57 protein-coding genes, 2 tRNA genes and 2 pseudogenes (1 of these 61 cut by a window edge) are annotated in these 54652 nt (G+C 63.9%); 33 read left to right on the top strand and 28 right to left on the bottom strand.

The window, feature by feature from the left end:
• The 3 genes and pseudogenes from glyA to J3E64_RS15235 all read left to right on the top strand — a co-directional run.
• A protein-coding gene (gene glyA / locus J3E64_RS15245; RefSeq protein ID WP_253343887.1) for a serine hydroxymethyltransferase crosses the window boundary here: on the top strand, window positions 1-1276 show its 3' portion. 32 nt of this gene lie to the left of the window's left edge; 1276 of the gene's 1308 nt are visible here — the last part of the coding sequence; the start codon falls outside the window, past its left edge; the stop codon is at window positions 1274-1276.
• Between the two features lie 6 nt (window positions 1277-1282).
• Window positions 1283-1744, top strand: coding sequence for a transcriptional regulator NrdR (nrdR, locus tag J3E64_RS15240; RefSeq protein WP_253343886.1), 462 nt, complete (start codon window positions 1283-1285; stop codon window positions 1742-1744).
• A gap of 1 nt (window position 1745) precedes the next feature.
• Window positions 1746-2450 (top strand): annotated as a pseudogene (locus tag J3E64_RS15235) (RNA methyltransferase); the annotation flags it as partial.
• Here J3E64_RS15235 and J3E64_RS15230 read toward each other — a convergent pair.
• Window positions 2451-3212 carry a molybdopterin-binding protein gene (locus J3E64_RS15230; protein WP_253344002.1) on the bottom strand — a complete coding sequence of 254 codons (762 nt, stop codon included), beginning with the start codon at window positions 3210-3212 and terminating at the stop codon, window positions 2451-2453. It abuts the pseudogene before it with no gap.
• An 89-nt stretch (window positions 3213-3301) separates the two neighbouring features.
• On the opposite strand from J3E64_RS15230, the gene map reads away from it, so the two are divergent.
• From map to J3E64_RS15210, 4 genes are all read left to right on the top strand, one after another.
• Window positions 3302-4129, top strand: a complete 828-nt coding sequence (gene map / locus J3E64_RS15225; protein ID WP_253343884.1) for a type I methionyl aminopeptidase — start codon at window positions 3302-3304, stop codon at window positions 4127-4129.
• A 240-nt stretch (window positions 4130-4369) separates the two neighbouring features.
• Window positions 4370-4708 carry a P-II family nitrogen regulator gene (locus J3E64_RS15220; protein ID WP_253343883.1) on the top strand — a complete coding sequence of 113 codons (339 nt, stop codon included), beginning with the start codon at window positions 4370-4372 and terminating at the stop codon, window positions 4706-4708.
• A gap of 95 nt (window positions 4709-4803) precedes the next feature.
• On the top strand, window positions 4804-6216 hold the full coding sequence (gene glnA / locus J3E64_RS15215) for a type I glutamate--ammonia ligase (RefSeq protein ID WP_253343882.1): 1413 nt from the start codon (window positions 4804-4806) through the stop codon (window positions 6214-6216).
• 126 nt (window positions 6217-6342) lie between these two features.
• Window positions 6343-7470, top strand: coding sequence for a hypothetical protein (locus J3E64_RS15210; RefSeq protein ID WP_253343881.1), 1128 nt, complete (start codon window positions 6343-6345; stop codon window positions 7468-7470).
• Between the two features lie 13 nt (window positions 7471-7483).
• On the opposite strand, the gene J3E64_RS15205 is transcribed toward J3E64_RS15210, so the two are convergent.
• Window positions 7484-8131, bottom strand: a complete 648-nt coding sequence (locus J3E64_RS15205) for a histidine phosphotransferase family protein (protein ID WP_253343880.1) — start codon at window positions 8129-8131, stop codon at window positions 7484-7486.
• A gap of 92 nt (window positions 8132-8223) precedes the next feature.
• Entirely contained in the window at window positions 8224-8625 is a 402-nt protein-coding gene (locus J3E64_RS15200; protein WP_253343879.1) for a M67 family metallopeptidase, read from the bottom strand.
• 17 nt (window positions 8626-8642) lie between these two features.
• Here J3E64_RS15200 and J3E64_RS15195 point away from each other — a divergent pair, with 17 nt between their 5' ends.
• From J3E64_RS15195 to mtgA, 4 genes are all read left to right on the top strand, one after another.
• On the top strand, window positions 8643-9596 hold the full coding sequence (locus J3E64_RS15195; protein WP_253343878.1) for an RluA family pseudouridine synthase: 954 nt from the start codon (window positions 8643-8645) through the stop codon (window positions 9594-9596).
• 75 nt (window positions 9597-9671) lie between these two features.
• Complete coding sequence (gene rpoH / locus J3E64_RS15190; RefSeq protein WP_253343877.1) at window positions 9672-10583, top strand: RNA polymerase sigma factor RpoH; 912 nt, start codon at window positions 9672-9674, stop codon at window positions 10581-10583.
• 95 nt (window positions 10584-10678) lie between these two features.
• On the top strand, window positions 10679-11092 hold the full coding sequence (locus J3E64_RS15185; protein WP_253343876.1) for a cupin domain-containing protein: 414 nt from the start codon (window positions 10679-10681) through the stop codon (window positions 11090-11092).
• Between the two features lie 53 nt (window positions 11093-11145).
• Entirely contained in the window at window positions 11146-11847 is a 702-nt protein-coding gene (mtgA, locus tag J3E64_RS15180) for a monofunctional biosynthetic peptidoglycan transglycosylase (protein ID WP_253343875.1), read from the top strand.
• Between the two features lie 50 nt (window positions 11848-11897).
• Here the strand turns inward: mtgA and J3E64_RS15175 are convergent.
• The 6 genes and pseudogenes from J3E64_RS15175 to J3E64_RS15150 form a co-directional block, all read right to left on the bottom strand.
• Window positions 11898-14512, bottom strand: a pseudogene (locus J3E64_RS15175) (TonB-dependent receptor).
• A 362-nt stretch (window positions 14513-14874) separates the two neighbouring features.
• The gene (gene clpX, locus J3E64_RS15170) at window positions 14875-16143 is read right to left on the bottom strand and encodes an ATP-dependent Clp protease ATP-binding subunit ClpX (protein WP_253343874.1); all 1269 of its coding nucleotides are present in this window, start codon (window positions 16141-16143) and stop codon (window positions 14875-14877) included.
• A gap of 138 nt (window positions 16144-16281) precedes the next feature.
• Window positions 16282-16917, bottom strand: a complete 636-nt coding sequence (clpP, locus tag J3E64_RS15165; protein WP_253343873.1) for an ATP-dependent Clp endopeptidase proteolytic subunit ClpP — start codon at window positions 16915-16917, stop codon at window positions 16282-16284.
• A gap of 88 nt (window positions 16918-17005) precedes the next feature.
• Window positions 17006-17983, bottom strand: coding sequence for a glycosyltransferase family 2 protein (locus tag J3E64_RS15160; RefSeq protein WP_253344001.1), 978 nt, complete (start codon window positions 17981-17983; stop codon window positions 17006-17008).
• A 143-nt stretch (window positions 17984-18126) separates the two neighbouring features.
• A complete protein-coding gene (gene tig, locus J3E64_RS15155) occupies window positions 18127-19731 on the bottom strand; it encodes a trigger factor (protein ID WP_253343872.1) in 1605 nt (534 codons plus the stop codon).
• 67 nt (window positions 19732-19798) lie between these two features.
• A tRNA-Leu gene (locus J3E64_RS15150) sits at window positions 19799-19883 on the bottom strand.
• 125 nt (window positions 19884-20008) lie between these two features.
• Here J3E64_RS15150 and J3E64_RS15145 point away from each other — a divergent pair.
• The 3 genes from J3E64_RS15145 to J3E64_RS15135 all read left to right on the top strand — a co-directional run bounded on the left by J3E64_RS15145 (window position 20009) and on the right by J3E64_RS15135 (window position 21931).
• Window positions 20009-20203, top strand: a complete 195-nt coding sequence (locus J3E64_RS15145) for a hypothetical protein (RefSeq protein WP_253343871.1) — start codon at window positions 20009-20011, stop codon at window positions 20201-20203.
• 179 nt (window positions 20204-20382) lie between these two features.
• Window positions 20383-20988, top strand: a complete 606-nt coding sequence (locus J3E64_RS15140; protein ID WP_253343870.1) for a sigma-70 family RNA polymerase sigma factor — start codon at window positions 20383-20385, stop codon at window positions 20986-20988.
• Window positions 20906-21931 carry a FecR domain-containing protein gene (locus tag J3E64_RS15135; RefSeq protein ID WP_253343869.1) on the top strand — a complete coding sequence of 342 codons (1026 nt, stop codon included), beginning with the start codon at window positions 20906-20908 and terminating at the stop codon, window positions 21929-21931. The genes J3E64_RS15140 and J3E64_RS15135 overlap by 83 nt, the downstream gene beginning before the upstream one ends.
• A gap of 24 nt (window positions 21932-21955) precedes the next feature.
• Here J3E64_RS15135 and J3E64_RS15130 read toward each other — a convergent pair whose 3' ends face one another.
• From J3E64_RS15130 to J3E64_RS15110, 5 genes are all read right to left on the bottom strand, one after another.
• Entirely contained in the window at window positions 21956-22876 is a 921-nt protein-coding gene (locus J3E64_RS15130) for a phosphatase PAP2 family protein (RefSeq protein ID WP_253343868.1), read from the bottom strand.
• Between the two features lie 161 nt (window positions 22877-23037).
• A complete protein-coding gene (locus J3E64_RS15125) occupies window positions 23038-23739 on the bottom strand; it encodes an NAD-dependent deacylase (RefSeq protein WP_253343867.1) in 702 nt (233 codons plus the stop codon).
• Between the two features lie 53 nt (window positions 23740-23792).
• Window positions 23793-24104, bottom strand: a complete 312-nt coding sequence (locus J3E64_RS15120; RefSeq protein ID WP_253343866.1) for a YdeI/OmpD-associated family protein — start codon at window positions 24102-24104, stop codon at window positions 23793-23795.
• A 15-nt stretch (window positions 24105-24119) separates the two neighbouring features.
• Window positions 24120-24773, bottom strand: a complete 654-nt coding sequence (locus J3E64_RS15115) for an MOSC domain-containing protein (RefSeq protein ID WP_253343865.1) — start codon at window positions 24771-24773, stop codon at window positions 24120-24122.
• 59 nt (window positions 24774-24832) lie between these two features.
• Window positions 24833-25051: a DUF2945 domain-containing protein gene (locus tag J3E64_RS15110; RefSeq protein WP_253343864.1), complete on the bottom strand. Its 219-nt coding sequence runs from the start codon at window positions 25049-25051 to the stop codon at window positions 24833-24835.
• Between the two features lie 126 nt (window positions 25052-25177).
• Between J3E64_RS15110 and J3E64_RS15105 the strand changes: the two genes are divergently transcribed.
• The 4 genes from J3E64_RS15105 (at window position 25178) to J3E64_RS15090 (ending at window position 28649) form a co-directional block, all read left to right on the top strand.
• Window positions 25178-26356, top strand: a complete 1179-nt coding sequence (locus J3E64_RS15105; RefSeq protein WP_253343863.1) for a glycosyltransferase family 1 protein — start codon at window positions 25178-25180, stop codon at window positions 26354-26356.
• 28 nt (window positions 26357-26384) lie between these two features.
• On the top strand, window positions 26385-27695 hold the full coding sequence (locus J3E64_RS15100; protein WP_253343862.1) for a replication-associated recombination protein A: 1311 nt from the start codon (window positions 26385-26387) through the stop codon (window positions 27693-27695).
• Window positions 27692-28549 (top strand): hypothetical protein, encoded by an 858-nt coding sequence (locus J3E64_RS15095; RefSeq protein WP_253343861.1) that lies wholly within the window; start codon window positions 27692-27694, stop codon window positions 28547-28549. The genes J3E64_RS15100 and J3E64_RS15095 overlap by 4 nt, the downstream gene beginning before the upstream one ends.
• Before the next feature lie 28 nt (window positions 28550-28577).
• A tRNA-Thr gene (locus J3E64_RS15090) sits at window positions 28578-28649 on the top strand.
• Window positions 28650-29133: 484 nt separating this feature from the next.
• On the opposite strand, the gene J3E64_RS15085 is transcribed toward J3E64_RS15090, so the two are convergent.
• The gene (locus J3E64_RS15085) at window positions 29134-29586 is read right to left on the bottom strand and encodes a cupin domain-containing protein (RefSeq protein ID WP_253343860.1); all 453 of its coding nucleotides are present in this window, start codon (window positions 29584-29586) and stop codon (window positions 29134-29136) included.
• 120 nt (window positions 29587-29706) lie between these two features.
• On the opposite strand from J3E64_RS15085, the gene J3E64_RS15080 reads away from it, so the two are divergent.
• Entirely contained in the window at window positions 29707-30009 is a 303-nt protein-coding gene (locus J3E64_RS15080) for a glycine zipper 2TM domain-containing protein (RefSeq protein ID WP_253343859.1), read from the top strand.
• Between the two features lie 61 nt (window positions 30010-30070).
• Here J3E64_RS15080 and J3E64_RS15075 read toward each other — a convergent pair whose 3' ends face one another.
• Together J3E64_RS15075 and J3E64_RS15070 are read right to left on the bottom strand one after the other, a co-directional pair.
• Entirely contained in the window at window positions 30071-30343 is a 273-nt protein-coding gene (locus tag J3E64_RS15075; protein ID WP_253344000.1) for a hypothetical protein, read from the bottom strand.
• Window positions 30344-30481: 138 nt separating this feature from the next.
• Complete coding sequence (locus tag J3E64_RS15070) at window positions 30482-30895, bottom strand: EVE domain-containing protein (protein WP_253343858.1); 414 nt, start codon at window positions 30893-30895, stop codon at window positions 30482-30484.
• 106 nt (window positions 30896-31001) lie between these two features.
• Here J3E64_RS15070 and J3E64_RS15065 point away from each other — a divergent pair, with 106 nt between their 5' ends.
• Window positions 31002-31949, top strand: a complete 948-nt coding sequence (locus J3E64_RS15065; protein ID WP_253343857.1) for a 2-oxoglutarate and iron-dependent oxygenase domain-containing protein — start codon at window positions 31002-31004, stop codon at window positions 31947-31949.
• 7 nt (window positions 31950-31956) lie between these two features.
• On the opposite strand, the gene J3E64_RS15060 is transcribed toward J3E64_RS15065, so the two are convergent.
• Window positions 31957-32340 (bottom strand): dihydroneopterin aldolase, encoded by a 384-nt coding sequence (locus tag J3E64_RS15060; RefSeq protein WP_253343856.1) that lies wholly within the window; start codon window positions 32338-32340, stop codon window positions 31957-31959.
• Between the two features lie 127 nt (window positions 32341-32467).
• On the opposite strand from J3E64_RS15060, the gene J3E64_RS15055 reads away from it, so the two are divergent.
• The 4 genes from J3E64_RS15055 to J3E64_RS15040 are packed head-to-tail and all read left to right on the top strand — an operon-like array spanning window position 32468 to window position 35393.
• Entirely contained in the window at window positions 32468-32986 is a 519-nt protein-coding gene (locus J3E64_RS15055) for a GNAT family N-acetyltransferase (protein ID WP_253343855.1), read from the top strand.
• Between the two features lie 43 nt (window positions 32987-33029).
• Window positions 33030-33596: a DUF1285 domain-containing protein gene (locus tag J3E64_RS15050; RefSeq protein ID WP_253343854.1), complete on the top strand. Its 567-nt coding sequence runs from the start codon at window positions 33030-33032 to the stop codon at window positions 33594-33596.
• Entirely contained in the window at window positions 33593-34201 is a 609-nt protein-coding gene (locus J3E64_RS15045; RefSeq protein WP_253343853.1) for a CoA pyrophosphatase, read from the top strand. Before J3E64_RS15050 ends, J3E64_RS15045 begins: the two co-directional genes overlap by 4 nt.
• Window positions 34182-35393, top strand: coding sequence for a CCA tRNA nucleotidyltransferase (locus J3E64_RS15040; protein WP_253343852.1), 1212 nt, complete (start codon window positions 34182-34184; stop codon window positions 35391-35393). The genes J3E64_RS15045 and J3E64_RS15040 overlap by 20 nt, the downstream gene beginning before the upstream one ends.
• On the opposite strand, the gene J3E64_RS15035 is transcribed toward J3E64_RS15040, so the two are convergent.
• The 4 genes from J3E64_RS15035 to gcvA form a co-directional block, all read right to left on the bottom strand.
• Window positions 35357-37054, bottom strand: coding sequence for a bifunctional diguanylate cyclase/phosphodiesterase (locus J3E64_RS15035; RefSeq protein ID WP_253343851.1), 1698 nt, complete (start codon window positions 37052-37054; stop codon window positions 35357-35359). The two genes, J3E64_RS15040 and J3E64_RS15035, sit on opposite strands and share 37 nt — an antisense overlap.
• A gap of 98 nt (window positions 37055-37152) precedes the next feature.
• Window positions 37153-39441 carry a DNA topoisomerase IV subunit A gene (parC, locus tag J3E64_RS15030; RefSeq protein ID WP_253343850.1) on the bottom strand — a complete coding sequence of 763 codons (2289 nt, stop codon included), beginning with the start codon at window positions 39439-39441 and terminating at the stop codon, window positions 37153-37155.
• 132 nt (window positions 39442-39573) lie between these two features.
• The gene (locus tag J3E64_RS15025) at window positions 39574-40755 is read right to left on the bottom strand and encodes a hypothetical protein (protein WP_253343849.1); all 1182 of its coding nucleotides are present in this window, start codon (window positions 40753-40755) and stop codon (window positions 39574-39576) included.
• Between the two features lie 106 nt (window positions 40756-40861).
• Entirely contained in the window at window positions 40862-41797 is a 936-nt protein-coding gene (gene gcvA / locus J3E64_RS15020; protein ID WP_253343848.1) for a transcriptional regulator GcvA, read from the bottom strand.
• Between the two features lie 118 nt (window positions 41798-41915).
• Between gcvA and J3E64_RS15015 the strand changes: the two genes are divergently transcribed.
• From J3E64_RS15015 to purC, 6 genes are all read left to right on the top strand, one after another.
• Complete coding sequence (locus tag J3E64_RS15015) at window positions 41916-42074, top strand: hypothetical protein (RefSeq protein ID WP_253343847.1); 159 nt, start codon at window positions 41916-41918, stop codon at window positions 42072-42074.
• Window positions 42075-42135: 61 nt separating this feature from the next.
• The gene (gene otsB / locus J3E64_RS15010; RefSeq protein ID WP_253343846.1) at window positions 42136-42900 is read left to right on the top strand and encodes a trehalose-phosphatase; all 765 of its coding nucleotides are present in this window, start codon (window positions 42136-42138) and stop codon (window positions 42898-42900) included.
• Window positions 42901-42994: 94 nt separating this feature from the next.
• The gene (locus tag J3E64_RS15005; RefSeq protein ID WP_301287325.1) at window positions 42995-44779 is read left to right on the top strand and encodes a glycoside hydrolase family 15 protein; all 1785 of its coding nucleotides are present in this window, start codon (window positions 42995-42997) and stop codon (window positions 44777-44779) included.
• Entirely contained in the window at window positions 44776-46182 is a 1407-nt protein-coding gene (otsA, locus tag J3E64_RS15000) for an alpha,alpha-trehalose-phosphate synthase (UDP-forming) (RefSeq protein WP_253343844.1), read from the top strand. The genes J3E64_RS15005 and otsA overlap by 4 nt, the downstream gene beginning before the upstream one ends.
• Before the next feature lie 9 nt (window positions 46183-46191).
• Window positions 46192-46320 carry a hypothetical protein gene (locus J3E64_RS20725; protein WP_301287319.1) on the top strand — a complete coding sequence of 43 codons (129 nt, stop codon included), beginning with the start codon at window positions 46192-46194 and terminating at the stop codon, window positions 46318-46320.
• A gap of 144 nt (window positions 46321-46464) precedes the next feature.
• On the top strand, window positions 46465-47247 hold the full coding sequence (gene purC / locus J3E64_RS14995) for a phosphoribosylaminoimidazolesuccinocarboxamide synthase (protein ID WP_253343843.1): 783 nt from the start codon (window positions 46465-46467) through the stop codon (window positions 47245-47247).
• 35 nt (window positions 47248-47282) lie between these two features.
• On the opposite strand, the gene J3E64_RS14990 is transcribed toward purC, so the two are convergent.
• The gene (locus J3E64_RS14990; RefSeq protein WP_253343842.1) at window positions 47283-47432 is read right to left on the bottom strand and encodes a hypothetical protein; all 150 of its coding nucleotides are present in this window, start codon (window positions 47430-47432) and stop codon (window positions 47283-47285) included.
• 157 nt (window positions 47433-47589) lie between these two features.
• Between J3E64_RS14990 and purS the strand changes: the two genes are divergently transcribed.
• Window positions 47590-47823 carry a phosphoribosylformylglycinamidine synthase subunit PurS gene (gene purS, locus J3E64_RS14985; RefSeq protein ID WP_253343841.1) on the top strand — a complete coding sequence of 78 codons (234 nt, stop codon included), beginning with the start codon at window positions 47590-47592 and terminating at the stop codon, window positions 47821-47823.
• Window positions 47824-47826: 3 nt separating this feature from the next.
• Complete coding sequence (gene purQ / locus J3E64_RS14980; RefSeq protein ID WP_253343840.1) at window positions 47827-48501, top strand: phosphoribosylformylglycinamidine synthase subunit PurQ; 675 nt, start codon at window positions 47827-47829, stop codon at window positions 48499-48501.
• Between the two features lie 63 nt (window positions 48502-48564).
• Here the strand turns inward: purQ and J3E64_RS14975 are convergent, their stop codons facing one another.
• The 5 genes from J3E64_RS14975 to wecB all read right to left on the bottom strand — a co-directional run bounded on the left by J3E64_RS14975 (window position 48565) and on the right by wecB (window position 54395).
• Complete coding sequence (locus J3E64_RS14975; RefSeq protein ID WP_253343999.1) at window positions 48565-50595, bottom strand: polysaccharide biosynthesis tyrosine autokinase; 2031 nt, start codon at window positions 50593-50595, stop codon at window positions 48565-48567.
• Between the two features lie 68 nt (window positions 50596-50663).
• Window positions 50664-51371: a polysaccharide biosynthesis/export family protein gene (locus J3E64_RS14970; protein WP_253343839.1), complete on the bottom strand. Its 708-nt coding sequence runs from the start codon at window positions 51369-51371 to the stop codon at window positions 50664-50666.
• 115 nt (window positions 51372-51486) lie between these two features.
• Window positions 51487-52782, bottom strand: coding sequence for a UDP-N-acetyl-D-mannosamine dehydrogenase (gene wecC / locus J3E64_RS14965; RefSeq protein ID WP_253343838.1), 1296 nt, complete (start codon window positions 52780-52782; stop codon window positions 51487-51489).
• A 95-nt stretch (window positions 52783-52877) separates the two neighbouring features.
• Window positions 52878-53114 carry a hypothetical protein gene (locus tag J3E64_RS14960; protein ID WP_253343837.1) on the bottom strand — a complete coding sequence of 79 codons (237 nt, stop codon included), beginning with the start codon at window positions 53112-53114 and terminating at the stop codon, window positions 52878-52880.
• A gap of 168 nt (window positions 53115-53282) precedes the next feature.
• Window positions 53283-54395, bottom strand: a complete 1113-nt coding sequence (gene wecB, locus J3E64_RS14955; protein ID WP_367398638.1) for a non-hydrolyzing UDP-N-acetylglucosamine 2-epimerase — start codon at window positions 54393-54395, stop codon at window positions 53283-53285.
• 162 nt (window positions 54396-54557) lie between these two features.
• Between wecB and J3E64_RS20720 the strand changes: the two genes are divergently transcribed.
• The coding region (locus tag J3E64_RS20720; protein ID WP_143066723.1) for a hypothetical protein at window positions 54558-54652 on the top strand (95 nt) is incomplete at its 3' end.

Genomic DNA, 54652 nt, shown 5'->3' with positions numbered 1-54652 from the left:
TCAGGACGGTTTCTTCAACGAATCGCTTGCCAGCGCGGACCCCGAAATCTTCGACGCGATCGGCAGGGAACTGAAGCGCCAGCAGGACAAGATCGAACTGATCGCGTCGGAAAACATCGTGTCGAAGGCGGTGCTGGAGGCCGCGGGATCGATCTTCACCAACAAATATGCGGAGGGGTATCCGGGCAAGCGCTATTATGGCGGCTGTGAATATGCCGATGTCGTCGAAACGCTGGCGATCGAGCGCGCGAAAAAACTGTTCGGCGCGCAGTTCGCCAATGTCCAGCCCAACAGCGGCAGCCAGATGAACCAGGCGGTGTTCCTGGCGCTGCTTCAGCCGGGCGATACCTTCATGGGACTCGACCTGTCGTCGGGCGGCCACCTGACCCACGGATCGCCGGTCAACATGAGCGGCAAGTGGTTCAACCCGGTGCCCTATGGCGTGCGCGCCGACGATCACCTGATCGACATGGACGAAGTCGCGCGCATCGCGCGGGAGTGCAAGCCCAAGTTGATCATCTGCGGCGGCACCGCCTATTCGCGGGTCTGGGACTTCAAGCGGTTCCGCGAGATCGCGGACGAGGTCGGTGCCTATCTGCTGGCCGACATGTCGCACTTTTCCGGCCTTGTCGCCGGCGGCGCGCACCCGTCGCCCGTGCCCCACGCCCATGTCACCACGACCACCACGCACAAGTCGCTGCGTGGTCCCCGCTCCGGCATCATCCTCAGCAATGACGAGGCGATCGCCAAGAAGCTGAACAGCGCGATCTTCCCGGGGCTCCAGGGCGGCCCGCTGATGCACATCATCGCCGCGAAGGCGGTGGCGTTCAAGGAAGCGCTGACTCCCGAGTTCAAGGCCTATGCCCACCAGATCGTCGCCAATGCCAAGGCGCTGGCCGAGACGCTGGCCGACGCCGGCCTGTCGATCGTATCCGGCGGCACCGACAATCACCTGATGCTGGTCGACCTGCGGGCGAAGAACACGACCGGCAAGGCGGCGGAAAAGGCGCTCGACCGCGCCTACATCACCTGCAACAAGAACAACGTCCCGTTCGACACGGCCAGCCCCTTCGTCACGTCCGGCGTCCGGCTGGGCACGCCGGCCGGCACGACGCGCGGCTTTGGCGAGGCGGAATTCCGCGAGATCGGACGCCTGATCGCCGAAGTGGTGGAAGGGCTGAAGCGCAACGGCGAAGAGGGTGACGGCCAGGTCGAGCAGCATGTCCGCGAAAAGGTGCTGGGCCTGACCGCGCGTTTTCCGATCTATCAGGACTGACCGCCCTTGCGCTGCCCCTTCTGTTCCCACGAAGACAGCCAGGTGAAGGACAGCCGGCCGACGGAGGATGGCGCCGCCATCCGCCGTCGCCGCCAGTGCGAGGCGTGCGGCGCGCGCTTTACCACATTCGAACGCATCCAGTTGCGCGACATATGGGTGGTGAAGAGCGAAGGTCGCAAGGAAGCGTTCGAGCGCGACAAGCTGGCCCGGTCCATCGGCATCGCCTGCCGCAAGCGACCGATCGACCCCAGCCGGATCGAAAAGCTGATTTCCGGCATCCAGCGCCAGTTGGAAACCAGCGGCGACAGCGAGGTGCCGGCGCGCGCCATCGGCGAAATGGTGATGGAAGGGCTCAAGCGCCTGGACAGCGTCGCCTATATCCGCTTCGCCAGCGTCTACAAGGATTTCACCGACGCCAAGGATTTCGAGGATTTCGCCGGCACGGTAAAGGCGGTGGGGCGTGAATAGGCCCGTCATCGTGCTGGTTCGTCCGCAACTGGGCGAGAATATCGGCAAGGCCGCGCGCGCGATGCTGAATTTCGGGCTGACCGAGATGCGGCTGGTGAGCCCGCGGGACGGCTGGCCAAACCCCGATGCCGGGCCGTCGGCGGCCGGGGCGGACAGCGTGCTGGACGAAGCGCAGGTCTTCGATACGCTGGCGGAGGCGGTGGCCGATTGCGCGCATGTCTATGCGACGACCGTGCGCAAGCGGGGCGTCACCAAGCCGGTCGTCACACCCGACGCGGCGGCGCGCGAGATCCATGGCGCGCAGGGCCGCAGCGCCATCGTCTTCGGTCCCGAACGGTCGGGGCTGGAAACCGAGGATGTGGCGCTGGCCCGCAAGATTTTGACGGTGCCGATCAATCCGGACTTCGGTTCGCTCAACCTGGCGCAGGCCGTGATCCTGTGCGCCTATGAATGGTCCAAGCAGGCATCGCTGGAACAGCCGACCGTCACCGACCTTGGCGAACCGGCGCCGCAGGACGAGCTGGAAGGCATGATCGACCAGTTCGAGACGCTGCTGGAGGGCGCGGGCTATTTCTTCCCGCCCGACCGCGCACCCGCGACGAAGCGAACGCTGCGCAACCTGCTGACCAAGCCGGGCTGGAACCATCTGGAAGTGCGCACGCTGCGCGGCGTGCTGTCTGCCCTGGGCAATCCGCGCGCGCGCTGATCAGATGCCGCCCGGCACCGGCGGCCAGCCGCCACGCGCCAGCCCCTCGCCGAGCGCCGCCATGCAGGCGTCAAGCCGCTCCGCATCCGTCGACCGAACGACGAAATTGGCCCCGACCCGCCCCTCCCGAAAAAACGGATAGGAGCCGATCTGGCACCCGTCATGCGCCCTTTCGACGTCGCCGAGCAGGTCTGCGATCTCGCTTTCCGCGACCCAGCAGCCCAGCGTTGCGGACAGCAGCGGCAAGCCGCCCTCCAGCCTGCCGGTCAGCGCTTCCAGCATACCGGCCGTGATGTGCGGCACGCCGGCCATGATGAAGATGTTGCCATGCCGGATGCCGGGCGCGCCGGACATGCGGTTTTCGATCAGGCTGGCGCCTTCGGGAACCCGCGCCATGCGCAGCCGCGCCTCGGTCAGGCCGCCGCGCGTGTCGTAATAGCCCGCCAGCATCGCCCGCGCGTCATCATGCACAACCACGCCGACGCCCAGCGCGTCGGCGATCGCGTCGACGGTAATGTCGTCATGCGTGGGCCCGATGCCGCCGGTCGTGAACAGATAATCGTTCCGCGCGCGCAATGTGTTGACGGCCTCCACGATCGCGCCGCTGTCATCGGCCACGACCCGCACCTCGCGCAGGCGTATGCCCTGGACGTTCAGCCAGGTCGCGATCTGCGCGACATTCCTGTCCTGGGTGCGTCCCGACAATATCTCGTCGCCGATCACGATCAGCGCTGCGGTCCAGATGCGGTTGGGATCGGCCATGCCCCGCCCATAGCCTTCCGCGCCGATCATGCCTAGCCCGTCCTCTCGCCCCCTCGCATTCTTGCAGGCGGCGTCCTATAGTCGGGGTCATGACCGAATATATGACCATGACGGCGGACGCGCCCGTTTCCCGATCCCAGGCGATCAAATTATATGGCGAGAGCGGCTTTGCCGGCATGCGCAAGGCCGGGCGGCTGGCCGCAGAGATACTGGACGCGCTGGTGCCGCATGTGGTGCCGGGCGTCACCACGGGCGAACTGGACGACATTGTGCGCCGGATGACGCTGGATGGTGGCGGCGTTCCCGCGACGCTGGGCTATCGCGGCTATACGCACAGCTGCTGCATCAGCCTGAACAACGTGATCTGCCACGGCATTCCGGGCGACACACGGCTGCGCGACGGTGACATATTGAATATCGACGTGACGCCGCAGGTGGACGGCTGGCACGGCGACAGCAGCCGCATGTATCTGTGCGGAGAACCCTCCATCAAGGCGCGGCGGCTGGTCGAGGTCACCTATGAATGCCTGATGCTGGGCATCGAGCAGGCGAAGCCCGGCAACAGGCTGGGCGATATCGGCCATGCCATCCAGCGCCATGCGGAGCGGCATCGCTATGGCGTGGTGCGGGACTTTTGCGGGCACGGGCTGGGACAGGTCTTCCACGACAGCCCGGAGGTCGTCCATATCGGTCGTCCGGGCACCGGGCCAGAATTGCGGCCCGGCATGTTCTTCACCATCGAACCGATGATCAACATCGGAAAGCCGGGCGTAAAGATGCTGGACGACGGATGGACCGCGGTGACGCGCGATCGCACCCTGTCGGCGCAGTTCGAGCACAGCATCGGCATCACCGACACGGGATGCGAAATCTTCACGAAAAGTCCGCTGGGACTGGACGCGCCGCCTTATGGCTGAAACCGTAACCATGCTGCCTAAATATTGAGCAGGATGATGGAAAAATGCCCGGAATCCGAGCAATATGGACAAAGATTGCTGCATCGCCGAAAGCAAGTCCTAGCGATTCGCCATTTGGCACGGTAATTGATTGTTAAGAGCGACGGCGGGTGTCTCGGGGGGCATGACGATCGTTGCTCTAGGAGAGGGAATGCGGGTCGCGCCCGCATTTTGCACGCGTCTTGAGTTGGGAATGAAACGATGAAAAAGATCGAAGCGATCATCAAGCCGTTCAAGCTGGACGAGGTCAAGGAAGCACTGCACGAAGTCGGCGTTTCAGGTATCACCGTGACGGAAGCCAAGGGCTTTGGCCGACAGAAGGGACATACCGAGCTCTATCGCGGCGCCGAATATGTGGTCGACTTCCTGCCCAAGGTGAAGCTGGAAGTCGTGGTCGACTCGTCGCTGGCCGACCGCGTCGTCGAAGCGATCAGCGCCGCCGCCCAGACCGGCCGAATCGGCGACGGCAAGATCTTCATTTCCAACATCGAAGGCGCAGTTCGCATCCGTACCGGCGAGCGCGACAGCGACGCCATCTGAGTTTCGCGTGACGAGAACCGCCGGCCGACGGGGGCCGGCGGACATGGCTTCAACTACCCCTTCGGGGGGGTATCAAGAGAGAAGGGCAAGTGCACATGGCCAATACGCCGAAAGACATCCTGAAGATGATCGAGGAAAAGGAGATCGAATGGGTCGATCTGCGTTTCACCGATCCGAAGGGCAAGTGGCAGCACCTGACCATGGTGTCGAGCGTCATGGGCGAGGATGAGTTGTCCGACGGCCTGATGTTCGACGGCTCTTCGATCGAGGGCTGGAAGGCCATCAACGAATCGGACATGATCCTGAAGCCCGACCTGGACGCCGTCTATGTCGATCCGTTCAGCGCCACGCCGATGATGATCCTGTTCTGCGACGTCGTCGAGCCGGATACCGGCGAACTCTATGCCCGCGACCCCCGTTCGACCGCCAAGCGCGCCGAAGCCTTCGTCAAGTCGGCCGGGTTCGGCGACACCATCTATGTGGGTCCGGAAGCCGAATTCTTCATGTTCGACGATGTCCGCTTCAATTCGGACTACAGCGAATCCTTCTTCAAGATCGACGATGTCGAACTGCCGACCAACACCGGCAAGGAATATGAGGGCGGCAACCTGGCCCACCGTCCGCGCGCAAAGGGCGGCTATTTCCCCGTCGCGCCGGTCGATCCGTGCACCGACATCCGCGCCGAAATGGTGTCGACCATGCTGGAAATGGGCCTGCCCTGCGACAAGCACCACCATGAAGTCGCCGCCGCGCAGCACGAACTGGGCCTGACCTTCGGCACGCTGGTCACCACCGCCGACCGCATGCAGATCTACAAATATGTCGTGCAGATGGTCGCCCAGGCCTATGGCAAGACCGCGACCTTCATGCCCAAGCCGATCGCGCAGGACAATGGCAGCGGCATGCATACCCACATGTCGATCTGGGAAGGCGGCAAGCCGCTGTTCGCCGGCGACGGCTATGCCGGCCTGTCGGAAACCTGCCTCTACTTCATCGGCGGCGTCATCAAGCACGCCAAGGCGCTCAACGCCTTCACCAACCCGACCACCAACAGCTACAAGCGCCTGGTGCCGGGCTTCGAGGCGCCGGTGCTGCTGGCCTATTCGGCCCGCAACCGTTCGGCCTCCTGCCGTATTCCGTACGGCGCGGGCGCCAAGGCGAAGCGCGTGGAATTCCGTTTCCCCGATGCGATGGCGAACCCCTATCTCTGCTACGCCGCGCTGCTGATGGCCGGCCTCGACGGCATCGAGAACAAGATCCATCCGGGCGCCGCGATGGACAAGAATCTCTACGACCTGCCGCCCGAGGAACTGAGCCAGGTCCCGACCGTGTGCGGTTCGCTGCGCGAAGCGCTGACCAGCCTGGAAGCCGATTACGAGTTCCTGCTGAAGGGCGACGTCTTCACCAAGGATCAGATCGATGCTTACATCGAACTGAAGTGGCCCGAAGTCTATCGCTGGGAAATGGCGCCGTCGCCGGTTGAATTCGACATGTACTACAGCGCCTGATCCCTTTCTCGGACGTTGTGGAAGGAGGCCCGGTCGCGCAAGCGGCCGGGCCTTTTTCGTTGGAACGGCGATTGCGGCGACGGGTAATATAACCGATCGGCAAGCAATGGCATCTGTGGAGCCGTCATGAGTAGAACCGGTCCTTGGGGCGCAACACCACCACAACATAGCGGCGGCAAGCATATCCGCCAGGCCGGCGTCGCGCGCGACGGCGCTTTCGTGTTGCCCGGACGTATCCGGCATCCGGTGGATGACGACGGCATCTATCCCAACCCGCAGGCCGATTATGTCCGCATGTCCCGGACCTTCGGCATGCGGATCGTCCGCTGTCGCGCCGCGCGCGACATATCGGGGTTTGTGACGGCGCAGGAATTTGGCGGTGAGGCGCACCTGCCCGAACCGATTGCGTCGACCCTAAGCCGCGCCTTTTCCGGGAGCGTGAAGCACCCGATCTCGTTGCGATTGAACCAGCAGGCGGGCGTGCTGGCGCATGGCACCAACCCGGAGGGGCGGATCTACCAGCCGCTCAGCGATTGGTCGCTCGAAATCGAGGATAGGGATGACGACCTGCATGTCACCCTGTCTGCGACATTGCATGGCCTGCACCTCGAGGAATGGCAGACGCGCACCACAAATCATTGGGAGAAGCAGGCAGGCGCCCGAATCGTCATCCAGTTCGTCATAGATGCCATCACGCGCGTCGCCTGTTTCGGCTATTATGCGCCCAACCTTTCGACCGAGGCGGTCGCTCCCGCGCCTCTGCCACCTCCCGCCACGCTAACGGAACTGGATATCTCGACCGCTCCGGTCGGGACATTTAACCAATGCGGTGTGGGACCGAATGGCCTGGTGTCATTTCATGAAGCGATCGAACTGGGCTATCTGTCCTTGACCCGCCTGTCGCATCCAGCACGGACGGAAGCGGGCTTTCTGCCCACGCACATGAACCATGTCTGGCCCCGACTGACCCTGCATGGCGTGACCATGGCGTCGATCCGCTTCGCCCTTCTCAACAATCCGGCGATGCGCCTAAACGCGGAAGGCGATTGCGTGGGGAACCTGCAATATGGCGGACCTGACGGCTGGATGACCAATATCACCCGTTGGATGGCGGACATCCGGCGGGACGAAACGGGCTTGCATTTCGATGTGGAGGCTCACTCGTCCGAAGCGCCGCGGCGCCTGACCTTCCGGCTGCCGTGGGAAATGCTGATACTGCGCTATCCCGGCTTCCTGCCCCATCAGCCGGACTGAACCACCGCTCGCCTCACCCCGGTATTGATGCCCCGAACAGCAGCACCGGCTCGCCCGGCGGCGACAGGACGATATCGCCGCCCGCGCTTTCCACCAACTGGCGCACCATCCAGGCGGCGGCCGTGCGCGAAGCGAGCCCCTCGGGCGGCAGCGTGCCGGACAGGGCGGCGCGCAGATCAGGGTCCAGCACCAGCTTGGGTCCTTCGGCACGCACGACGATTTCGGTAACACCGGGGCGCGATTCCGCGCCGATGTCGAGTTGCCCGCCGCGCACCAGGGCGTCGCCCGCGATCAGCGACAGGTTCAGCAGCACCTTGACCGCGAGCTTGCCCAGCATCGCGTCCTCGACCAGCCAGCCGACCTTCACCCGGCCCGCCCCGGCGAACATGCCCTCTATCGCGACGCGCGCCTCGTGCGGCGGCACGGCGTCGCCGAACCCGCCCGCCGAGCCGAAGGCAAGGCGGAAGAATTTCAGCTTGTTGGCCGAGGTCCGCGCACTGTCCCCCAGCAATTCCAGGCAGCGTTCGCGCATGTCCGGATCGGTTTCGTCAGCCATCAGTTCGAGGCCGTTGTTGAGCGCCCCGACCGGACTGAGCAGGTCGTGGCACAGGCGCGAACAAAGCAGGCTGGCGAATTCGATGCTGTCGGTCGAATGAGTCATGCAGGGAGACCGCCGGATTGGACTATGGGAAAGCGTTCCCGGCTAATGCGCCGCAAGGACGCCCGATGCAACCCCGGGTCACCGCCTTTCCGTCACCTGACGTCGAGTGCCGCCTCGACAAAGGCCGTGGCACCGCCCTCGCCCGGCCCGGCGATCCACAGGCGGGCCGTCTCGCCCGTGACGATCAGCCAGAGCCGGCCGTCGGGAACCGCGCAGGCCGCGTCTGTGGCCGAAGGCACAGGCCGGCCGGACGGATGGGAATGAAAATGCCCGACCACTTGCGGCCCGCCGGTCCGCGCGTCCCGATATGCGGACAGGAGCCTTGCCGGATCGAGTTCGAAATGGCGCGCCGGATCAGGGGCGACATTGTCGGCGGGCAGGATAGCCGTGATATCGTCCGGCCGCCCGAGCAGAAGACCGCATATTTCGTCACGGCTGGACCGCGCGAGGGTCATGATCTGTTCCAGCAGCAACCTTGAAATAGCGACGGTCATTCCTACATGGCTAGCGCATGGGTTCGGGGGATTCCAACATTTGCGTGACGATCGGCGACGCGCAGGCGGGCGAGCGGCTCGACCGCGCCCTTGCCGACCTGATACCCGACCTGTCCCGCGAACGGATCAAGACCCTGATCGGCGAAGGCCGCGTGACGACCGGCCGCGACACGAGGATCAGCGCGTCGGCGAAGGTTGCGGTCGGGCAGGATTATCATGTTTCTTTGCCGCCGGCGCGACCGCTCGACACGGTGGCGCAGGACATCCCGCTGTCGATCGTGCACGAGGACGCAGACCTGATCGTGGTCGACAAGCCCGCCGGGCTGGTCGTGCATCCCGCCGCAGGCAATCTCGACGGGACGCTGGTCAACGCGCTGTTGCATCACTGCGCCGGGCGGCTGTCGGGCATTGGCGGGGTGGCGCGGCCGGGCATCGTCCATCGCATCGACAAGGACACGTCCGGCCTGCTGGTCGTGGCCAAGACCGACAAGGCCCATGAAGGGCTGGCGCGCCAGTTCAAGGATCACAGCATTCAAAGGCTTTATGCCGCGATCTGCTATGGCGCGCCCGTTCCGCCAGCGGGAACCGTCGACACATGGATCGCCCGGTCCGACGCCGATCGAAAGAAGATGGCCGTTTGTCGGGAAGGCCGGGGCAAGCATGCGATCACCCATTATCGGGTGACGGAACGCCTGAACGGCGCGGCGCTGCTGGAATGCCGACTGGAAACGGGGCGCACGCATCAGGTGCGGGTTCACATGACGCATATCGGGAACCCCTTGATCGGCGATCCGCTTTACAGTAGAGAAAGAAAAGGTTTCAAATCAATACTGGAAACGCTGGGTTTCAAAAGGCAGGCATTGCACGCCAGAACGCTGGGGTTCATACATCCCGTGACGGAAAAGCCGCTCATGTTCGAAAGTGCACTGCCCGTCGATATGCAGGAACTGTTAAGCCGGCTTCACGTATAGATTTGGACAAGTTTGCGACGGTGCTGAGGACGCCTCTTCTGGGTCCCGCCGTGCAAGAAAGGGAAAGGTGACGACATGGCCAAGAGCAATGTCCCCGCGGTTCCGACGCTGGGCGGTGAAGCCAGCCTCAACCGCTATCTGTCGGAAATTCGCAAATTTCCGCTGCTCACCCCTGAGCAGGAATATATGCTGGCGAAGCGTTATCAGGAGCATCAGGATCCCGAGGCCGCTGCGCAGCTCGTGACGTCGCACCTGCGACTCGTCGCCAAGATCGCCATGGGCTATCGCGGCTACGGCCTGCCGGTCAGCGAGCTGATCAGCGAAGGCAATATCGGTTTGATGCAGGGCGTGAAGAAGTTCGAGGCCGATCGCGGCTTCCGCCTGGCAACCTATGCGATGTGGTGGATCAGGGCGTCGATCCAGGAATTCATCCTGCGGTCGTGGAGTCTGGTGAAGATGGGCACGACCGCCGCGCAGAAGAAGCTTTTCTTCAATCTGCGCCGGATGAAGAACAATATCGAGGCGTTCGAGGACGGCGACCTGCATCCCGACGACGTGAAGAAGATCGCCACCGACCTGGGCGTCAGCGAAGAGGACGTCGTATCGATGAACCGTCGCATGGCGATGGGCGGCGACACGTCGCTCAACGTGCCTATGCGCGAGGATGGCGAGGGCCAGTGGCAGGATTGGCTGGCCGATACCGATCAGTTGCAGGACGAACGCGTCGCCGACGAGCAGGAGCGCGAGATGCGCCACGACATGCTGGTCGAGGCGATGGACGACCTAAACGACCGGGAAAAGCATATCCTGGCCGAACGCCGCCTGGCGGAGGAGCCCAAGACGCTGGAGGAATTGTCCCAGGTCTACGGCGTAAGCCGGGAACGCGTCCGCCAGATCGAGGTGCGTGCGTTCGAAAAGCTGCAAAAGGCGATGATGCGCATTGCCGGCGGCAAGCTGGAAAAGATCGCGCGGCTCGCCGCCGCCTGAGCAATTGCTCGTTCCCATGGCAAAAGGTCCCGGGACCCCAGCGGTTCCGGGGCCTTTTGCATGGCGGTCGCTGCCTGGCCGTTCGTTGAAGGGGCATGGCGCCGACAATCCTCTATCCGCTGCTGCTCGCCGCAGCGCCGGTATCCGCACCCGCAATGCCCGCCCCTGTCGATCGGGCCAGCGGCGAACATTATGTCTGGGGCGACGTCAATGACGGGTGGCATCTGGTCAAGCGCCCCGACCTGTCCGTGATAGAGGAACAGATCGCGCCGGGCGCGCGGGAGGTGCGGCATCTGCACGCGAAGGCCCGGCAATTCTTCTACGTCCTGTCAGGCATGCTGACGATGGAGGCGGACGGCAGGGTGGTGACCGTCACCGCCGGCCAGGGCATCGAGATCCCGCCCGGCACCCCGCATCAGGCGCGCAACGACAGCACGGCGCCGCTTGTCATCCTGGTTACCTCCGCCCCGCCCAGCCATGGCGACCGGGTGGCTGCACCCCTGCCCTGATCCGCAACGACGCGGCAGATGACGCGATGCGCCAAAACGGCTAGTCTGGTGTCATGATGACCGTCAAAGCCCGAAGGTCCGGCAGTCGCTGGCGCGGCTTGCTGCGCTGGCCCTTGCGCATCCTGGCCGCATTCGTCCTCCTATCCTTCTTCCTGGTCCTGCTTTACCGGTTCGTTCCGCCACCGGTGACGATCACGATGCTGCTCGACCCCAATGGCATCACCAAGGAATGGATGGGCATCGACGAGATGGACCCCGACATGCCGCGTGCCGCAATCGCTGCTGAGGACGGCAAGTTCTGCACGCATCACGGTTTCGACGTCGACGCCATCGCCAAGGCCGCGATCCACAATGCGAGCGGCGGACGCATCCGCGGCGGCTCCACCATCAGCCAGCAGACGGCGAAGAATGTCTTCCTGTGGCAGGGCGGCGGCTTCGTGCGCAAGGGGCTGGAGGCGTGGTTCACGATGCTGATCGAGGCCGGCTGGGGCAAGCGCCGGATCATGGAGGTCTATCTGAACGTCGCGGAGACAGGGATCGGCACCTATGGCGTGCAGGCCGGTGCGATCCGCTATTTCCACCATGGCGCCGGGCGGCTGACGCGGACGGAAGCGGCGCGGATAGCCGCTGTCCTGCCGCTGCCCAAGAAGCGCGCCGCTATCGCGCCGGGCGGCTTTACCCGCCGCTACGGCAACACCATCGCGGCGCGCATCGGCGTAGTCCAGCGCGACCGACTGGACGGCTGCATCAATTAGAAAGGGCGGGGATTTCTCCCCGCCCTTTCCCTTGAAGCTTGCTGTAGAACTTAGAAGCCGATGATCAGCGAGGCGCTGATCGCGCGCGGCGAACCGAAGTTCACGAACGCGGACGAGGAACTGGCCAGCGTATCGAGGCCGCCGCTGAATGAGCCGACATAGAATTTGTCGAACAGGTTGCTGACGTTGAGCTGAATCGCGCCCTTTTCCATGCCGAGGCTGGCGAGCGAGTAACGCAGGTCGAGGTCGACCACGGTATATCCCTGGAACTTGGCACCGGGGAAGATCAGCTTCGTCGAGCCATCGCTCAGCGTGACGCGCTGAATTTCGCCGTTGATGTCGTTCAGGTAGCGCGAACCGGTCCGCTTGGCCTGAACACCCAGGGTGAAATCGCCGAAGTGCCCTGCAAACGACCGCCAAGCAGATATTTCGGCGCGCTGCGCTCCCGCTTGCCCGACGTGCGCAGATAGGCAACGCCGTCCTGCACATAGCACAGGCCCGCCAGACCGATGTCGCTGGTTGCCGAACAGCTGCCGGTGACGGCATCATCCTGGATTTCCGACTTGATATAGGAACCGAAGATATAGGCAGTGACCTGCGGGATCGGCGTGTAGGAAATGCTGCCGTCGACGCCGTATTTCTTCACCGGACCCAAGTTCGTGTCGGTGCCGTTGCCGTCAATATCGTAAGCGGTGACGAGGCGGTTCTTATATTTGGAATACCAGCCGGTCAGAGCGGCCTGAACCTTGCTCGACGTGTAGCGCAGGCTGAGGTCGAAGCTGTCCGAGGTTTCCGGAACACGATAGGCCGCATCGCTGTCCGCAGGGAAATAGAAGGCGTTATAGAGCGCGTCCGTGCTGGGAACCGAGATGTTCTTCGCGTAGCTGCCGGCAATGCTGATTTCCGGCGTGATCTTGAACACCGCGCCCAGGTTCGGCAGGAACTTGTCATATTTCAGCGTCCGCGCCTGCGGCAACGCCGAACCCGACGGCTTGCCCGTCGTGGCGTTGTCGCTGTACGGCTTGGCAGCAGTGTAGGCCGCGATCTGATCTTCAGGCACGCAGTCGACAAACCCGCCGGAACTGGTGGTGAAGCAATATTGGTTCAGGTCGCGCTTGAAGAAGGGCAGACGGCCGCCGATCAGCACGGTCAGCTTGTCGTCGAAGAAGGTGCCCCGATATTCGCCAGCGATCTGATGCAGCGTGGCGTAGGACAGACGGTTGCGCTTTTGCAGGGCATTGCCGTCGGTATCGGTCACCGGATCGTTGATCGCGAACACGTCCTGCGGGGAACCGTCCAGTTTCAGGAAACCGGCATAGCCCGTCTGACGGTGGCGCGCCCGGTCGAAGCTGTACGACAGACGAACCCGATTATTGTCGTCGAATTCATAGGCAAGGTTGGCGATCGCCACCCAGCGGCGGGTGTTGGTCTGGCTCGGCTGAAGCAGGGTGAAGCGATCGGATTCCGCGCTGCCCGAAATGATACCGTCGCCGTTCTTGTCGACGCCCAACGTACCGTCGCCGTTGAAGTCGCGGCCGAAGTAGAAGGAACCGCCATAATTGCCGGTGTAGGGAGCGCCGTTGATATAATTATAGGCTTCGTAGGCGCTGGTCGTGCCGCCGCCATTGGCCTTCACCCACTGATAGGCACCGTCGACGGTCAGCGTCAGGCGGTCGGCCAGCGTGAATTTCGAATTTGCTCGCACGTTCCCGGTGTTCGAAGGGTTGAAACGACGTTCGAAATCGGTGCCGCAAGAGTTGGTCTGATCGGCTACGGCCGCATCGCCCGTCACGTTAACGGTGCAAGGATAGTTGATGTCGTAGAACCGGCCCTTCTTGTCGCCCGTGAATGCGCTGGCGCGGAAGGGCGAGCCACCGAAATTGTTGCGGTTCTGGTTATAATGCGCCGCCAGCGAGATGAAGTCGCCGTTCGAGCCGATATCCTGCCAGATCTTCGCATTATATTGCTGCTTGTCGACCTTGCCGTAGTTGGAGAAGGCCGCGTCGTTCTTCGCGCGCGAGGCGGAAATCCAGGCCTTCGTGCCATGGCCGGTCAGGTCGCCGGTGTTGACGACGCCGAACATGCGGAAAAAGGGACGGTCGCCCGACCCGCTGGCGACGATATTGCCGTAGCTCACGCTGGCAAGCACGCCATAATCGTCGCTGGGTTCCAGCGTGTTGATGTTGACGGTGCCGCCGACCGCAGCCGCGGTCGGGCTGTCGACGTCGGTCGAACCCAGGTTGACGTTGACGGTCTGGATCAGTTCGGGATCGACCTGCTGATTGGTATAGATCGCATAATTACCCGAGTCATTGAGCGGGATACCGTCGAAAGTCTGCGAGATGCGGTCGGAACTGAAGCCGCGAATGGTGAAGCTGCCGCCCGAAGAACCCCATGGGTCATTGTTGGTGAAGCTTACACCCGGAACAAGATTGATGATTTCGTTGACCGACTGGCCGGGGCGTTGCGCCTGGATCAGTTCCTGGTCCAGAACCACTTTCGCCTTGGGCGAATCGGGGATCTTGACACCGCCGACGCTCTGGTCGGCACGGGCGCCTGTAACGACGATGGTGTCGAAATCATTCGAACCGGTGGACTGCGCAAATGCAGTGCACGGAACGGCAACGGCGATGATCGCCACGCTGCCCATCAAAAATTGCTTCATTGACCCTTGTCCCTTTCAAAGGTGGCGCGGCGCGCCTGTGCTGTCCGCTCTTTCAAGCCGTGGCTGCTGGTGGCGCCTTCTGGCGACGGCCCTGTGATGCTGTGATTGCATTTTTGTTACAAGGCAGCATGGCGGCTGTCACATTCCCCCCGCCCACGGCACTCCAAGCGCCCCGGGCATCGCGCCTATGGGGCTAACATATTGCCAAATAATGACATTCTGACAGCGAAAACTTGTAGTTTGACGATGGTGCAATTTTGCAACGCAGCGAGATTATTTGTGCAGACGCACAGGAAACGAAAAAAGGCCGGCAAAGCATGCCGGCCTTGATTTGGCTTTACGCTACGGAATGCGTCGAAGGGTCAGGCCGCGTCGTCGGCCCGCTTTTTCGTTTCGCTGAATACGCGAATCGGTTCCTTGGTCCCGGCGACGACATCCTTGTCCACCACCACTTCGCCCACGCCCTCCATCGACGGCAGGTCGAACATCGTGTCGAGCAGGATCGCTTCGAGAATGGACCGCAGCCCGCGCGCGCCGGTCTTGCGCTCGATCGCCTTCTTCGCGATCGCGGTCAGAGCGTCGTCTGTGAAGCTGAGTTCGACATTCTCCATGTCGAACAGCTTGCCATATTGTTTGACCAGCGCGTTCTTGGGTTCCACAAGAATCTTGACCAGCGCGGTCACGTCCAGATCCTCCAGCGTGGCGATCACCGGCAGGCGGCCGACGAACTCCGGGATCAGACCGAATTTGAGAAGATCTTCCGGCTCGCTCTGTCGCAGCAGTTCGCCCGTCTTGCGCTCTTCCGGGGCAGCGACATGGGCGCCGAAACCGATCGACTTGGCTTCCAGACGGTCGCCGATGATCCTTTCGAGGCCCGCAAAGGCGCCGCCGCAGATGAAAAGGATGTTGGTCGTGTCGACCTGGAGAAATTCCTGCTGCGGATGCTTGCGGCCGCCCTGCGGCGGAACCGAGGCGGTGGTGCCTTCCATCAGCTTGAGCAGCGCCTGCTGCACGCCCTCCCCCGACACGTCGCGCGTGATCGACGGATTCTCGGCCTTGCGGCTGATCTTGTCGATCTCGTCGATGTAGACGATGCCGCGCTGCGCTTTCTCGACATTATAGTCGGACGCCTGGAGCAGCTTCAGGATGATGTTCTCCACATCCTCGCCGACATAGCCGGCCTCCGTCAGCGTGGTCGCGTCGGCCATGGTGAAGGGCACGTCGAAAGTCTTGGCGAGCGTCTGCGCCAGCAGCGTCTTGCCGCAGCCGGTCGGGCCGACCAGCAGGATGTTCGATTTGGCCAGTTCCACCTCGCCCGGCTTGGTGCCGTGGTTGAGGCGCTTATAATGGTTATGGACCGCCACCGACAGGACACGCTTCGCGCGGTTCTGGCCGATCACATAATCGTCCAGCACGTCGCAGATTTCCTGCGGGGTAGGAACGCCACCATCCTTCTTGCCGACGAGACCGCCCTTGGTCTCCTCCCGGATAATGTCGTTGCACAATTCAACGCATTCATCGCAGATGAACACGGTCGGCCCCGCGATCAGCTTACGCACCTCATGCTGCGACTTGCCGCAGAAGGAGCAGTAGAGCGTGCTTTTGGAATCGGAGCCTGTCAGCTTAGTCATTCGCCATTCTCTCTTCCCGGCCGGAACGGGGCCTCACGCCCTATTCGATCCGGGATATTCTGGTCCAAAGGCTATCCTAGCCCGTGGCGCGTCCGTTTCACAAGGGGTGAAAGTGGCGCGCCCGGGTAAAGATACCCTTTATCCGTCCGTTGTATCCGTCGCCACAGGGCGGCGGTCGAACACTTCGTCGACGAGACCGAAGGCCTTGGCCTCATCCGCTTCGAGGAAGGTGTCGCGATCCATCGCCCGTTCGACCGCCTCCAGCGTCTGGCCGGTATATTTGACATAGAGGTCGTTGAGGCGCCGGCGAATACGCAGGATTTCCTTGGCCTGGATCTCGATGTCCGACGCCATGCCCTGCGCACCGCCCGAAGGCTGATGCACCATGATCCGCGCGTTGCTGAGCGCGATGCGCTTGCCCGGCTCGCCCGCCGCGAGCAAGAAGCTGCCCATCGACGCGGCCTGGCCGATGCAGACGGTGCCGACCTGGGGCCGGATATATTTCATCGTATCGTGAATCGCCATGCCGGCCGTCACCACGCCGCCGGGCGAATTGATGTACATCCAGATGTCCTTTTTCGGATTTTCCGATTCAAGGAACAGAAGCTGTGCGACGATGAGGGACGCCATATGGTCCTCCACCTGGCCGGTGATGAATATGATCCGTTCGCGCAGCAGCCGCGAATAGATGTCGAAGCTGCGTTCGCCGCGGTTCGACTGTTCGATAACGATAGGAACCAGCGCGGCCATGGGATCGGACATGATATCGGTCATTGTGCTCTTTCAGGGTGGTTGCTTTTGCCCGCCCCTACATCGGCACAAATGGCGGACGGTTCAAGGGGGTTGGACCGAACGGCGACGATCAGTCGCGCAGGGCGAAGTCCGACGGCGCACGGAATGCGAGGTAAGCCAGCCGGCGCACCTCGCGCCGGCCGCGCACCACCGTGTCGAGGATGAGGCCGCACATGGCCGACAGGGTGGCGAGGATCATGAGGCCCGTCACCAGGATGGCGGTGGGGAAGCGCGGCACCAGGCCGGTATCGAGATAGGTCACGATCAGCGGCGCGGCCAGGCCCAGGCCCAGCGCCGCCAGGACCGCCGCGATCAGGCCGAAGAACAGGATCGGCCGCTCGATACGGTAAAGGGTGATGATGGTGCGCAGGATACGGAACCCGTCGCGATAGGTGCTCAGCTTGCTGACCGATCCTTCGGGCCGCGCGCCATAGGCTGTCATGACTTCCGATACCGGCATAGCCAGTTCGAGCGCGTGCACGGAAATTTCCGTCTCGATCTCGAAACCGGCCGACAACACGGGGAAACTCTTGACGAAACGCCGTGAAAACACGCGGTAGCCCGAAAGAATGTCGGTGAAGCTGCGACCGAACAATTGTTTCAAAAGGCTGGTCAGCGCCCAATTGCCGAAGCGATGGCCGCGCCGGTAGGCCGCCTCCACCTCGTCCCGGCGGCATCCCACCACCATGTCGAGATTGTCTTCCAGCATCGCGGCAATCATCGCCGGTGCGGCGGCCGCCTCATAGGTCGCGTCGCCGTCCGCCATGATATAGATGTCGGCGTCGACGTCGGCGAACATGCGGCGCACCACATGCCCTTTGCCCTGCTGGCTGACGCGGCGGACGATGGCGCCGGCACCGGCGGCCAGGTCACGGCTGCCATCGGTGCTGTTATTGTCAAAGACATATATGTCGGCGGCAGGCAGCGCGTGGCGAAAATCCTCCACCGTCTGCACGATCGCTTCGGCCTCGTTATAGCAGGGCAGGATGACGGCGACACGCGGCGACGCCATGGCGGTTTCACTGTCCACGGCCGGAAATTCCTTCATCGTCGCCACTAACCCCTGCATCATTTTGTCTCCTCCATGGGACATCATGATTAAGATTTCGTCTGCCATGCCGCGCGACACATGAAAAGCGCCCGTGCTTCACCAGGGAAGCCGGGCGCGAATTCATGCCGGACGGGGCGACCTTATTCGGCCTTGGCAGCAGCCTTCTTGGGAGCAGCCTTCTTCTTGGGCTTTTCTTCCTCGGCGGCCGGCGCGGCGTCGGCGGCGGCAGTGTCCTTCTTGGCGGCTGCCTTCTTGGCCGCCGGCTTCTTGGCGGGCGCCTCCTCGGCAGCCGGTTCAGCATCGGCCTTGGCCGGTTCAGCAGCCTTCTTCGGGGCCGCCTTCTTCGCCTTCGGCTTTTCGTCATGATCGTGATCATGGCCGCAACCGGGGCCGTGAACGTGCGGCTTCAGTTCACCGTCCTCCGACTCGATCGCCGCTTCCAGTTCCTCGCGCGCGACGGCACGTTCCGTCACCTCCGCCTTGTCGAACAGGAAGTCGACCACCTTGTCCTCATAGAGCGGTGCGCGCAACTGCGCGGCGGCCATCGGGTCCTGACGGACATACTGGACGAACCGTTCGCGATCCTGCGGGCTGTACTGCTGAGCGGCCTGCATGATCAGGCGGTTCATTTCCTGATCGGACACGGTCACGCCGTTGGCCTGGCCGATTTCGGACAGGAGCAGGCCGAGACGGACGCGACGCACGGCAATGGCGCGATAATCGTCCTTTTCCGCTTCCATTTCCTTGAGCGCCGCCTCGGGATCTTCCTCATGGCTCGCTTCATGCTGGAGCTGGGCCCAGATCTGTTCGAATTCGGCGTCCACCATGCTGGGCGGGACGTCGAAATCATGGTTGGCCGCAAGCTGGTCGAGCAGCTTGCGCTTCATGTGGGTGCGGGTCAGGCCGTTATGTTCCTGCTCGATCTGTCCCTTGAGCAGTTCGTTCAGCTTTTCCAGGCTTTCCAGGCCGAGCGACTTGGCGAAATCATCGTCAACCTTGGGCTTGTCGCCGTCAAGCACCGACTTGACGGTCACGTCGAAGGTCGCGGCCTTGCCGGCCAGATGTTCCGCGCCATAATCCTCGGGGAAAGTGACGTCGATCGTCTTTTCCTCGCCCTTCTTCACGCCGGTCAGTTGATCTTCGAAACCGGGAATGAACTGGCCGGACCCGATCTTCAGGCGAATATCCTGCGCCGAACCGCCCTCGAACGCCTCGCCATCGACCTTGCCGACGAAGTCGATGACCAGCGTATCGCCTTCAGCGGCAGCATGATTTTCGGCATGTTCCTCAAGCGCGCCCTGCTGGCTGGCAATGCGGCCTGCAGCTTCGGCGACCTTATCGTCGGCGACCGGAACGGTCAGCCGTTCCAGCTTCAGCCCCTCGATGCTGGGCACCTCGATTACCGGCAGCACTTCCAGCGCGACCTTGACCTCGGCATCCTTGCCGAATTCGAAGCCTTCATCCAGTTCGACCGAAGGCTGCATCGCCGGGCGCAGCTTCTGGTCGGCGATCAGCTTCTGCACGCCTTCCTGGATCGAATTGTTGAGCGCGTCGCGCTGCAGGCTTTCGCCATGCATCTTCTTGACGAGATTGGCGGGCACCTTGCCAGGGCGGAAGCCGGGCATGCGCACCTGCGGCGCTATGGCCTTCACTTCCTTTTCGACGCGCGCGTCGATGTCCTTCGACGTGATGGTCAGGGTATAGGCGCGCTTCAGGCCCTCGTTCAACGTCTCGACAGTCTGCATCTTTTCTCTCAAACGCTTTCTTCAGCTGAATTTCGGTGGCGCTTGCGATGGCATGGGCCTGGCGCACTGGTGCGGGCGAAGGGACTCGAACCCCCACATCTTGCGATACCAGAACCTAAATCTGGCGCGTCTACCAGTTTCGCCACGCCCGCATCGGTCGCCGGTCGGCGCGGCATAGAGAAAAGCACGGGCAGAGGCAAGGGATTGTGAAATCGCTGCCGGAACCGTCATCCTCGCCCGAACGTAAGGTGTTGGCAGCCATTTGCAGGAGACCCTCATGAGCACCCGGCCAAGCCCCGATCCCGCGACCGTTCCCGCACCCGACGTCATAGAGCCGCAGTCGCCCGACGAACTGCCCGTGCCCGGCGGCCCGGCGGAAACGCCCATGACCGAGCCGGACGAGATCGTACCGCCCGTGCCGGACAATGACCAGCCCGACAGCACACCGCCGGAGCTGCCGCCACCAACGTGAACCTGCGGGACGGACAGGAAAATACCCGCCCCGGCAATTTTTTTGCGCGGTCATGGAACATTTCGGTCGTGTGTCAAAAATCCCCGACGTCTTTCTGGACAGCGTCGAGAATCCATGATTGAACTATGACAGAAAAGAGAAATGAGGAGAGGCGCGACTGACAAGATAAGGGGGTCGACGTGCAAAGGGTTCGTGCCAAGCTGGAATGGTTCAAAACCGTCATCCTGCCGCAGGAAGCAGCATTGCGCGCACGCCTGCGCCGCATACTTCCATCCACGCATGAGCTGGAAGACATGGTGGCCGAAGTCCTGACCCGGGCCTATGCCACGGAAAACTGGGAAAATGTAACGACCGGCCGGGCCTATCTCTTCACGATTGCCCGAAATCTGGTGATCGACACGGCCCGCCGCAACAAGGTGGTGAGTTTCGAGACAATCGCCGACCTGGAACTGCTGGGCGGAGAAAATAATATCGAGGCGCAACTGCATGCCCGCGAGGCTTTGCGCCAGATCGAAACCATCGTCGAGTCGCTTCCCCCCCAGTGCCGCCGCGTGTTCATCCTCCGCCGCATCCACGAAAAATCGATGCTGGAAATAGCGGACGAGATGTCCCTGTCCGTTTCTACTGTTGAAAAACATCTGGCCAAAGCAATCGCAATAGTTATGCGGGCCTGGGCAGAACGTGAGGAAACGGATTTCGAACGTGCAGGCGTCGGGACCAGGGTCAAGCTGCGGGGACAGGGACGCGATCGAAGCGGAAGCCGCGCGCCTGCTGGCCAGGCTTAACAGCGACCCCTCTCCACAAGACGAAGCTGAAATATGCGCATGGGTCGAAAGCGACCCACGCCACGCCGTTGCGTTTGCACGCGCGGAAGCCGCATGGGATGCGGCCGAGAGGCTGAAAAGCGCGGCCGCCGAAATCACCCTGCCCCCCCTTCAGGTCATCGTCAGCGAGGAACAGCAGCGCCGGCTGTCCCGCAACATCATGGTCGCCGCCGCCGTGGCCGTGATGCTGTTCATCGTGGCGGCCATCGTCACGGTTCGCACCTTCACCGGTGTCGAACGATACCAGACCGGTATCGGCCAGGTGCAGGACATTGCGCTGGAGGACGGATCGCAGCTTCACCTCAACAGCGGAAGCGAGGCGGAAGTCCGCTTCACCGGAAATGGACGCAAGGTCCGCATCCTGAAGGGCGAAGCATCCTTCGACGTCGCCCATGGCGACGATCGCCCGTTCGATGTGGAAGCCCGCGCCGCCGTCATTCGCGCGGTCGGCACCGCCTTCAATGTCCGGTTGCGCCCTTCCGTCGTCGAACTGACGGTCACGCACGGGACAGTCACGGTTCATTCCGGCAACAACAGTCTTGCGCGGGTCGGCGCGGGCAGCGGGGCGGTGATCCAGCCGCGCAGCATCGCGCTGACGCGACTCGACCCCAAGCTGGTCGGCCAGCGGACCGCCTGGCGCGAACGGATGGTCGAACTGGACGGCGAAACGATCGAGCAGGCGGCGGGCGAGTTCAACCGCTACCGCACCACCCCCATCCTGATCGGTGACACCCGCGTATCGGCTCTGCGCATCGGCGGCCGGTTCCGCACCACCGACAGCCGCCAGTTCCTGTCGGCCCTGCAACTGAGCCTGCCCGTTCGCGCCGTGAACGGCGAGGACGGATCGGTCATGCTGCTGTACCGCGACGACGCAAGCGACGAAGACGCCGGCGATATTCCCTGACGAGGCGGCGTGTCCGCGAACAGGTCAGGCGCTGCACGATACCACATGCCCGCTGCCGGGTAAGCGCCGGCGGGACACCCTATAGCTCATCGCGATGGCCACCATCGCCACGGCCAACCCCGCAAGCACGTCTATGAAATAGTGGCCGCCGGTAATCGGTGTCGAGGCGAGCATCAGGCCATTGACGGCAAGAAAACCCACCCTGAACATGGAAACTTGCCATCCTCCCCACATGAACAACAGGCTTGCCGCCGCATGAAAGCTGGGAAAGGCGATCAGGCCGTTCATCTGCGCAACCTCGATCACGCGTATCGACCCATCGCGAAGCCCTTCGATAACGGGAATGTGGAGCAAGCCGGAGAGCGGTGCCAATGGTGTATCCTGGGGGAGCAGATTGGCGGCCGCCGACCTGGCAGGAAACACAAGCATGCCGACGTCGGTCAGGACAAGGGCAATGATGAATGCGGAAACGAAACGATAGGCCTGAGGCAATCGACCGGTGAGGGTCAGCGCGCCCACAATCAGCATGGGCATGTAGAAAAAGCTGCCATATGCCAGCGACAGGATCCGGAATATTGCGGGCCGACTTACCGAAAAATTCCAATATGCGCGCCAATCGAGCGCCAGGAGCGCATCGGCGGCGAGAAACTGGCGGTCCCACCACCCGTCACTCAGCGCGGCTAGGGGATAACTCGCAATACTGCCCACCAGCGAGGCGATGGACAGATAGGCCAGGCACTCCAACAGCCAAACGACGCGACGAAGCATTTCGCTGAATTCCGGCCGACTGACCGACGCGCAGACAAGGCCGACGCTGACCGAAGCTGCCAAGCCAAGCGGAACTCCGCTGATCGACAGATGCAGGCCGGTTACGTAGAGCAAGGCTGTGCAGCATAAGGTTGCAAGAGCCAGCGAGACAATGATGAAATAGCGCTGCTCGCTCATGCACATCCTTTCGTTCACGGGGCCGATAGGATATTTGCGTTAATCGCCGGTTGATTTTCCGTTACGGTACAATGCTTTCCCGCTGCCGGCATGACATGGCGGTGCCTTGCCTGCCGCGCCCCCTTCGTCCACCCGGTATCAGATGATACCTCCCGCGGATGTCAGGATAGCAATGTTCGCACGAGGTCCGGGACCAGCAGGGTGGCCGGCCCCAGACGGCTCTCGTCGAACAGCGCGCTGCCGGCAGACGGATCGAGATTGAGCTCGATCGTGTGCGCGCCGGCGTGGCGGGCGGTCTGGACAAACCCGGCGGCGGGATAGACGGCGCCGGACGTTCCGATCGACACGAACAGATCCGCCTGCTCCAGCGCGGCGTAGATGCGATCCATCCGGTAGGGCATTTCGCCGAAGAACACGATGTCGGGACGCAGGCGAGGCGCCGCGCAACCGGTGCAGGACGATCCGGGCGGCAGCGGATCACCCCAGGACACCGCCTTGCCGCAGGCCACACAGAGCGCCGAACGCAATTCCCCGTGCATGTGGATCAGCCGCCTCGCCCCCGCCCGCTCGTGCAGGTCGTCGACATTCTGCGTCACGATCAGCAGGTCGTCGCCCCATGAAGCGTCGAGCGCGGCCAGCGCCTCATGCGCGGCATTGGGCTGCACATCCGCCAGCTTGGCCCGGCGCTCGTCGTAGAAACGATGGACCAGCACCGGGTCGCGGGCCAGCGCCTCGGGCGTGCACACATCCTCGACCCGATGCCCTTCCCACAGGCCGTCAGGCCCGCGAAAGGTGGCAAGGCCGCTCTCGGCGGAAATACCCGCGCCGGTGAGGATGACAATGTTACGGATATCGTGGGTCATGGAATGCTTCTAGCCTCCGCGCGGACAGGCCGGAACCGTTGACGTCCGACGGATCAAGGCTTCGGCTTCTTTCCGTCGATCAGCACTGCCTGCTGCCAGCGGCCCGGCGCCTTGTCGGCGCGATGGATGCAACCGGCCCAGCAACAGGGTCGCCCTTTCCCCTCGCGCAACTCCTGGCAGCAACGCGCGATACGGCGCGCACGCGTCGCCGCCTGCTTCGCATCGTCGACCCAACAGATGAATTCGTTGCGGCCCAGCGGCGTCAGCCCCTGCCACAGGGCCAGCAGGCCGGGATCGGCCTCGATCGCGGCCCGCATGTCGACGGCCGCCTGGTGCACTGTCCCCTGCGCGAAATCCTGGGTCATGTCCGCTCGCGCGCCCTATGCCGCCAGCTTGCGCGCCCGGTCCCGCCATGCCTCGGCAAGGACGGGCATGTCGGCGAGCATCGCGACCGCTGCCGGATCGGCCTTGTGCCCGCCACCGATCAGCAGGGAGAAGACGCGGGCGATATTCCATTCGGGCAAGGGACGTTCGAGCAATTCCATGCTCGTGCCGGCCTGCGCCTCCCCTTCCCGCAAGACGCGGAAATAGAGGCCGCAACGCGCCGTCCGGACGATGGTCGCCATGACGTCACGCGCACCGAAGCGATGGTCCAGCTTCCAGCAGGGCTGGCGGCCATGACTGACCTCCACCATCGCGCTGCCCAGCGAAAAGCGGTCGCCAAGGCAAATGTCCCGCTCCGTCATCCCGCGCGAGGCGATATTCTCGCCAAAGGCCCCTGCCCGGTCGAGCAGCGCATGGCCCGGCTTGCGGTCGCGCCACCAGCCATAATGATCCTGCGGATAGAGGTGGATCGCCTTGTCCCAGCCGCCATGATGGATGCGGTCGGCCACAGCATCCCCGGCGAGCCCGTCCCAGCAGATCGCCACCGGGCCGCTGACCGGCTGCTTTGCAATGGCGCTATGGTCCTTGTCGCGAAACGGCATCGGTGTGCCGACCAGCAAGGCGTCGACGGTCATGGAAGGCGCGGTCATGCCGCTTCATGCCATAGCGACCGCACGATGGCGATGGCCGTTTGCGCTAAGCCGGACTGTCAGGCGGCGTCCAGTTCGGACCCCAGTTTCAGTACATGTCCGCCGGTATCGACGCTGATCAGATAGGCCGGATTGTCGGGGGAGCCGTTGCGGCGGATCAGCGAGCCGTCGATCGTGCGTTCCACATGACGATCGAACCGCTCCGCAATTTGCCCGCGGCCGACGCCCTGCCCCCAGTTCCAACGGACCCGGCTTCCCTTGCGGAATCTCTCGGTCATGGAGCATCCTCTCCTTGCTTGGGTGCACACCGCGCCGGCCGCGTTCCCGGGACCTGCACCGGCAAAATTCCCGACCGCGCAACTGGTTCCCTTGGGTTTTGCAACGGCATGGAGTAAGGGGCGGCGATGGATGCAACCGGCCTTCGTGTCGCCCTGTTCAGCGGCAATTACAATTATGTGCGGGACGGCGCGAACCAGGCACTCAACCGCCTGGTCGGCTATCTGCTGCGGCAGGGGGCGGCAGTGCGCGTCTATTCGCCGACGACGGACACGCCCGCCTTCGAACCGGCCGGCGACCTGGTGAGCGCGCCTTCCTTCGCGGTCCCGGGGCGGCGCGAATATCGCGTGCCCTATCGCATGTCGGGTGAGGTGCGGCGCGATCTGGCGGCTTTCCGACCCAATGTCGTGCATGTGTCCAGCCCGGACCCGCTCGGCCATCGGGCGGTGAGCTGGGCAAGGTCCAATAACCTGCCCGCAATCGCCTCCGTCCACACCCGGTTCGAAACCTATCCGCGCTATTATGGCCTCGCTTTTCTGGAACCGCTGTTGGAATCGGTTCTGCGCCGTTTCTACCGGCGCTGCGACGCCATCGTGGCGCCGTCCGAATCCATGGCGCAATTGCTGCGCGAGCAGCGGATGAACTACGACATCGGCATATGGACCCGCGGCATCGATCGCGACATCTTCAATCCCGGCCGGCGCGACATGGAGTGGCGACGCGCTCTGGGCATCGCCGATGACAAGCCAGTGATCGGTTTCATCGGCCGGCTGGTGATGGAAAAGGGCCTGGACGTCTTTTCCGACACGATCGACCAGCTCGGAACGCGCCAGGTTCCCCACAAGGTGCTCGTCGTCGGCGAAGGACCGGCACGCGAATGGTTTCAGAGCCGCCTGCCCCACGCCGTGTTCACCGGCTTTCAGAAAGGCCCGGACCTGGGCCGGGCCGTGGCCAGCATGGACATGCTGTTCAACCCGTCCGTCACCGAAACCTTCGGCAACGTGACGCTGGAAGCGATGGCGTGCGGCCTGCCGACGGTCGCGGCGCGCGCGACTGGCAGCGAAAGCCTGGTGACCGAGGGCATTACCGGGCGGCTGATCCGGCCGGGCGCGATCCAGGATTTCGCCGATGCGTTGCAACTTTATTGCCAGCAACCCGATGCCAGGGCCGCCGCAGGCACCGCAGCACAGGCCCGGGCGGAACGAAACGGCTGGGACCAGGTGAATCAGGCGCTGGTCGACACCTATGTCCGCGTCATCCGCCAGCGGGCGCATGGCATGGCGCCCCGGTCCAGCCCGGTTCCCTGAGCGCGGCGCGCACCCTATACCCGTTCCGATGGCCGACCTCTTCGCCCCAGATACCGATGCCGAAACCCCGGCCGACACCGCCCCGCTGGCCGACCGGCTGCGTCCCCGCAGCCTTGCCGAAGTGGTGGGACAGGATCACCTGACCGGGGCCGACGGCGCGATCGGCCGCATGGTCGCGGCGGGGCGGTTGTCATCGATCATCTTCTGGGGGCCGCCGGGGACGGGCAAGACGACGATTTCCCGCCTGCTGGCCGACGCGGTGGGGATGCGCTTCGCGCCGGTATCGGCGGTGTTTTCGGGCGTCGCGGACCTCAAGAAAATCTTCGCCACCGCCGCAGACCATGCGCGACGCGGGGAAAAGACGTTGTTGTTCGTGGACGAAATCCACCGCTTCAATCGCGCCCAGCAGGACAGTTTCCTGCCCTTCGTCGAAAATGGCACGGTCATCCTGGTCGGCGCGACGACGGAAAACCCCAGCTTCGAACTCAATGCGGCCTTGCTGTCGCGCGCGCAGGTGCTGATCCTGCGTCGGCTGGATGCGGCGGCACTGGAACAGCTGCTGGAACGGGCCGAAGCCGTGACCGGGCGACCCCTGCCGCTGGATGCCGCCGCGCGCGAGGCGCTGCTGGCGAGCGCCGACGGGGACGGACGCTTCCTGCTCAATCAGGTTGAGACGCTCCATGCGATAAACATCGGCGAGCCGCTGGATCCGGCCGGGCTTTCGGCCCTGCTCCACCGGCGGGTCGCCGTCTACGACAAGGATCGTGAGGGCCATTACAACCTGATTTCGGCGCTGCATAAATCGCTGCGCGGATCGGACCCGCAGGCCGCGCTCTATTATCTCGCCCGAATGCTGACAGCGGGGGAGGAACCGCTTTACGTCCTGCGCCGGCTGGTCCGCTTCGCGACGGAGGACATCGGCCTGGCCGACCCGCAGGCGCTGGTCCAGTGCCTTGCTGCCAAGGACGCCTATGATTTTCTCGGCTCGCCCGAAGGCGAGCTGGCGATCGTGCAGGCCTGCCTCTATTGCGCCACAGCGCCCAAATCGAATGCCGCCTATGCGGCGATGAAGGCATCCTTCAAGTCCGCCCGCGACACCGGATCGCTGATGCCGCCGCAGAATATTCTCAACGCCCCGACCCGGCTGATGAAGGATATCGGCTATGGCAAGGGCTATCAGTATGACCATGACGCGGCAGAGGGCTTTTCGGGCGACAATTACTGGCCCGGGGAGATGGCGCCGCAGACATTCTACACCCCCACCGAGCGGGGGTTCGAGGCGCGGATCGCCGAGCGCATCGCCTACTGGAATCGCTTGCGCGCCGACCGTGACGGATGAACCCCCGGTTCACCCGCTTCGCGGCGATAGACTGGTCCGGCGCCCGCGGATCGCGGCACAAGGGGATAGCGGTCGCCATCTGTCAGGACGATGGACAAGCGCCGCGCCTCGTTCAGGGTCCGGACGGCCTGTGGTCGCGCACGGCGGTGGCGGATTGGCTGATCGCCATGGCGCGCGAGACCCCGACCCTGTTCGGCTTCGACTTCAGCTTCGCCCCGCCCTTCGTCGCGCGCGGCGCCTATCTGCCCGGCGATCCGGTGCCTGACAACGCGCCGGCCTTCTGGGCCTATGTCGACGCGCTCTGCGCCGACCCGGATCTGGGCGCGGCCAGCCTGCTGGAAATCGCGCATCGCCGCCATTTCTATTTCGGCAAGGCGGACGGCGTGAAGGCCGAGTTCCTGCATAACCGGGTGTGCGAGGCGCTGTATAATTCCCGGGGCGGCGGCAAGCCTTCCACCATATACGACGCGATTGGCGCGGCGCAGGTCGCCAAGGCGAGTTTCGCGGGCATGCGGTTGCTGCACAGGGTGCGCGACCATGTTCCGGTCTGGCCTTTCGATCCGCCGACACGGAGGGGGTCCATGATCGTCGAAATATACACCAGCATCGCCGCGCGGGCCGCCGGACGACCAAAGGGCCGCACCAAGATTCGCGACCGGCAAGCGCTGAACACGGCGCTCGACCAGCTGGGGTCGGCACCTCATGTCGGCCCGATGCCGGACGATCATGGCGCCGACGCCATCGTCACCGCCGCGTGGATGCGCCGCATGGCCGCGCATCCGCCGCTCTGGGCCCCGTGCGGACTGACACCGCAAATAGCACGCACTGAGGGCTGGACGTTCGGCGTCATCTGATAGTAAGGGCTTGCCGCCCGAACGGTGCGCCGGCTTAGCACAGCGGTAGTGCAGCGGTTTTGTAAACCGAAGGTCGGGGGTTCGATCCCCTCAGCCGGCACCGGGCCATCACCCGGGGTGATCCGCAATGCAAAATGGGGGCCGGCATCGCTGCCGGTCCCCACTTCCGTCGGGTCGTCCGATCCGCGTCCCGTGACGGGATGCGATCATCGGCCCGGCGTTTTCCCTCGCGGCGTTCCCGGGACGGAAACACCTCTCGGGTCAAGCTCCGGGTCTTGGCCAAGGGCCGCCATCCCGGGGCTGGTCATCCGGTGTTCCATGCCCGACGTTCACTTTCGCGCGTACCCGGCATGGTGTCCGTAGACCCGTCCGGCGCCCCTGCCACATTCTTGCGAACACGGCATGACCGCCCGACCATCGATACTAAAAATACTGTTTTATCAGTATTTTATGGAAAATCATCAGATGATTTTCCGTCGTCTCGATAGATGGATGGTCTCACCATTCCCGAGTCGCACAAAGCGAAATCTGACGCTTTGGAGACATGAGATACGGCAAATCTGTGGATAAATGTGGATAAGTCCTCAATCCATGCCCTCGCCCGGGGACCATCCCTGGGGTGCCAGCGTAAAACCGGCAAATTCGAAACCGGGCGTGACCGTGCAACTGACCAGCGTCCATCCGCCCTGCGGCAAGGCTGCCTGCCAATGATTGGCGGGCACGCGCAGCTGCGGCGACTGCCCCCCCGGCACGTCTGGCCCGAGCAGAAGGGATTGCAGGGGCGCGGCGGGCCGCGCGGCCATGTCCAGTCGCAAAGGCGCCCCTGCGTGCCAGAACCAGATCTCGTCCGCGTCGACCCGGTGCCAGTGCGACCGTTGATGCGATTCGAGCAGGAACAGAATGGCGGTCCCCGCCGCCCGTTCCCCTGGCCGCGCCGCCGCCCGCCATGTCTCGCGATACCAGCCGCCTTCGGGATGGGGCGACAGCGCGAGCGCGTCTATCAACGCCCTTCCCGCCCGTTCGTCGTCTCCGTGCATCGCTCCACCCTGAAAAATATGGATTTAGAAACAAGCGCTTATTTTGTTGCCGCAGGTTCATGCAACCTGGATCAACCTAGGCTGGTTGATGCACCAAGTCACGCAAATGGAGGAGATTTCATGCGTAACATTCTGCTCGCGGCCGCGGCCGTCTCGCTGGCCATCCCCGTGTCCATGGCCGTGCCCACGGACGGCGCCCAGGCCCGGAAACATTATCGCTACAAGGAATGGCGTGGCCGCGACGGCCGCACTTATTGCCGGAAATCCGACGGCACGACCGGCCTGATCATCGGCGGCGTCGGCGGTGCTCTCGTCGGTCGGGCCATCGATACCCATGGCGATCGCGCCACCGGCACGATCCTGGGCGCAGCCGGCGGTGCACTGCTCGGCAAGGAAATCGACAGCAAGCGTCGCTGCCGCTGATCATCGAAAAAGGGCGGCATCCGGTGTGGATGCCGCCCTTTTTATCGAACCGGATCGATGATCAGTTGGCGGCGCCGCGCGCCTCTTCGACATCGAACGTCACCTGCTGACCACCCGACGTGCCCGAAACCTTGCCATTCTTGACAGCCAGGTTGAACGCAACGGCGTCGGGGTAGCGGCGGCCAGAAATAAGCTTGCCGCTCTTCGTGTCCTTCACCTCATACACATAGGTGTAGCCTTCGTGCGAGAAGCGCTGCTTGGGCGCATCCTCGGCGTGGGCGGCGGTGACGGCGATGGCGCTCAGGGCGCCGGCGATGACAAACTTGGACAGCATTCGCATGGGTTTACTCCTTGTGAATGCCGATCAAACACCTCTGTATCTTCTGTTTTGTTGACACCCTTTTATGTTGCAGTGCGGCAATGCCTCAATCGCAAAGAGCGTCGGCACGGTTGCACCGCGCGCAATCGCCCTTCAGGATGTCGCCTTCGACAAAGCGACGATGTGATCGAACTGTGCCCGGGTCAGGGGGGACACGGACAGGCGCGACTGACGCAGCATCACCATGTCCGCCAGAGCGGCATCGGCCTTCATCGCCTTGAGCGTGACCGGCCGATCCAGCTTTTCCTTCGGCGCGACATGGACCGCGATCCACTTGCCGCTCTCGTCCGTGCTGTCGGGCGCCGCTTCCTCTACGATGGTCATGATGCCTACCGCCTCGACGCCGATATTGCTGTGATAGAACAGCGCCTCGTCGCCCTTGCGCATTGCCCGCATATGTCCCTGCGCCGCGTGGTTGCGCACGCCGTCCCATTCCGCTTTCCCTTTTTCGACCAGATCGTCGTAGGAAAAGACATCGGGTTCCGATTTCATCAGCCAGTAGTTCATCCCGCCTCCTTGCAACAGCGCCTCGACGCGATCAAGGATGAGAACAGAACTGGCCGTCCCCATATGCGCGGGGGCAAGGGACTTGACGATTTTCGGAGAATGCAACGTGTCGCAATCAGTGCTGGAACAGGTGCCCGTCCTGTCCATGGCGGGAATGGAAAAGCGGGATTTCGCGGTCGCGTTCGGCCAATCCTTCCAGCGTTTCGGCTTTGCCATGGTGCGCGACCATGGCATGGACGAGGCGCTGATCGACGAAGGATGGGCGATGGCGCGGCGCTTCTTTGACCTGCCGGTCGCCACGAAGACGCGCTATGACGCCAAATTCAACGGCGGTCAGCGCGGCTATACCGCCTTCGGCGTCGAGATCGCCAAGGGGGCCAGCGAGAACGACCTCAAGGAATTCTGGCATGTCGGGCGCGACCTGGCCCCCGGAGACCCGCTCGCCGCGACGATGCCGCCTAATATATGGCCCGAGGAACTGCCCGGGTTCGAATCGGTGTTCGCGCCCCTCTACCGCGAGTTCGACCGCGTGGGCGGAGAATTGCTGTCGGCTATCGCACTCTATCTGGGACTGCCCGAACGCTGGTTCGACGCGCCGGTAAGGGACGGCAACTCGATCCTGCGGCTGCTGCATTATCCGCCGGTATCGCCCGCAGCGCCGGGCATCCGCGCGGGCGCACATGAGGATATCAACCTGATCACGCTGCTGCTGGGGGCGGAGGAAGGCGGGCTGGAACTCAAGGACCGCAGCGGCAACTGGCTGCCGGTGGTGCCGCCGCCCGGGGCGCTGGCCATCAATGTGGGCGACATGCTCCAGCGGCTGACCAACCACGTCCTGCCGTCCACCAGCCATCGCGTCGTCAACCCGCCGCCCGAACGCCGGGGGCGGTCACGCTATTCCATGCCCTTCTTCCTGCACCTGCGGCCCGATTTCCTGATCGACGCGCTGCCCCAGTGCGTCACGGCGGAAAATCCGCGCCGCGATCCTCCGATCACGGCGCATGATTACCTGACCGAAAGGCTGATCGAGATCGGGCTGATCAAGCGGGAATGAGGCGCGGTCAGCGCCGCGCCCGGCCGAGCGTGATGCCGATTTCCTCGCCCCGTTCGGACAGGGCGAGCTTGACGATCTTTACCTCGACATGGCTGACCTTGTCGTCCTGAAGGAAGATGGTGTCGACGATATGATCGGCCACCGCCTCGATCAGGGTGAAATGCTGCCCTTCCGGCAAAGCGGTAGTCGCCGCATGTTTGAGGTCCATGTAGTTTTTCGACCGGGACAGCGGCGCCGACGGGTCGTAATGATCGTCGATCCGGAGCCGCGCCCGGATGGAAATGCGCAGCGGTTGCGGAAGGTGGGTTTCCTCCGAATAGATCCCGGTGAGCACATCGACGTGGAGATTGTTGACCTCCAACGTCAGGAAATCGTCAAAAGCGTCGTGCATAGGTCGCCATCATCTGCCGGACCTGTCCGCAGGCCGGGCGAGTTTAGTCTTTCATTTTGCGAGGCGGGCGCTAAAGCCCGCCGCTTCCGGCGCGGTCCATGCGCCATTGCAGGCGGATCGGCAAGACATGTCTATGATTGTGCCCCTGGACAGCCAGCCCGACGCGGCGATCGAGCGGGTGCTCGACGCGGCTTTCGGGCCGGATCGCCATGGCCGCACCGCCTATGCCATCCGCGACGGCATGTCCTGGCTGCCCGAATTGTCGTTCGCGGCGCTTGACGAGGATGGCGGGCTGATCGGCACGCTGCAAAGCTGGCCTGTGGCGCTGGTGCTGGAGGATGGGGCACGGATGCCGCTGATCATGGTCGGACCGGTCGCCGTTCTGCCCGACCGCCAGATGGGCGGCCATGGGCGGGCGATGATGGACGCTGTTGTGGCAACCGCGCGGGCGCGGGCCACCGAACCGCTGATGATGATCGGCGATCCGGAATATTATGGCCGCTTCTGGGGTTTCGGCGCGGGTGATACCTGGGGATGGGATGCGCCCGGTCCATTCGAGAAACGGCGGCTGCTGGCGCTGTCGGTCGACGGCCGGTCGATCGGAGGAACCGGCATGCTGGGACCGCGCATCGCTGTCTCCGCCTGAATTACCCCTTTGCCTTTGAGCTTCGGCGCCCTATCTCCGCCCCATGCCGATGCAGCCGCCGCCTGACCTGACCGACCTGTCGCTGGCCGACATCGCGCGGCTGGCCGAGGAAAAAAGGCTGCCGCCCGTCGAACAGTGGAACCCCGACCATTGCGGCGACAGCGACATGCGGATCGCCCGCGACGGCACCTGGTTTCATCAGGGGTCGCCGATCGGGCGGGAGGCGATGGTGCGCCTGTTCTCCACGATCCTGCGCCGCGAACCCGATGGCAGCCATGTCCTCGTGACTCCCGTCGAGAAGCTGAGCATTGCGGTGGAGGATGCCCCGTTCGTCGCGGTGGAACTGAAGAGCGAGGGCCATGGGCGGCAGCGGGCGCTGGCGTTCCGCCTGAATAGCGGCGACCTGATCGCCGCTGGTCCCGACCATGAGATATGGGTGCGCGAGACGCCGGACGGGCCCCACCCCTATCTGCATGTCCGGCGCGGGCTGGAGGCACTGGTCAACCGCAGCGTCTATTATGAGTTGATGAACCTGGCGCTGGACGAGGGCGGAGAACAGATCGGGCTGTGGAGCAACGGTGCCTTCTTCCCGCTGGACGGAGAGTCATGACTCTGGCGCAGCGGTTGCGCGCCGCGCTGGACGAAGGACATCGGCGCGGCGCTCTGGAACTTGCCGAAACCCGCGATCCGCGCATCGCCGGCCCCATGACGCTGGCGCCGGCGGCAGTTCTGATGGCGGTGACGGAACGTCCGGAACCGGGCCTGATCCTGACCCAGCGATCCTCGCGATTGCGCAAGCATGCAGGACAGATCGCCTTTCCCGGCGGGCGGGTCGACCCGACCGACGTCGACGAGATTGCCGGCGCCCTGCGCGAGGCGCAGGAGGAAATAGCGCTGCCGCCCGACCGCGCGGACATAATCGGCGTGACCGATCGCTATCATACCTTCACCGGCTTCGACATCGTGCCGGTACTGGCGGTGATCCCCCCCGACCTGCCGCTGATGGCGCAGGAAAGCGAAGTCGCAGACTGGTTCGAAGTGCCGCTGGATTTCGTGCTCGATCCGGCCAACCGCATCCGGCACGATGTGGAATATGACGGCGCCATCCGCCATTATTACGAGATTCCATGGGAAGGCCGCCGTATCTGGGGCATCACCGCGGCCATCATCGCCAATCTCTCGCGCAGGCTGGGCCATGACCGTCAACCTGCCTGACGCCGCCTGGCGCAACCGTCCCGGCCTGGACGCCCTGCTCGACGCGCTCGGTGCGGCGGACGGCATGGTACGCTTCGTCGGCGGCGCGGTGAGGGACACGCTGCTGGGCCTGCCGGTCAACGATCTGGACGTTGCGACCACCCTGTTTCCCGCCATGGTCGTGGAACGATTGCGGGCTTCCGAGATCAAGGTCGTGCCGACCGGCATCGATCATGGCACGGTAACGGCCGTGATAGCGGGCTGGCCGGTGGAAGTGACGACGCTGCGCCGGGACGTGAGCACCGACGGGCGACGCGCGACGATCGCCTATACCGACGACTGGCGCGAGGATGCCGCCCGGCGGGATTTCACGATCAACGCCCTGTATGCCGACCCGGTCAGCGGCGCGGTGTTCGACTATTTCGGTGGCGTGGACGACCTGAATGCGCGGCGGCTGCGCTTTATCGGCGATGCCCGTGAGCGTATCGCCGAGGACCATCTGCGCATCCTGCGCTATTTCCGGTTTCTGGCGCGCTATGGCGACGATGCCGTGGACGGGGAAGCGTATGACGCCTGTCGCGCGGGTGCGACGAGCCTGATGGCCCTGTCGCGCGAGCGGATTGCCGATGAACTGCTGAAGCTGCTGGGCGTCGCAGACCCCGTAAAGGCGCTGCGCCTGATGGTGGACGGCGATATTCTCAAACCCGTGCTTCCCGAAGTGGATATGCAGGGCGTCGCGCGCGTCGAGAGGGTGATAGCGCGCGAAGCCGAAGCGGAGACGCAACCGTCCGCGCTACGACGGCTTGCCGCGCTGCTGCCGCCCGACACGACACTGGCGGAACAGGTCGGCGCCCGGCTCAAACTGTCGAACAAGGCACGCAAGCGGCTCGTTGCGGCGCTGGGAACCACGCCGCCGCCCCACAATGCGCGCGCGCTCGCCTATCGGGTCGGAGTCGAAAGCGCGATCGACCGGCTGCTGCTGGATCGGGATGTCGCCCCCGATGTCGTGCGGCAGATCCGGGACTGGACGCCGCCCCGACTGTCGATCGGTGGCGGAGCGCTGATCGCCAGGGGGCTGCCCGCGGGTCCCGATGTGGCGAAGGCCTTGCAGGCGGTCGAGGCCCAATGGGTCGCGGAGGATTTTCCCGGCGACGGCCGGATCAGCGAGATCGCCGATCAGACGGTTTCGAAATTCCAGCGCGCGCGCCAGTAATCATAGGCATCCGCTTCGCTCATCGGCCGGGCGAAATAATAGCCCTGCCCCTGCCAGCATCCCATCGCTTGCAGCTTGTGCGCCAGTTCCTGTGTTTCAATGCCTTCAGCCGTCACGCGCAGGTTAAGCGATTCGGCGAGCGAGAGGATGGTGCGGACGATGACCGCCTTGTCATGATCGCCCAGCATGGACGACACGAAGCTGCGGTCTATCTTGAGAATGTCGATCGGCAGGCTGTGCAGGCTGGCGAGGTTGGAAAAGCCGGTGCCGAAATCGTCCATCGCGATTGCCATGTCCAGGTCCTTGAGCGCGAACAGCAGCTTGCGGGCCTTTTCCGGGTCGGCGATGATCGCGCTTTCCGTGAGTTCGGCGGTCAGGCGGTTGCCGGCCACCCCGGAATAGCGCAACGCCTCTTCGAACACCGATGCGACATCGTCGCGGGCCATCTGAATCGGCGACAGGTTCACGTTGACGCTGACCGGCAGCGCCTGGCCAAATTTCGCGTCCCAGCGACTGAGCGCCTGTGCGGCTTCATAGGCCGCCCACCGGCCGAGCGACGTTATGAGACCGCTTTCTTCCGCGACAGCGATAAATTCGGACGGCCAGACATTGCCCAATTCCTCGTCGTGCCAGCGCGCCAGCGCCTCAAACCCGGTGATCTCGCCGGTCTGGAGATGAATGAGCGGCTGGTAGGCCAGCGTCAGCCCGCCCTGCGCCAGGACATCGCGCAGCCGGCTTTCGATCGAAAAGCGGCGTTGGGCTTCCTTCAGAACGCCGTTGCGGTAGATTTCGACCTTACCGCTCTGCTTTGCGATCTTGACGGCCGCCTGCGCCTTGCGAACCACATCGTCAGGATCTTCCTTCAGATCGATCGAAAGCGCGCACCCGATGGCGCAATCGACCCGGATTTGCAGGTCGCTCAGACGGATCGGCGAGCTAAGCGCCTCGTCGATTCGCTGAACGATATGAAGGATGTCCGACAAACCATTGTTCAATCGGGCAAAGATCGCGAAGTCATTGCCACCGATCCGGGCCAGAACGTCGCCCTGCCGCAAACAGGATTTCAGTCGCTTCGCGACCGTGATCAGCAATTCGTCGCCGGCCATCGGACCCAGCGATTCATTGACCCGGCTGAACCGGCTCAGATCGATGGCGAGGATGCCGAACTGGGCGTTGTCGGGCCAGTGGCTGTTGCGCAGCCTGTCGTCGATTTCCTCGCCGAAGCCCGTGCGATTGGGCAGCGCGGTCAAACCGTCCGACAGCAGTTCCCGCCGAAGATTCTTCTCGATCGTGCGCTCGTTGGTCCGATCGCTGATCGTGAACAGATAATAATCCCGTCCTTCGGCTGAACCGAGTCGGCCCGCCGTGCAGGTGAAATATTCCGGACCCAGGCGGCCGTCGCGCCGCATTTCGAAACTGCTCGATTCTATACCCTGGACGATGGATTGCCGCAGGCGGTCGGCGCACTGCTCCAGCAGTGCATTGGCCGGCGCAGCGTGAAGCGCTTCCGAAAAGCGGGGATTATGCCTCAGCAGATGGAACTGGTCGTCAAAGACACTCAGGATCGCCGCTGCCTGGGGCAATGCGTTCAGCCATTGATCGATCCCGGCGACCTGCGCCAGATACGCGTCATCCCCCTCAAGCGCGAGGGCATCGGACATGTTTCTGGCTGGCCAGATCTGGGCCGAAGCGGATTCCATAGGACCGCCCTATCGTGAAGCGGTAAATTTTCCGGAAACGCGTTTGGATCAGCGATTGATCAGAAACGATTATCCCTCGGGAAGCCGACGGGCGGCATCCGCCCCGCCGCACCCCGGGCGACCTTCCATGGCGTCATGTCCGATTCCGTGCGCACCCGCCCGGAATCGCCGCCCATGGTCCAACTGATCCCGTCGGCCAGACGAAATGCCATGGCATCCGACAGGCCGCCGTCGCGGTAGCGTTGCAGCTGGACGCCCTGCCCGCGCGCCATTCTGGGCATTTCCGCCATCGCGAAGACCAGCAGCTTCCGGTTCTCGCCGATCACTGCGATGCTGTCCGCTTCGGGCGAAATCGGATGAACCACGGCAAGTCGCGCGCCCGCGCGGATATTGACGACCTGTTTCCCCTTGCGCGTTTCCGCCATGATGTCAGCGACCGCCGCGATGAATCCGCGCCCGTCCGACGATGCAAGCAGCAACTCGCCGCCGCCGCGCGCTGGCAGCAGGGCAATGATCGCGCCTTCATTGTCCATGTCCACCAGCGACCGGACGGGATCGCCAAAGCCCCGCCCGCCCGGCAGCTTGTCCGACGCCAGCGTGAAAATCCGGCCGGAAGACGTCGCCAGCAACAGCTTGTCCGTCGTGTACGCATGAAAGGCGAATTGCGGACCGTCCCCTTCCTTGAACTTGAGCGTATCCGCGGCCGCCAGGTCACGATGGCCGCTCATCGCGCGAATCCAGCCTCTTTCGGAAAGAATCACCGTGATCGGCTCGCGCTCGATCATCGCTTCCAGCGGAATTTCGCGAGCGGGTGCGGCTTCTTCGACCAGCGTGCGGCGCCGCCCGATGTCGGTCTCCGGACCGTAGCGCTTGCGCAGCGCCGCCAGATCCTTCTTCAGGCGGGTGCGCTGGCGAGCGGGGCTGTCGACCAGCTTTTCCAGCTCGTCCTTTTCCTTGACCAGATCGGCATGTTCGCGCCGCAGTTCCATTTCCTCCAACCTGCGCAGCGAACGCAGGCGCATGTTGAGGATCGCTTCCGCCTGACGATCGGTCAGCCGGAATTCGGCCATCATCACGGCCTTGGGCTCATCCTCCGTACGGATGATCTCTATAACCCGGTCGAGGTTCAAATAGGCGATGATATAGCCGTCGAGCAGTTCCAGCCGCGCCGCGATCTTGTCCAGCCGGTGCCGCGCCCGCCGGATCAGCACGTCGATCTGGTGCCGCAGCCATTCGACAAGCACGGCCCGCAGACCCATCACCCGCGGCGTGTGGCTCGCATCGAGGACGTTCAGATTGAGCGGGAAGCGGTTTTCCAGGTCGGTGAGGCGGAACAGGCTGTCCATCAGCACGCCTTCGTCGACCGTCCGGGCACGCGGTTCCAGCACGATGCGGATTTCGGCATCGGATTCGTCGCGGACATCCGCCAGGATCGGCAGTTTCTTGTCGTTGATGAGCATGGCGATCTGCTCGATCAGCTTGGATTTCTGCACCTGATACGGAATTTGCGTGACCACCGCGACCCAGGTGCCGCGCCCGCCATCCTCCTTGTGCCAACGCGCGCGCGTGCGGAACGACCCCCGCCCGGTCGCATAGGCTTCCGCGATGATGGACGGGCTGTCGACCAGCACGCCGCCGGTGGGGAAGTCAGGCCCCTGCACGATCCGCATCAGCGCGGTGTGGTCGGCATCGGGTTCGTCGATCAGCAGGCCCGCGGCATCAATCAGTTCCGCGACATTATGGGGCGGGATGCTGGTCGCCATGCCGACCGCGATGCCGCTGGCACCATTGGCGAGCAGATTGGGAAACAGGCCGGGAAAGACCTCCGGCTCCTCATCCTCGCCATTATAGGTGGGACGAAAATCGACCGTGCCTTCGTCCAGACCCGCCATCAGGTCGGCCGCCGCCTGCGTCAGTCGCGCCTCGGTATAGCGCATGGCGGCCGCATTATCGCCGTCGATATTGCCGAAATTGCCCTGGCCATCGACCAGCGGCGTGCGCAGCGAAAAGTCCTGCGCCAGCCGCACCATGGCGTCATAGACCGACGAATCGCCATGGGGATGATATTTGCCGATCACGTCACCGACGACGCGCGCGCATTTCTTGTAGGAGGTGGTGTTGCGCGCGGGATCGGCGACCAGAATGTCCGGATTTGCCCCGCCCGGTTCCATGCGCAGCAATCGCATCGCCCAGAGCAGGCGGCGATGGACCGGCTTCAGCCCGTCGCGCAGGTCCGGCAGCGACCGGGCCGTGATGGTCGACAGGGCATAGACAAGATAGCGCTGCGAGAGCGCCTCGTCGAAGGGGTGGTCCTTGATGGCGTCGAACGGATCGCGGAAATCGGTCATCCCGAACGGGATAGCAGTCCGGGCACGAAACGGAAACGGGGTTTAGAGCGATCCCAGTTCCTAGATTTTGCGCCTCGACCCATATTTGTCTACTGTATCAATAGATTTTTTCGAAACAGTGAGGAGATGGCGCTATTCCCCCCTGTTGCGGGCGTAATTGCGCCCTTCATGCCGGCCGTAGTTCAGGAAATGCTCAATCGGGTCGAGATCCGCACGCAACACGTCCTGATTGAGCAGCAGATAGTCGACGGCGCTGAAATCGGCCGGCAACTGGCCGGGATAGCGCGCTTCCTCGGGCGGCTGCATCAGCATGTGGCGCAGTTTCTTGAAGCGCCGCTCGCTGGCGTCCTCGGCCCGCACCGCCAGCAGGACATGTTCCAGCAATTGCCGGTCGAGGGAAATCGTCTCACTGTCGGCAGCCTCCGATGCGCCCGGGGTCGGATCGGGCAGGCGCCCGCACCCGGGCAGGAAGGCGCGCAGCCGTTCCAATACCGGCCCGGCGGCCTGCTCGATCTCTTCGCGCAGGTCGGGATAGACGACCATATGCCCCTTTGCGTCGGGCATCGACCGGATCATATAGTTGGAAATCCTGCCGCTCAGCGCCCCGTCCCGCAGCACGCGGTTAACGCTGATCAATATTTCCAGCTCCTCCCGCGTCATGGAACGGTTCACGGTCTCCTTGCCGGCATCCGCGGTGTTGTAGCGTTCCGGGTCCAGACAGAGCAGGCGTGCAAAATCAGCCACCAGCCGGTCGCGGCTATATTCCAGCATCCACAGGTCGTCGAAGACATTTAGATAGGGCCGATAGGCCTTGGCATAATCGTCCATGCTGCGCCGGACATAGGGGCCGAACTCCTCGCGCACGCCCGCACGCTTGACCCCCTGTCCCCAGGCCGACCAGAACCAGCTATAGGGTTCGCGCGCCACCATGATGATCCGCAGGTCGAAATAGCCGGGCGCCAGCCGCTTGAGAAAGCCCAGCTGATATTCCGACGCGTTCGCCAGATTTTCGTTGGATACGATCATGACATTGCCGGAATGACGATCCAGCTCCTGGCGGGCCTTGGAAAGCCAGTCCAGAATTTCGACGGCATAATCGCCGCCGTCCGTTCGTTCCGGACGGCGCAGCAACAATTGCAGGTCGTTGCAATTGCCTTCGAACAGTTCGGGATTAGCCGGCGCGGGGAAATGTATCCCTTCGCTCTGCAACTGCTGCTGATGGGCGAGCAACCATTTCTGCAACGCGCTTGTGCCGGTCTTGCCCGGCCCGACATGAAGAATGAGCGTCGGGCGCGCGATGTCAGGATTATTCATAAGCCCCCTGGAGTTGTCTCCTTGCCCGGCTGAAACCGTCGCCGTTCCATTCGGGCGTGGGACACCGATCTTGCGATGTCAATCACCTGCATTGTCTTTCGCGACATCATTGCGTCCGATCCGGCGGCAGAAACCGCCCTTCCGCGTCGGCCGCCTTCTCTTGGGCGAACTCGTCCGCGATCCAGTCCCGGAACGCCTTGACCTTCGCTATATTCCGGGCGTGGGGCGGATAGACGATCCAGTAGCTCGCCCGCTCGCGGACATAGGAGGGCATCGCCTCCACCAGCAGCCCCGCTTCCACCTCCGCCTTCCACAGGAAGAGGTTGACGATCGCCACCCCCTGACCGGCCATGGCCGCACGCCCCTCCATCACCTGAGAATCCAGGGCGATCCCGGGCGGCCCAACGGCGGGGTTCTCTTCCACGCCCATCGCCGCGAACCATTCGTGCCACCACATGTCATCAGGTGACAGACGGGGCGACGCATGGAGCGCGTGCGCAGAATCGACCGGCCCGTGCCGCGCGAGCCAGTCCGGGCTGCACAGCGGCGCCAGACGGTTATGGGTCAACAACGTCGCTTCCAGACCCGGCCATGCACCTTGCCCGCCGCGGATTGCCAGATCCACGCCGTCCCGCGCCAGATCGACGACGTCGTCATCGGCCTGGATACGGACGGCGAGCGCGGGGTGCCGCATCTGGAAAGCGCCGATGCGCGGCGCCAGCCACAGATGGGCGAAACTGTTGGTGCAGCTTATCGTCAGCACGCTGGCATGATCCTGCCTGAGCGTGGCGAAGCCCTGCCGCATCTGATCGAAGGCCCGGATGATGACCGGGGCCAGTTCAGCGCCCCGTTCGGTCAGCGACACCCGTCGACCGCTACGTTGGAACAGGCTTATTCCCAGGCGCTCCTCAAGCAATTTCACCTGATAGCTGACGGCGGCCTGGGTCATTCCCAATTCCTGTGCCGCGGCCGTGAAATTTTCGAGGCGCGCCGCTGCTTCGAAAACACGGACGGCGGCTAGGGGCGGCAATGGCGACGACATGCCAAATCATAACTACAGCTTATGGATTGTGTCGAGCCTTTGTTGGCGATCAGGCGCCCGCTGGCGCAAAGAAGGGGGGCGACGAGCATAGTCGCAGGAACATATCAGGAGACCATAGATGCGCGATCAATATGACGCCCGGATGTGGGTGGGACATCATCATGCGGTCGCTGCCGAAATCGACCGCCTGCTGGGCCGGATCATGGATGCCTTCCGCGTCCTGAACGACATCCGCTGGGCCGCTCCGTGGAGCGAGGACAAGGCCTGTCGCGGCTGAAAATTGCTGCAACGCGAAATTCAGGGGTTGCGGATTCGGGCAAAGGCGCCACGTTGGGGCCGTGCCTGAATCCGCTCTTTCCCCGTTTCCCGACCTGCCCGTCCCTCCGGCCGCGCTTCTGAACGGAGCCGCGCTATTTCTGGATTTCGACGGTACGCTGGCGCCGATCGCCGATACGCCCGATGCGGTGGTCGTCGACGACGCGCTGATCGACACGCTGTCGCGCCTGCGCGCGGGCCTGGCCGGCCGCCTGGCAATCGTGAGCGGCAGGTCGGTTGCAACGCTGCGCGACATGGGTTTCTCGGATTTCCTCCTGGCGGGTACGCACGGTCTGGAATTCGCACGGCCTGGCCAGGCCGTCGACGCCCCCCAACGGTTGTCCGCGATCGATGCCGTCGAGGCGGCGTTGCACGACTTTGTCGACGACAAGCCCGGTCTACTGGTGGAGCGCAAGTCGATCAGCGTGGGATTGCATTTCCGCGGGGCACCCCAATGGAGCGGGGAAGCCGGGACGCTCGCCACGCGGCTGGCCGATCGCCACGGGCTGGCGATCCAGCGGGGCAAGATGCTTTACGAACTGCGCCCGGGCGGCGCCGACAAGGGCAGCGCCGTCCAGCGCCTGATGGGCGACGCGCCGATGCAAGGTGGGACGCCGGTCTTCATCGGCGACGACGTCACCGACGAAGAAGGATTTTCGGTCGCCACGCAGCTTGGCGGATGCGGGATATTGGTCGGGCCGCCGCGATCCACATTCGCGGCCTTCGCCTTGGAACAGGTAGCCGACGTCAGGCATTATCTGGCGGAAGGGGCGGTCCGGCTTGGCTGATCCGCTCTTCACGCCTGTGTGACAGAAACGGGGGGACGGACCGATCAGCGGCAATGACAGAAGCGAACAGGTATCCACGGGCGATAAAAGCACGCTGGACCTCTGGCCCATCGGTAATTGCCAGGCATCGGCGCTGATCGATCGCGCGGGCCGCATGGTGTGGGCCTGCGTGCCGCGGGTCGACGGCGATCCGGTGTTTTCGGCCTTGCTGAACGACAAGCAATGGGACGATCCGGATGCAGTCGGGTTCTGGGCGATCGAACTGGAAAACTGCGTCGCGATAGAGCAGCATTATCTGCGCAATACCCCGATATTGGTGACCCGCCAGCGCGACGCGCAGGGCAATGCCATCGAAACCTACGATTTTTGCCCCCGTCATCGCCATAAGGGTCGGATGTACCGGCCGGTCGCCTTCATCCGCATCGTGCGGCCCGTCGCCGGATCGCCGCGCATCCGTGTCAAGCTGCGCCCGGCCACCAGTTGGAATGCGGAGACGGTGCCGGTCACATACGGTTCCAACCATATCCGCATGATATTGTCCTACATGGCGATGCGGGTGTCGACCAATGCGCCGATCGGCCTGATCTCACAGGAAAGCTGGTTCCGGCTGGAACAGGACATGCATTTCTTCATGGGGCCTGACGAAGGCTTTTCGGATGCCCTGCGCCCCGCCATCGAACGGATGCTGGACGACACGATCGAGGAGTGGCGCGTGTGGGTACGCGGTCTGGCCATTCCGGCCGAATGGCAGGAGGCGGTCATCCGGTCCGCCATCACGCTGAAACTGTGCCAGCATGAGGAAACCGGCGCGATCGTCGCGGCGCTCACGACCTCCATCCCCGAACATGCCGATTCCGGCCGAAACTGGGACTATCGCTACTGCTGGATCCGCGATGCCTACTACACCGTCGAAGCGCTGAACCGGCTCGGCGCGCTCGACGTGCTGGAAACCTACCTCGTCTACCTGCGCAATATCGTCGACGGCGCCAAGGGCGGCCATATCCAGCCCCTCTACGACGTGCGCGGCAATGCGACGCTGACCGAATGGGAAGCGGACCATCTGCCCGGTTATCGCGGCATGGGCCCGGTGCGGGTGGGCAATGCGGCCTATGAGCAGGTACAGCATGATGCCTATGGCCAGATCGTGCTGTCGTCGGTGCAGGGCTTTATCGACCAGCGGCTGTTGCGCATGGCGGGCCATGCCGACTTCGAGGCGCTGGAAGCCGTCGGCGAGCGGGCATGGCAAGTCTATGACAAACCCGACGCCGGCCTTTGGGAACTGCGCACCCGCGCGCATGTCCACAGCTACAGCGCCGTGATGTGCTGGGCCGCATGCGACCGGCTGGCCCATGCCGCGGGCGCGCTCGACCTGCCGTTGCGCGCCGCCTACTGGCAAAACCGGGCCGATACGATGCGCAAGCATATCGTGCAGGCAGCCTGGCGCGAGGACAGCAACGCCATCTCCGCGAATTTCGAGGATGATTCGCGCGACGCCTCGCTGTTGCAACTGCTCGACCTCCGTTTCATGGCGGCGGACGATCCGATGTTCATGGGCACGCTCGCGGCACTGGAGGCCGATCTGCGGCGCGGGGACAACATGCTGCGCTACAGCGCGCCGGACGATTTCGGCGAACCGGTGACGGCCTTCAACGTATGCACCTTCTGGTTGATCGAGGCGCTGCACAGGACGGGTCGCAGCGACGAAGCGCGCGCCCTGTTCGAGGAGATGCTGTCCCGCCGCACCGCTGCCGGGCTCCTTTCCGAGGACATCGACCCCGAAAGCGGGGAATTATGGGGCAATTATCCCCAGACCTACTCATTGGTCGGCATCATCAACTGCGCCGTCTTGCTGAGCAAACCATGGAGCATGATGCGATGAGCCGCCTGATCGTCATTTCGAACCGGGTCAGTCGACCCACCAAGGCGGGCAACCAGGGCGGGCTGGCCGTCGCCCTGGCCCAGGCCTTGCGTGAGAGCCGCGGCATCTGGGTCGGCTGGTCGGGCGAGACGACGGACAGCTTCACCGGCCATATCGGCTTTGCCGAGGATGACGGGGTAAAGACCGCGACGATCGACCTGGAGGAACAGGACGTCGACGAATATTATAACGGCTACGCCAACAAGACATTGTGGCCGCTATTCCATTTCCGCATCGACCTGGCCGAATATGCGCGCGACTTCGAGGGCGGATATAATCGGGTGAACCGTCGCTTCGCCGACACCGCCACGCCCCTGATCGAACCCGAAGACATCATCTGGGTCCATGACTATCACATGATCCCGCTCGGCCAGATGCTGCGCGACAAGGGATTGAAGAACCGCATGGGGTTCTTCCTGCACATTCCCTGGCCGCCGACACGCCTGCTGGTGTCGCTGCCGCATCACACCAAGCTGGTAAGTTCCCTGTTCGCCTATGACGTCGTGGGCTTTCACACCGAGGAATGGCTCGAATCCTTCCGTCACTATGTGGAAAAGGAAATGGGCGGGCGGGTCGACGGCGACTTCGTGACCGTTGGCGACCGCACGATTCAGGCGGTCGCCTGCCCGATCGGCATCAACGCCCAGCAATTCGTGGAAGCCGCAGACAGCGAGACGGCGCAAAAGATGTACCATCTGGTGCGCGCGTCGTTGCAGGACCGGGCGCTGATCGTCGGCGTGGACCGGCTGGACTACAGCAAGGGACTGGAAGAGCGTTTCGGCGGTTTCGCGCGATTCCTGCGCGACCATCCCGAACATCATCGCAACGTGGTGCTGACGCAGATCGCGCCGCCATCGCGCGGGGAAGTGGAAAGCTACCAGCAGATCCGCGCCACGCTGGATTCGCTCGCCGGGCGGATCAACGGCGAATATAGCGACGTCGACTGGACGCCGATACGCTATGTCAACCAGGGCTATCCGCGCGACGAACTGGCGGGCATTTACCGTGCGGCGCGGATCGGGCTGGTGACGCCGCTGCGCGACGGGATGAACCTGGTCGCCAAGGAATATGTCGCCGCGCAGGACCCCGAGGATCCCGGGGTGCTGATCCTGTCTCGCTTCGCCGGCGCCGCGATCCAGCTCAAGGACGCGCTGCTGATCAACCCTTACAGCCCGGAAGAAATGTCCGATGCCATTACCCGCGCGCTCGCCATGCCTCTGGACGAACGCCTCCGGCGCTGGCGCTCCATGATGGACAGCGTCGAAAGCCAGGATATAAGCTGGTGGCGTCAATGTTTCACCGGGCGGCTCATGGCCGTCGACCGGAACAAGACGCCGCCGGAACCCGCGCCGGCCCAGGGATAGCCGCTTTGCATGGATGACGACGACGCCCCCCGCGGACTTTCCGCCGCGCTGCGCGCCCGGTCCGGCGTCATTATAGGGCTGATCGGGCTGATCGGCTGGCTCGCCTTGCTGTGGGCGATGTTCGGTGACGTGCTGTAAAGCCCCGCGCATGCCAGGGGCTGGAGAATTGCACCCCCGCCCACTTTGTTCTATGGGCCAGCCCGAGCAGCCCCGGCACCCGCTGATCCCTTCCGATTCGCGTTTGCCGGGGCGCATTGTTTTTGAAGAAAGTCAGGAACGCCCATGGCCCGTCGCCGCCAGATCTACGAAGGCAAGGCAAAGATACTCTACGAAGGCCCGGAGCCTGGCACGATCATCCAGTATTTCAAGGATGACGCCACCGCCTTCAACGCGCAGAAGAAGGGCACGATCAGCGGCAAGGGCGTGCTCAACAACCGCATATCCGAGCATATCTTCACCCTGCTCGGCCAAATCGGTGTTCCGACCCACTTCATCCGCCGCCTCAACATGCGCGAACAGCTCGTCCGCCAGGTCGAGATCGTGCCGATCGAGGTCGTGGTGCGCAATGTCGCTGCCGGATCGCTCAGCAAGAAGCTGGGTATCGAGGAAGGCACGCAACTGCCCCGCACGCTGATCGAATATTGTTACAAGGACGATGCGCTGGGCGACCCGCTGGTGTCCGAAGAGCATATCGCCTGCTTCGGCTGGGCGACCCAGGACGAGATGCACGACATTGCCGACATGGCGATCCGTATCAACGACTTCATGTGCGGCCTGTTCGCCGGCATCGGCATCCGCCTGATCGACTTCAAGCTGGAATTCGGCCGGCTGTGGGACGGCGAATATAGCCGCGTCATCCTGGCCGACGAGATCAGCCCGGACGGTTGCCGCCTTTGGGACATGGCGACCAACGAGAAGCTGGACAAGGACCGTTTCCGCCGCGATCTGGGCGGGGAAGTCGAAGCCTATCAGGAAGTGGCGCGTCGTCTTGGTCTTCTCCCCGAAGGGCTTGACACCACGGTGCTCGACCTCGACACCCATCGCAAGAAGCGCGAGAAGGAATAAGGGCGTGCGCGCTCCCGCCGCCGCGGGAGCGTCGCTCAGCGGTTGGCGCGATAGCCGACCAGCAAGCCGAAACTGAAGGTTGCGAGCAAGGCCAGCTGCACCTTGCCATGGGGATCGTCATACCCCACGACCTGCTGCCCCCAGGCGAACAATCCGACAAACAGCGCGAGCGCCAGCCCCGACATTCCCGACACTTCCCCAATTCGACATCGTAACATTAAATACCCAGTCACTAACAAAATCATAATGGCTTGCCTCCGCGCCGCGCCACGCCTAGGGGGTGCGGCGAAGCCGACGCCGCCGCGCGCGGAGGGCCGGCACCGCCGATCCAAGGAGTTTCCGATGAAAGCCCGCATCTTCGTCACGCTCAAGGGTGGGGTTCTCGATCCTCAAGGCAAGGCGATCCATCACGCACTCGACGGCCTCGGCTTTTCCGGCGTCAACGACGTGAGGGCGGGCAAGCTGATCGAACTGGACCTTGCCGACGACACCAGCGACGAGGATCTGGACGCTATGTGCCGCAAGCTGCTGGCCAACACGGTGATCGAGAATTACCGCATCGAGAAGGTGGGCTGAGGCATGAAGAGCGCCGTCATCGTCTTTCCGGGCAGCAATTGCGACCGCGATCTGGCGGTGGCGTTCGAAGCCGCGACCGGTGCGAAACCGGCCATGATCTGGCACCGCGACACCGAATTGCCCGCCGACATCGACCTGATCGGCGTGCCGGGCGGCTTTTCCTATGGCGATTATCTGCGTTCGGGTGCGATGGCCGCGCGGTCGCCGGTTATGCAGGCGGTGGCGCAGGCGGCCGAGCGCGGCGCGTTCGTGCTGGGCATCTGCAACGGCTTTCAGGTGCTGACCGAGACCGGGCTGCTGCCCGGCGCGCTGCTGCGCAACGCCGGGGGCCATTTCGTATGCCGCGATGTCGCGCTGACGGTCGAAAATGCGCAAAGTGCCTTCACCAGCCGCTATGACGCAGGCGAAACAATCTCCTTCCCCGTCGCCCATCATGACGGCAATTATTTCGCCGACGCTGCCACGCTCGACCGGCTGGAAGGCGAAGGCCGCGTGGCGTTGCGCTACGCCGAGGGTGTCAATGGGTCGGCACGCAACATCGCCGGCATCCTGAACGAGGCCGGCAATGTGATGGGCCTGATGCCCCATCCCGAACGCGTAATCGAACCCGCCCACGGCGCCACAGACGGCAAGCGCCTGTTCGACGGCCTCGTCGAAGGGCTGATGGCGCGCGCCTGATCGACCCGGGTAGGCTGTCGGGCATGAAGCCCGCGTCCTGTTGAGAGCTACCCCCTTCGGTCGTCACCCGCCGCGGTGGTAATCATAATCCAGCGCCCTGCCCTGTTGCTTGGTCAGGATTGCGCCGATGATAGCGCCACCCTGGCGACGCAGCCGCTCCACGGCGACGCGCAGGCCGCCATGGTGGTTGCGGCCCCATTCGACGACCATCAGGCTGGCCTGCGCCCGGGCCGCGAGCAGCGGCGTGTCGCTTACGCCCAGTAACGGCGGCGCGTCGATCAGCACCGTGTCGAACTGGTCGCGCGTGTCCGCCAGCAACGAATCCAGCGCTGGGGTGGCTAGCAATTCGGCCGGATTGGGCGGCAACGCACCGCAGGGCAGCAGCGACACGCCCGCGACACCGGTGTCCATGATGGCGGCGTCGGCTGCCGCCTGACCGGTCAACACTTCGCTGATCCCCTGCCCTGGCGTGACGCGGAAGAGGACATGCTGGACCGGACGGCGCATGTCGCCGTCGATTACCAGCACCCGCTTGCCCAATCCGGCCAGCGCCCGCGCCAGGGCATTGAGCGTCAGCGACTTGCCCTCCCCGTCCTGCGCGCTGGTGACGAGGATAGAGCGCGGCAGGCCACCGGTCGAGGCAAGCAGCAGCGAGCGCGCGATGGGAATGAAGATGTCAGGCGGCTGCGGATTGTCGCCGGTCACCGGCACAGCGCCCAGCAGCGGCAGGTTGACGCGTTCCGCCAGCGTATCGGCCGATGTCACGGCATCATCGAAGACATGCCGCGCGGCGACCAGGAACAGGCCCAGCACCAGACCGCCGAGCGACGCCAGCAGCAGTGCTTCGCCGACCCTGGGCGAAAAAGGCTTGCCCGGAACTGCCGCGCGATCGAGCGGCTGGATCCGCCCGGCCTGGAAGCCCGCCTGCGACGCCATGTCACGATAGCGCTGGAGCAGGCTGTCGTGCAGCATCCGGTACGTGTCGACGGTCCGTCCATAAATGCCCAGTTGAACGTCGCGGCCGCGGGCCGTGCGGGCCTGTCGCTCCAGATCTGCGATTTCGGACGCGATCTGCTTTTCGCCGTCCACGGCGACGTCATATTCCTGTTTCAGCGATGCGCGGATGCGCGCCGCCATCTGGTCCGCCTGATCGTCCAGCGCCGCGTACCGGGCCTGTGCCTCGCGCATTTCCGGATGCGCGTCCTTACGAAACTGCCTTTCCTGGACGATCGCGGCGCGCGCCTCGGCACGTTGCGTCATCAGCGCCTGCATCGCACCGTTGTTAAGCACTTCGGGCAATGTGTCGGTGCTGGCTAGGCGGGCGCTTTCCCAGCGCTTTTGCGCCGCGATACGCTCGCTAAGCGCCTGCGCGCGATAGCCGTTGAGCTGTGCCAGCCGGGCTTCGATGGTCTGCCCGGTAGATGATTGATCGGCCTTGCCTTCCCCGCCGTCGCCCGCCGCGCCGATTCGTGCGGCATAGACCGCCATGTCCCGTTCCGCCCGTTCCAGGTCCCGGCGGGCACCGTCCAGTTCACCCAGCAGGAAACGGCGCGCCTGCACACCGGATTCGAACCCGCGCTTCAGGTCCGATCGGATCAGGCTGTCGGCATAGCTGTTGGCGACCCTCGCCGCGAGCGTAGGGTCGGCGGCGGTGAAGCTGATGCGGATGATACGCGACTTGCCCGGCAAGTCGACTTCCAGATTATGGCGCAGCAGGCCAATCACCTGTTCCTGCTCGACCTGTCGCTGGGACAGGCCGCCATTGCCTTGCCTTGGCCGGCTGACGTCCATGCCTTGAAAAAACGTCGGACTGCCGACCAGCGCCAGTTCGCGGGAGACATCTTCCGCCAGGGACCGGCTGCGCAGGACCTCCAATTCGGTCTGCATCACCGTTTCGACATCGTCGTCGGGCGAACGCACGGGCGTCCCCGCCCCTGCAGCGCCGGCCGGTACGTCCTCTACCTCTACCGATGCCGTCGCACGGTAATCGGGGGTAGAGAGCAAGATATAGCCCAGCGCCGCCAGCAGGCACAGCGCCATCGTAACGAAAAGGATGATCCGGTTACGCCGCAGGATCGCCCACCAGCCGATCATCGCGTGCGCGAAGCGCGCGCCGGCACCCTCCCGGTCGGCGCCATCGCCCGAGCTTTCGACGCCCACCATCAGTGCCCGCCGTCCAGAGCGATGAAGCCGGTCGCGAGCGCGGGCACGGCGAGCAGCGCGCCGCCCAATATCGCCTTGGCCCGCGACAGGCCAACGATCACCTGATCGCCAGGCAATATTTCGGGGTCGGGCGCCTCACCCCGGCGAATGTCGCCCAGGTCGAAGCGCGCGGCTTGTCGGCTGCCCTCGATGGAGCGCACGACCACCACCTGCCCCAATCCGGCAAGGCGGGTCGGCCCCTTCGCCAGCGCCAGCGCCTGCGACAGGGTCAGGCGTCCGTCAAAGGGGTAGAGGCCAGGCTGGCGCACTTCCCCGTCCACCGTGACACGGCGGCCGACGGCCTGCTTCACGAACAGGGTGACCTGCGGCGATACGAGATAGCGCCGCCCCAGACGCCGGGCGATTTCGTCGGCAGCGTCGTCGGCGGACAAGCCCGCAACCGGAACATCCCCGATCAAGGGCATGTGTATCGCACCGGCGGCGTTCACGCGCGCATCCTCCAGCGACAGATCCGGTTCGTGAAAGACGCTGATCCGCACCACGTCGTCGGGTGAAAGGCGATAATCGGTGCCCTGGACCTGCGGCGGCGGCACGATCGCATAGGCGGCCTCGCCCGCCGGAGCCTGCTCAACCGTCGAGCAGGCGGCCAGAAGGCAGGCCGGCCACAGGGCGGCGATTGCGGATCGCGAGCGGCGATTGCCCATCATCCCTCAATTTCCCCCGGTTCGCAGGCGCGGGAAAGCGCCCTCCGCGCCGGGGGTTAGCGACGGTGCACCGGCATGGCAACCGCCCACGCGACGAACCGCGCGGGCATGATGCCGGTCAGACGGCGATCCGATCGGGCGCGGGCGATGCCAGACGGCGCGGCTGGTCCGGCCAGATTCCCCGCGTGTCGTACACAGCCTTGCCGGCGCGTTCGTCGACGGGAACCGATTTGAACATGTCATGATCGACAAGAATGACGAAGACGCCGCATTGTTCCAGTGCCGTATCGAGATCGATCAATTCGGCGCCCGTGCCGGCGAATTCCATCGGCAGCGCCTGGGCATAGGGTTCGACCAGCTTGACGCGGCGGCCATAGCGGCGGGCGAGGCGCGCGGCGACCTTCACCGCCGGGCTTTCGCGGAAATCGTCGATATTCGCCTTGAAGGCGAGGCCGAGGCAGGCGATGTCCTCGCCAGCAAATGCGTCGATCAGGTCGGATGCTTTCGCGACGACATGGTCGGTCTTGCCGTCATTCACCTCGCGCGCGGTGCGGATGATGCGCGCATTTTTGGGGTCGCCATGGACGATGAACCACGGATCGACCGCGATGCAGTGGCCGCCGACACCAGGGCCGGGATTGAGGATATTGACGCGCGGATGCCGGTTGGCGAGGCGGATCACCTCCCACACGTCGATGTCCATATTCTCGGCGATCACCGACAGTTCATTGGCGAACGCGATGTTGACGTCGCGGAAGCTGTTTTCCACCAGCTTGACCATCTCGGCCGCGCGGGCGGTGGTGGTGATGCAGGCCCCGCGCACGAACTGGCGATAGAAGCCCAGCGCCTTGCGCGCGCAGCGGGGGGTGATGCCGCCGATGCAGCGATCATTGTCGATCAGTTCAACGAGGATGCGGCCGGGCAGGACGCGTTCGGGGCAATAGGCGATGGCAACGTCGCCCTGCCCTCCCAGCCCCGGCATCTTCAGATCGGGGCGCAGTTCCGCGAAAATATCGCGCATCGCTTCGGTCGTGCCGACGGGCGAGGTGGATTCGAGGATCACCGTGTCGCCGGCCTTCAGCACCGGGGCGACGGTGCGCGCGGCCTTGAGGACATAGGAAATGTCGGGCGCCCGATCCTCCGCCACCGGAGTCGGCACGGCGATGATGAAGACGTCGCTTTCCTCGACCTCCAGCGACGCGCGCAGATTGCCGCGCGCAACAACGCCCTGGACAAGGCCGTCGAGATCGACCTCCTCGATATGAACGCGGCCCGAATTCACCGTCTCGACCACATGGGCCGACACGTCCACGCCCACCACCTGCGCACCGCCGCGCGCGATCAGCGCGGCGGTCGGCAGGCCGATATAGCCCAGGCCGATGACGGAAACCTTCTGCTTGGAATCTACGGGCATGGATGATCCTCGATCGCCGATATTTCGGCCGATCTTCTGCCCGGAAATGCTGAAGATTTCGGTAATGTTCGCCGACAAAGCCGCCGGCTTGGCTTCTACCGGTAACGCGGCAGCGGCTGGCGCGCCATGTGGAGCGGCGAGCGCACGACCGGGGTAGTGATGATCTTCGCCTTCATCAGCGACCGGATACGCTCCGCGCCATCGGGGTTGAGGAGGACAACGCGGGTTCCGCCGGACGAGAGGTTTTCGATGACCGAGATAGCGACATTATGCTTGGCGCACAGCGCCTCCACATCGGCGACCGGCGCGCTGAGGTTGATGGCGCGGCTCATCGTGAACGGCCTGTGATGGCGTGGGCTATCGTCGAAAAATCGGACATGGGACGCTCCTTGCTTGGCAAGCGGGAGCGCGATGGTCTCTCGGTCGGGGCGAAGGCTTGCAGGCTGAATTTCGCGACGATGGCTGGTCCCTAGCAGTTTGTCGCTTGCTCGTCCCGCTTATTATGCGCCCGCAATGATATCGGCGATCCGTTCGGCCGCACGACCGTCTCCGAACGGATTATGCGCCCGCGCCATCGCCTCATACGCGTCCTCGTCATCCAGCAACGCCAGCGTCTCGCGCACGATCAGCGCGCGATCCGTGCCGACCAGCTTTGCCGTGCCCGCTTCCACCCCCTCGGGCCGTTCGGTCGTCTCGCGCATCACCAGCACGGGCTTGCCCAGCGAGGGGGCTTCTTCCTGCACGCCGCCGCTGTCGGTGAGCACTAGATGGCACATGTCGAGCAGGCGGACGAAATGGGGATAGTCGAGCGGCTCGATCATCGCGACATTGGGCAGCTCGCCCAGCACCGCGTCCATTACCGGGCGGACATTGGGGTTGGGGTGGACGGGGAAGATCACCGCCACGCCAGGCCTCGCGGCGATGTCGGCGATGGAACGCGCGATCGCTTCCATGCCGCCGCCGAAATTTTCCCGCCTGTGGCTGGTGACGGCGACGATCCGTTTGCCCGCGAAGCGCGCAGCGAGGTCATCGAGGCCGCTCGCCAGCGTCGGATCGGCCAGCACCCGGTCGCGGGTCGCCAGCAGCGCGTCGATCACGGTGTTGCCGGTGATGTGAATGCTCGCCGGATCCCGGTTCTCGGCCCGCAGAGCGTCGGCGGCCGCCTGGGTCGGGGCGAAATTCATGTCGGCGATGCAGGCGACGACGCGGCGGTTCACTTCCTCCGGCCAGGGATGGTGGATGTCGCCGCTCCGCAGCCCCGCCTCGACATGGCCGACCGGAATCTTGCGGTAATAGGCGGCAAGGCTCGCCACCATCGTCGTCAGCGTGTCGCCATGGACGAGAATGCGGTCGGGCCTTTCGGCGTCGAACGCCTTGCCCAGTTCGACGATCAGCTTGGCAGTCAGCCCGTCGAGCGTCTGGTTGGGGACCATGACGTCGAGGTCGATGTTCGGCACGATGCCGGCGATATCCAGCACCTGATCGAGCAGGCCGCGGTGCTGCGCCGTCACGATGACGCGCGTGTCGATGCCCGCGCGCGCGCGCAGGGCATGCACGACCGGGAACATCTTGATCGCTTCGGGCCGGGTGCCGAATACCAGCGCTACCTTCACATGCCTTCCTTTCTCATCGTGACCAGCCTGTGGCAGAAATTGGTATACAGGCATTGAACGACTTGCGCTTTTTCTCGCTGCGATGCAGCGAATTGTAATGTCCACCAGCTATGCTAGAGCGTCTTTCGCACCCATCATTCATTTTGCGGAGCCGTAATACTCATGAAAATCACGATGATCGGCACGGGTTATGTTGGCCTTGTGTCGGGGGCCTGTTTTGCGGATTTCGGTCATGACGTGGTGTGCGTCGACAAGGA

Source organism: Sphingobium sp. OAS761 (genome assembly GCF_024168485.1).
Classification (GTDB): Bacteria; Pseudomonadota; Alphaproteobacteria; order Sphingomonadales; family Sphingomonadaceae; genus Sphingobium.
Note: the sequence above shows the minus strand (reverse complement) of the source record. Positions and strands in the feature narration are given on the sequence as shown.

Bases quoted from the DNA above. Each gene is read 5' to 3' on its own strand.
- J3E64_RS15230 (WP_253344002.1), bottom strand. From the start codon at position 3,212: ATGGCCGATCCCAACCGCATCTGGACCGCAGCGCTGATCGTGATCGGC.
- map (WP_253343884.1), top strand. From the start codon at position 3,302: ATGACCGAATATATGACCATGACGGCGGACGCGCCCGTTTCCCGATCC.
- J3E64_RS15220 (WP_253343883.1), top strand. From the start codon at position 4,370: ATGAAAAAGATCGAAGCGATCATCAAGCCGTTCAAGCTGGACGAGGTC.
- glnA (WP_253343882.1), top strand. From the start codon at position 4,804: ATGGCCAATACGCCGAAAGACATCCTGAAGATGATCGAGGAAAAGGAG.
- J3E64_RS15210 (WP_253343881.1), top strand. From the start codon at position 6,343: ATGAGTAGAACCGGTCCTTGGGGCGCAACACCACCACAACATAGCGGC.
- J3E64_RS15205 (WP_253343880.1), bottom strand. From the start codon at position 8,131: ATGACTCATTCGACCGACAGCATCGAATTCGCCAGCCTGCTTTGTTCG.
- J3E64_RS15200 (WP_253343879.1), bottom strand. From the start codon at position 8,625: ATGACCGTCGCTATTTCAAGGTTGCTGCTGGAACAGATCATGACCCTC.
- J3E64_RS15195 (WP_253343878.1), top strand. From the start codon at position 8,643: ATGGGTTCGGGGGATTCCAACATTTGCGTGACGATCGGCGACGCGCAG.
- rpoH (WP_253343877.1), top strand. From the start codon at position 9,672: ATGGCCAAGAGCAATGTCCCCGCGGTTCCGACGCTGGGCGGTGAAGCC.
- J3E64_RS15185 (WP_253343876.1), top strand. From the start codon at position 10,679: ATGGCGCCGACAATCCTCTATCCGCTGCTGCTCGCCGCAGCGCCGGTA.
- mtgA (WP_253343875.1), top strand. From the start codon at position 11,146: ATGATGACCGTCAAAGCCCGAAGGTCCGGCAGTCGCTGGCGCGGCTTG.
- clpX (WP_253343874.1), bottom strand. From the start codon at position 16,143: ATGACTAAGCTGACAGGCTCCGATTCCAAAAGCACGCTCTACTGCTCC.
- clpP (WP_253343873.1), bottom strand. From the start codon at position 16,917: ATGACCGATATCATGTCCGATCCCATGGCCGCGCTGGTTCCTATCGTT.
- J3E64_RS15160 (WP_253344001.1), bottom strand. From the start codon at position 17,983: ATGAAGGAATTTCCGGCCGTGGACAGTGAAACCGCCATGGCGTCGCCG.
- tig (WP_253343872.1), bottom strand. From the start codon at position 19,731: ATGCAGACTGTCGAGACGTTGAACGAGGGCCTGAAGCGCGCCTATACC.
- J3E64_RS15145 (WP_253343871.1), top strand. From the start codon at position 20,009: ATGAGCACCCGGCCAAGCCCCGATCCCGCGACCGTTCCCGCACCCGAC.
- J3E64_RS15130 (WP_253343868.1), bottom strand. From the start codon at position 22,876: ATGAGCGAGCAGCGCTATTTCATCATTGTCTCGCTGGCTCTTGCAACC.
- J3E64_RS15125 (WP_253343867.1), bottom strand. From the start codon at position 23,739: ATGACCCACGATATCCGTAACATTGTCATCCTCACCGGCGCGGGTATT.
- J3E64_RS15120 (WP_253343866.1), bottom strand. From the start codon at position 24,104: ATGACCCAGGATTTCGCGCAGGGGACAGTGCACCAGGCGGCCGTCGAC.
- J3E64_RS15115 (WP_253343865.1), bottom strand. From the start codon at position 24,773: ATGACCGCGCCTTCCATGACCGTCGACGCCTTGCTGGTCGGCACACCG.
- J3E64_RS15110 (WP_253343864.1), bottom strand. From the start codon at position 25,051: ATGACCGAGAGATTCCGCAAGGGAAGCCGGGTCCGTTGGAACTGGGGG.
- J3E64_RS15105 (WP_253343863.1), top strand. From the start codon at position 25,178: ATGGATGCAACCGGCCTTCGTGTCGCCCTGTTCAGCGGCAATTACAAT.
- J3E64_RS15100 (WP_253343862.1), top strand. From the start codon at position 26,385: ATGGCCGACCTCTTCGCCCCAGATACCGATGCCGAAACCCCGGCCGAC.
- J3E64_RS15095 (WP_253343861.1), top strand. From the start codon at position 27,692: ATGAACCCCCGGTTCACCCGCTTCGCGGCGATAGACTGGTCCGGCGCC.
- J3E64_RS15085 (WP_253343860.1), bottom strand. From the start codon at position 29,586: ATGCACGGAGACGACGAACGGGCGGGAAGGGCGTTGATAGACGCGCTC.
- J3E64_RS15080 (WP_253343859.1), top strand. From the start codon at position 29,707: ATGCGTAACATTCTGCTCGCGGCCGCGGCCGTCTCGCTGGCCATCCCC.
- J3E64_RS15075 (WP_253344000.1), bottom strand. From the start codon at position 30,343: ATGCTGTCCAAGTTTGTCATCGCCGGCGCCCTGAGCGCCATCGCCGTC.
- J3E64_RS15070 (WP_253343858.1), bottom strand. From the start codon at position 30,895: ATGAACTACTGGCTGATGAAATCGGAACCCGATGTCTTTTCCTACGAC.
- J3E64_RS15060 (WP_253343856.1), bottom strand. From the start codon at position 32,340: ATGCACGACGCTTTTGACGATTTCCTGACGTTGGAGGTCAACAATCTC.
- J3E64_RS15055 (WP_253343855.1), top strand. From the start codon at position 32,468: ATGTCTATGATTGTGCCCCTGGACAGCCAGCCCGACGCGGCGATCGAG.
- J3E64_RS15050 (WP_253343854.1), top strand. From the start codon at position 33,030: ATGCCGATGCAGCCGCCGCCTGACCTGACCGACCTGTCGCTGGCCGAC.
- J3E64_RS15045 (WP_253343853.1), top strand. From the start codon at position 33,593: ATGACTCTGGCGCAGCGGTTGCGCGCCGCGCTGGACGAAGGACATCGG.
- J3E64_RS15040 (WP_253343852.1), top strand. From the start codon at position 34,182: ATGACCGTCAACCTGCCTGACGCCGCCTGGCGCAACCGTCCCGGCCTG.
- J3E64_RS15035 (WP_253343851.1), bottom strand. From the start codon at position 37,054: ATGTCCGATGCCCTCGCGCTTGAGGGGGATGACGCGTATCTGGCGCAG.
- parC (WP_253343850.1), bottom strand. From the start codon at position 39,441: ATGACCGATTTCCGCGATCCGTTCGACGCCATCAAGGACCACCCCTTC.
- J3E64_RS15025 (WP_253343849.1), bottom strand. From the start codon at position 40,755: ATGAATAATCCTGACATCGCGCGCCCGACGCTCATTCTTCATGTCGGG.
- gcvA (WP_253343848.1), bottom strand. From the start codon at position 41,797: ATGTCGTCGCCATTGCCGCCCCTAGCCGCCGTCCGTGTTTTCGAAGCA.
- J3E64_RS15015 (WP_253343847.1), top strand. From the start codon at position 41,916: ATGCGCGATCAATATGACGCCCGGATGTGGGTGGGACATCATCATGCG.
- otsA (WP_253343844.1), top strand. From the start codon at position 44,776: ATGAGCCGCCTGATCGTCATTTCGAACCGGGTCAGTCGACCCACCAAG.
- J3E64_RS20725 (WP_301287319.1), top strand. From the start codon at position 46,192: ATGGATGACGACGACGCCCCCCGCGGACTTTCCGCCGCGCTGCGCGCC.
- purC (WP_253343843.1), top strand. From the start codon at position 46,465: ATGGCCCGTCGCCGCCAGATCTACGAAGGCAAGGCAAAGATACTCTAC.
- J3E64_RS14990 (WP_253343842.1), bottom strand. From the start codon at position 47,432: ATGTCGGGGCTGGCGCTCGCGCTGTTTGTCGGATTGTTCGCCTGGGGG.
- purS (WP_253343841.1), top strand. From the start codon at position 47,590: ATGAAAGCCCGCATCTTCGTCACGCTCAAGGGTGGGGTTCTCGATCCT.
- purQ (WP_253343840.1), top strand. From the start codon at position 47,827: ATGAAGAGCGCCGTCATCGTCTTTCCGGGCAGCAATTGCGACCGCGAT.
- J3E64_RS14975 (WP_253343999.1), bottom strand. From the start codon at position 50,595: ATGATCGGCTGGTGGGCGATCCTGCGGCGTAACCGGATCATCCTTTTC.
- J3E64_RS14970 (WP_253343839.1), bottom strand. From the start codon at position 51,371: ATGATGGGCAATCGCCGCTCGCGATCCGCAATCGCCGCCCTGTGGCCG.
- wecC (WP_253343838.1), bottom strand. From the start codon at position 52,782: ATGCCCGTAGATTCCAAGCAGAAGGTTTCCGTCATCGGCCTGGGCTAT.
- J3E64_RS14960 (WP_253343837.1), bottom strand. From the start codon at position 53,114: ATGAGCCGCGCCATCAACCTCAGCGCGCCGGTCGCCGATGTGGAGGCG.